The sequence below is a fragment of the Ancylobacter sp. 3268 genome, assembly GCF_031456575.1.
In the GTDB taxonomy this organism is placed as follows: Bacteria; Pseudomonadota; Alphaproteobacteria; order Rhizobiales; family Xanthobacteraceae; genus Ancylobacter.
In genome coordinates this window covers 56661-111749 of the sequence record NZ_JAVDUX010000004.1, presented here as the reverse complement: position 1 = coordinate 111749, position 55089 = coordinate 56661, and the positions used below count along the sequence as shown (strand labels likewise).

The following is a 55089-nucleotide window of genomic DNA, read 5'->3' as shown; positions in this document are numbered from 1 at the left end:
CGGGGCTCGGTTAAGCTGGCGACGATTCATCCGGGGGATTCTGGGAGGGAACCGGTTGCCCGGGCGACACCAGACCAAGCGATGCCCAAGCACACGGCCGCCAAGCACGCGGCCGTCGGGCACACGGCCGTCGGGCACACGGCCGTCGGGCACACGGCCGTCGGGCACACGGCCGTCGGGCACACGGATTCCAGGGATTCGTCGGCGATGAGCGGCGAGGGAATGGCCGATCGCGTCCGCCGCCTGACATGCGTCGCCGAGCTCGGCTGGCGCACGCTGGTGGTGCGGGCGCTGGCGCATCCGCCTTTCGCCTGGTGGACGGCGTCGCTGCCGGTATCGGGGCGCCTGCTGTTCGCGCCGCAGGACCTGCGTGCCGGCGATTCCGCCCGGGCGGCGGAGATCTATGCCGGGTGCTTCGCCTTTGCCGGCAAGGCGGTGGAGACCGGCGGCGCTTCGCCCTTCGAGATCGTCCCGCCGTCGCGCGAATGGGCGCAGGCGCTGATGTCGTTCTCGTGGCTGCGGCATCTCCATGCCTCCGACACTGCGATTGCGCGGGCCAATGCGCGGGCGCTGGTCGGCGACTTCATCAATCTCGGCGGGCCGCGCCTGCCGGCGGCGGCCGAGCCGGAAGTGGCGGCGCGACGGATGATCAACTGGCTGTCGCAGGCGCCGCTGATCCTCAAGGATGCCGATTCCGGCTTTCATCGCCGCTTCCTGCGCTGCCTCAGCCAACAGGCGCGCTATCTCAAGAGCATTCAGCGCTTTGCCCGCGACGGGCGCGCCCGGCTTGCCTGCGCGGTGGCGCTGAGCTTTGCCGGCCTGTGCATGGCCGACCAGCCGCGGCTGCTGCGCTCCGCCCAGAAGCGGCTGTCGGAGGAGCTGGAACGGCAGGTGCTGGCCGATGGCGGCCCGGCGAGCCGCAACCCCGGCATGCTGATCGAGCTGCTGCTCGACCTGCTGCCGCTGCGCCAGTGCTTCGAGGCGCGACACGTGGCGCCGCCCGCGGTGCTGGTGAACGCCATCGACCGCATGATGCCGATGCTGCGCTTCTTCCGCCATGTCGACGGCTCCTTCGCGCATTTCAACGGCATGGGACCGACGCCGGCCGACAACCTGGCCGTGGTGCTCGCCTATGACGATGCGCGCGGCCGGCCGGTGTCCAACGCTCCCTATTCCGGCTATCAGCGGCTGGAGGCCGGCGGCTCGGTGGTGATCGTCGACACCGGCCGGCCGCCGCCGCCGCTGTTCAGCCACGAGGCGCATGCCGGCTGCCTCTCCTTCGAGCTTTCCAGCGGGCGCAACCGGGTGGTGGTGAATTGCGGCGCACCGACCCCCGCGCATGAGAGCTGGCGCCCCGTAGCCCGGCAGACGGCGGCGCATTCCACGGCCACGCTGGCGGAAATCTCTTCCTGCCGCTTCATCGCCGGCGGGCTCGCCATGAAGCTGTGCGGCACGCCGGTGCTGGACGGCCCCGCCGACATCCATGTCGACCGCTCCGAGCGCGGCGGTGCCGACGTGCTGCGGGCCAGCCATGACGGCTATGCGCGCCGGCTCGGCCTGGTGCATCAGCGCTCGTGGCGGCTGTCGGGCGACGGCACCTGCCTCGACGGCGAAGACCTGTTCCGCGCCGCCCAGGGCGAGGAGATCGCCAGCGACGCCCGCGACTTCTATGCGATCCGCTTCCACCTTCACCCGGCGGTGAAGGCGGCGCGGGCGCCGGACGGGCAGACGATCTATCTCACCCTGCCGGATGGTGACGACTGGGTGTTCGAGGCGCCGGACTGCCCGGCGACCATCGAGGAGAGCGTCTATCTCGCCGCCCATGGCGGGCCGCGCCGCGCCGAGCAGATCGTGATCACCGGCAAGGCGCGCCAGCGGCCCCGCGTCGCCTGGACCTTCGTGCGGGTGCAGGGCGTGCGCGGCTAGGGCCGGCCGCCGCAAAAAGCCCGCGTCGACATTCGGCTTGCCGGGCGGATGCCATCTCACTTCCCTCATCAGCCGGACTCGAACCGGCCATTCCAGCATCGGCCGATCGGCTCGGGCGCGGAGGATGCGGCGTTCGGTTGTCGGCATCGGCCGCGTCGGCTCTGTCGTGAGCGGCCTCGCCACCGGGCCCGGCGACGCCGGCCGACCAGCCGAGGGGCCGGCGGCCCGGACAGAAACTTAGCTAACCGGCGAAGTTTTGCTTGCGACGCCGATGCGACGGTCTATAGTTAGCGATATGGCTAAGCATGACCTCGATCTCTCGCTGCTGTTCCACGCCCTGGCCGACCCGACCCGCCGGTCGATCCTCACGCGGCTCGCCGAAGGTCCGGCGCGGGTGACGGATCTGGCCGGCCCGACGGGACTGCGGCTGCCCACGGTGATGCGGCACCTTTCCGTGCTGCAGGAAGCGGGACTGATCGCCACCTCCAAGGACGGGCGGATACGCACCTGCGCCATCGTGCCGGAGGCACTGGACCCGGTGCGGACATGGCTCGACGAGCAGCGGGCGCTCTGGGAAGCCCGGCTCGACCGGCTGGACGCCTTCGTGATGAACGTGATGAAGGAACGCGCGAAATGACCTCGAACGAGCCTGCCGGAAACTTGATCGGCGCGAAGCCCGACCAGCGCGCGGGCCGCTTCGCGACCCTGACCTTCGAGCGCGAGGTGGCGGCGCCGGCCCCGGTGCTGTGGCAGGCCTGGACCGCCCCGGCGGCGCGGGCGGTCTGGGCTGCGCCGACGCCTGCGGTCACCGTCGCGTTCCTGGAGGCGGACACCCGCGTGGGTGGGCGCGAGGTCTCGCTCTGCAAGGTCGAGGGCCAGCCCGACATACGCTGCGAGTGCGGCTGGCTGGAGCTGCAGCCGCCGGCGTGGAGCGTGAACTACGAAGTGATCTCGTCGGCCGGGGCGACGCAGTCGGCGGCGCTGGTGACGGCGGAGATTTCCGGCGCCGGCGAGCGCAGCCGGCTGGTGGTGACGGTGCAGCTGTCCTCGCTGGCCGAGGACATGGAGGCGGGCTACCGGCAGGGCTTCGGCGCCGGGCTGGACCATCTCGCCGGCGTGGCCGGGCGGACCCTGGTGTTGCAGCGGGTGATCGCGGCGCCGCGAAGCCTGGTGTGGAGCGCGTGGATGAACCCCGAGACGCTGCCGCAATGGTGGGGGCCGGACGGATATTCCTGCCGCACCGAAAGGATCGACCTGCGGGCGGGCGGCGAATGGGTGTTCGACATGATCGGGCCGGACGGCACGGTGTTCCCGAACCATCATCGCTATCACGAGGTCCGGCCGGAGGAGCGGATCGGCTATACGCTGCACTGGGGCGAGAACGGGCCGAAGCATGCCGACGCCTGGGCCGCCTTCGAGGAACAGGACGGGGCGACCAGGGTGACGCTGGGCATGGTGATGAACACGGCGGCCGAGTTCCACGAGGCGAAGGGCTTCGGCGCCGTGGAGCTGGGGCAGCAGACGCTGGGCAAGCTGGAGCGCTGCGTCCTGTCCCGCCAGGCCGCGTCCGCTGTCGGGACCGGCGCGGCGGAGGGTTAACGCCGGGCCGGATCGGTGGTAAGGCCAGCCGATCCTTCAACAACGTCCGGCCCCATCATGTCGCTCGACATCCGCCCCATCACCCGCGCGCTGCTCTCGGTCTCCGACAAGACGGGCCTCGTCGACTTCGCCCGCAAGCTCGCCGCGCATGGCGTCGAGCTGGTCTCCACCGGCGGCACCAGCAAGGCGCTGAAGGAGGCGGGGCTCGCGGTGCGCGACGTTTCCGAGATCACGGGCTTTCCCGAGATGATGGACGGACGGGTGAAGACGCTGCATCCCAAGGTGCATGGCGGCATCCTCGCCGTGCGCGCCGACGCCGCTCACCGGGCGGCGATGGACGAGCACGGCATCGGGCCGATCGACCTCGTGGTGGTGAACCTCTATCCCTTCGAGGAGACGGTGGCGCGCGGCGCCTCCTTCGAGGACTGCGTCGAGAACATCGATGTCGGCGGGCCGGCGATGATCCGCGCTGCCGCCAAGAACCATGGCGACGTCACCGTGGTGGTCGATCCCTTGTCCTACGAGGTGGTGCTGGCCGAGATCGCCGCCGCGGGCGGCACCACCGGCGCCACCCGCCGGCACTTTGCCCGCGCCGCTTTCGCCCGCACCGCCGCCTATGACGGCGCCATCGCCGAATGGTTCTCCTCGGTGGAGGCGGATAGCGCGCCGCCGGCGCGGCTTTTCGCCGGCATCCTCGCCGAGGAACTGCGCTATGGCGAGAATCCGCACCAGCAGGCGTCGTTCTATCTTTCCGGCGGGGCGCGGCCGGGCGTCGCCACCGCCCGCCAGCTGCAGGGCAAGTCGCTCTCCTACAACAACCTCAACGACACCGACGCCGCCTTCGAGGCGGTGGCCGAGTTCGACCCCGCCCGCGCGCCGGCGGTGGTGATCGTCAAGCATGCCAATCCCTGCGGCGTGGCCGAGGGCGCCAGCCTGGTCGAGGCCTATCGCAAGGCGCTGGCCTGCGACCCGACCTCGGCCTTCGGCGGCATCGTCGCCTTGAACCGCACGCTGGACGCCGAGGCGGCCCGCGCCATCGTCGAGATCTTCACCGAGGTGATCGTCGCCCCCGACGCCACCGAGGAAGCGGCGGCCATCGTCGCCGCCAAGAAGAATCTGCGCCTGCTGGTGACCGGCGCCTTGCCCGACCCGCGCGCGAAAGGCCTGGCGGTGAAGTCGCTGGCCGGCGGGCTGCTGGTGCAGTCGCGCGACAATGCGGTGGTCGACGACATGGAGCTGAAGGTCGTCACCAAGCGCGCCCCGACCAATGCCGAGCTCGCCGACCTCGCCTTCGCCTTCCGCGTCGCCAAGCATGTGAAATCGAACGCCATCGTCTATGCCAAGGACCTCGCCACGGTGGGCATCGGCGCCGGGCAGATGAGCCGGGTCGATTCGGCGCGCATCGCCGCGCGCAAGGCGATCGACGCCGCCGAGGCCGCCGGCCTTGCCGAGCCGCTGACGCGCGGCAGCGTGGTCGCCTCCGACGCCTTCTTCCCCTTCGCCGACGGGCTTCTGACCGCCATCGAGGCGGGGGCGACGGCGGTGATCCAGCCGGGCGGTTCGATCCGCGACGCCGACGTGATCGCCGCCGCCGACGCGGCGGACGTCGCCATGGTGTTCACCGGCGTGCGGCACTTCCGCCACTGAGGCGGGGTGGCCCGGACAGGAAAAAAGGGCCGGTGCGAACCGGCCCTTCGTCTGTGGCGGTGCGGGCGCTTCAGAAGCGATAGGTGACGCCGACGCCGACGATCCACGGATCGAGATCGGCGGTGCCGGTCAGCGGCGTGCCGGCGACGGTGACGTCGAAATCCGGCTTGAGGAACAGCTTCTTCACGTCGACGTTGAAGCCCCAATGCGCGTCGATCATGTAGTCGAAGCCGGCCTGCAGCGCGAAGCCCCAGGCATTGTGCACATCGAGGCTGTCGGCGGCGTCGGCCTCCTGGTTGAAGAAGAAGGTATAGTTCACGCCGGCGCCGACATAGGGCTTGAACGCGCCGAACTCGGTGAAGTGGTATTGCAGGGTGAGGGTGGGCGGCAGCAGCCACGCCTCGCCGATCTTGCCCAGCCCGGCCAGCGAGCCGGCGCCGTCAATGTCGTGCGGGGTGACGCCGAGGATCAGTTCGGCCGCCCAGTTGTCGGTAAAATAATACGTGATATCGAGTTCAGGCACCACCGAATCGGAATAATCGAGGTCGGATCCCGGCACGCCGTTCACCTTGCCGCCGTCCTCCGGCAGCACGCCGAGCAGGCGCAGGCGGATCTGCCAGGGGCTCTTCTCCACCACCGGCGCCGGCGCCTTGTAGACCGGCGGCGCGCTGGCGATGTCGGCGGCGAAGGCCGGCGCCGCGATGAGAAGGGCCGCCGGAATGGCGGCGGTGATGACCTGGAGCGCTTTGGACATGTGATTTCCCCTGTGCCCGCCCGATGCTGCGGCGCGACATGCCGCATCGACGTTCTGGAGCGGTCGGGGCCCCTGAAATTTGATACATCTCAACCCGCCGGGATCGCGTCGCGCAGTGTGACGGTCCGGCAACAGGACTACGGTCGTCATCCGGCCATCAGAAGCCGGTACCAACGATGGGACGGCCGCCGCGACGGCGCGCGGCCCGAGGCAGGAGACGGACATGGGTGTCGAAGGTTTTCTCGCCAGCGAAGACGAGCGCGCGGCGCGCCAGCTGGTGGAGCAGGCGGATCTCATCACGCAGGCGACCGAGGGCGACATGCCGCCGCGCTTCGCCAGCCGCCTGTTCGGGCGGGCTGCGGCCGAGGATGTGCGGCTCTATACCGCACAGGAACTCGCCGAGCTGGCGCGGCGCGCCCATGAGCATCTCGCCCGGCGCACCGCCGGCGCCGCCGATATCCGCGTCGAACTGCCGGAGGTGGTGGCGGGCGGCGAGCGCCTCGGCGAGGTGACGGTGATCGAGATCGTCAATGATGACATGCCGTTCCTGCTCGATTCGGCGATGGCGGCGCTGAACGAGCGCAACCTCACCGCCTCGCTGGTGGTGCACCCGATCTTCAAGGTCGAGCGCGACCGGCAGGGAGGGCTGGTCGGCATCGCCGCCCAGGGCGCGCCGAAGGACCCGCGCCAGAAGCGCGAGAGCCTGATTCACATCCACGTGCCGCGCCTCGCCGACGCCGGCGAGCGCGAGGCGCTGGCGGCCGAGCTCGCTTTGGTGATGGCGCAGGTGCGCGCCGCGGTGACCGACTGGAAGCCGATGCTCGGCGAGGTCGAGGCGGCGTTGGCCGATCTGCGCGCCGCGCCGGCCAGCGTGCCGGCAGCGGAGGTGGCCGAGGCGGTCGCCTTCCTCGAATGGCTGCTGGCCGACAATTTCACCTTCCTCGGCACCCGCCACTACGATCTCGACGCCGGCGGCCTATTCGTCCGGCGGACGGACCAGGCGTTCGGCCTGCTCGCCGACCTGGAGATGCGGCTGTTCCGCCGCCAGCTCGATCCCAAGGCGGTGAGCGCCGACCTGTCGCTGGTGCTGGCGGATGCCAGCCCGCTGGTGGTCACCCGTTCGCGCACGCTCGCCCAGGTGCATCGTCGCACCTGGATGGATGTGGTGGTGGTCAAGCGTTACGACGCGCAGGGGCGGGTGATCGGCGGCCTCGCCATTGCCGGCCTGTTCACCTCCACCGCCTATACGCGCTCGCTGTCGGTGATCCCGCTGCTGCGCCGCAAGGCGCTGAAGGTGATCGAGCGCGCCGGCTTCGATCCGTCGAGCCATTCCGGCAAGGCGCTCGCCAGCGTGCTGGAGAACTTCCCGCGCGACGAGCTGTTCCAGATCGACGAGGCCACGCTGTTCCATTTCGCGCTGGCCATCCTCCAGCTCGACGAGCATCCGCGCGTGCGGGTGCTGGCGTGGCGCGAGCGCTTCGACCGCTTCGTCTCGGTGCTGGTCTACGTGCCGCGCGACCGCTACGGATCGGAGGTGCGCGAGCGCATAGGCGCCCTGCTGGCGTCGAGCTTCGGCGGCAAGGTGGTGGCGTTCAAGCCGCTGTTCCTCGACGGGCCGCTGACGCGGGTGCACTTCACCATCGAGCGCGACGAGGGAACCGCGCAGGCGGAACCCGGCCGGGCGGAGCTGGAGACGGCCGTCGGTGAGATCATCCGCACCTGGGAGGACGTGTTCGCCGGCGCCATCGGCCTCGTCTATCCGCCGGAGACGACGGCGCGGCTGCGCGCGCGCTACGGCCACGCCTTTCCCGCCGGTTATCAGGACAGCAACTCGCCGCAAACCGCGCTCGCCGACCTGCGGCTGATCGAGCGGCTCGGCGAGGCGGCTCCGGTCGCCATCGATTTCCACAAGCCGGAACAGGGCGCGGGAGGCGAGCGGGCCGGGCTCAAGGTGCTGAGCTACAAGGTGCCGCGGCTGCTCTCCGAGCGCGTCCCGCTGCTGGAGGCGATGGGCTTCCTGGTGGTCGACGAGCGCACCTTCACCGTCGAGCCGGAGGGGCTGGCGCCGATCTATGTCCATGACATGCTGCTCGCCCGGCGCGGCGGCGGCGAGATCGACCTCGACATATTGGAGCAGCGCCTGCACGCCTGCCTGATGGCGGTGCTGCACGGCCAGGCCGAAAGCGACGGTTTCAACGCGCTGGTGCTGAATGCCCGCCTCGACTGGCGCGACATCGCGCTGCTGCGCACGCTGGCGCGCTATCTGCGGCAGATCGGCTCGCCCTACAGCCAGGACTATCTGTGGACGGCGCTGAATGCCCATCCGGCCATCGTCGACCGGCTGGTGGCGCTGTTCCATGCGCGCTTCGACCCGTCCGTCGCCGGCGACCGCGAGGCGCGGGAGGCGGCGATCCGTGCCGAGATCGAGGCGGCGCTCGCAGAGGTCTCGAGCCTCGACGACGACCGCATCCTGCGGGCTTTCGCCGATCTCATCGACGCGGCGATGCGGACCAATTTCTTCCAGACCGCGGCGAATGGCGAGCCCAAGCCGGCGATTGCGGTGAAGTTCCTCAGCCACAGGGTCGAGGGCCTGCCGCTGCCGAAGCCGCTGTTCGAGATCTTCGTGCATTCGCCGCGCGTCGAGGGCATCCATCTGCGCTTCGGCCGGGTGGCGCGCGGCGGGCTGCGCTGGTCCGACCGGCCGCAGGACTTCCGCACCGAGGTGCTCGGCCTCGTCAAGGCGCAGCAGGTGAAGAACGCGGTGATCGTGCCGGTGGGCGCCAAGGGCGGCTTCGTGCCCAAGCACCTGCCGACCGGCCCGCGCGAGGCGGTGCAGGCGGAAGGCACCGAGGCCTACAAGCTGTTCGTCTCCTCGCTGCTCGACCTCACCGACAACATCGACGGCGCCGAGATCGACCATCCGCCGCGCACCGTGCGCCATGACGAGGACGATCCCTATCTCGTGGTCGCCGCCGACAAGGGCACCGCCACCTTCTCCGACACCGCCAACGGGCTGTCGGAAGCGCGCGGCTTCTGGCTGGGCGACGCCTTCGCCTCCGGCGGCTCGGTCGGCTACGACCACAAGGGCATGGGCATCACCGCGCGCGGCGCCTGGGAGGCGGTGCGCCGCCACTTCCGCGAGATGGACACCGACATCCGCGTGACGCCGTTCACCGTGGCCGGAGTGGGGGACATGTCGGGCGACGTGTTCGGCAACGGCATGCTTCTGGAGAACACCATCAAGCTGGTGGCGGCCTTCGACCATCGCGACATCTTCCTCGACCCGACGCCGGACCCGGTCGCCTCGCTGGCCGAGCGCCAGCGGCTGTTCGCCCTGCCGCGTTCCTCCTGGCAGGACTACGACAAGGGCCTGATCTCGCCGGGCGGCGGCGTCTATTCGCGCGCGGCCAAGAGCATCCCGCTCTCGCCGGCGGTGCGCGAGGCGCTCGGCTTCGAGCGCTCCTCCGCCTCGCCGGCCGAGGTGATCAGCGCCATATTGCGCGCGCCGGTCGACCTGCTCTGGTTCGGCGGCATCGGCACCTATATCCGCGCCTCCGCCGAGACCGACGCGCAGGCCGGCGACCGCGCCAATGACGCGGTGCGGATCGCCGCCGCCGAGCTTCGCGCCAAGGTGATCGGCGAGGGGGCCAATCTCGGCGTCACCCAGCGCGCCCGCATCGAGGCGGCCAAGCGCGGCGTGCGGCTCAACACCGACGCCATCGACAATTCCGCCGGGGTGAACACCTCCGATGTCGAGGTGAACATCAAGATCGCCCTCGGGCCGGCCGCGCGGGACGGCAGGCTGGATGCCAAGTCGCGCGCGGCGCTGCTCGCCTCGATGACCGACGAGGTGGCGGCGCTGGTGCTGCGCAACAACTACCTGCAGACGCTGGCGCTCTCGCTCGCCGAGCGGCGGGCGGCAAGCGAGCTCACCTTCCACCAGCGGCTGATGCAGCGGCTGGAGGAGCGCGGCCTGCTCGACCGCGCCGTCGAATACCTGCCCGGCGACGGCGAGATCAACGAGCGGCGCGGGCGCGGCGAAGGTCTCACGCGGCCGGAGCTCGCGGTGCTGCTGGCCTATGCCAAGCTCACCGCCCATGCCGACCTGCTCGACACCGACGTGCCGGACGACCCCTATCTCGCCCGCGAGCTCGCCGCCTATTTCCCGCCGGAGCTCAACGCACGCTTCCCCGACGGGATCGACGGGCACCGGCTGCGGCGCGACATCATCGCCACGCGGCTCTCCAACGCCATGATCAACCATGGCGGACCGGCCTTCCTCGCCCGGCTCATCGACGCCACCGGGGCCGATATCGGCTCGATCGCCAAGGCTTTCGCGGTGGTGCGCGACGGCTTCGACCTCGACGGCCTCAACCGGGCGATCGACGCGCTGGACGGGCATACCGCCGGGGCGGTGCAGCTCGACCTCTACGCGGCGGTGCAGGAGCTGCTGCTCGACCGCAGCGTGTGGTTCCTGCGCAATGTCGACCTGCGCCGCAGCCTCGACGAGCTGGTGTCGCATTACGCCGCCGGCGTGCCGCCGGTGGTGGAGGCGCTGAAGGGCACGGTGCGCGAGCTGATCCCGGAGGAGACGCGGGCGCTCCACGACGCCCGCATCGCCCAGTGGACGCAGGCGGGGGTACCGGAGGAGCTGGCGCGCCGGGTCGGCCGGCTGCCGGCGGTGGAGAACGCCACCGACATCGTGCTGATCGCCGACCGCACCAAGGCGCCGATCGCCGCGGTGGCGACCACCTTCTTCGCCGTCGGGCTGCATTTCCGCCTCGACCGCATCCTGTCGGCGGCGCGGGGACTGGCGGTCACCGACTATTACGACCGGCTGGCGCTGGAGCGCGCGCTGGTGGCCTTCGAGATCGCCGTGCGGCGGCTCGCCGCCGAGGTGATCGAAAGCCACGGCCCGGGCGCCGCCGGCGTCGCCGCCTGGGCGGCGGCGCGGTCGGCGGAGGTCGAACGCACCCGAGCCGCCGTGCACGAGATCGCCGGCTCGGGCCTCAGCGTCTCCAAATTGTCGGTGGCGGCGAGCCTGCTCGGCGACCTGGTAACGGGGTAGCACCGACACTATGATGAGGAGCCGGGCGGTTTGCCCGGCTAAATCGGAGGCCGAAATGAGGGTGAAGCTCTCAATCGATCTCCGGTGGGAGAGATGGAGACCGGCACTCTCCATCTCCTTCTCGTCCGGAGGGGCCGGGGATGCGCAAATGCAGTCCCGGTTCCCGAAGAAGGATCAAGTCAGTGTTGACTGACTTTCAATATCGTACGCCCCAGCCGGCTACGCCGCCGCGTGCTTCTTGTTCTGCCGCTGGGAGATGAGGTCGTTCACCACGCCGGGATCGGCCAGCGTCGAGGTGTCGCCGAGATTGCCGAACTCGTCCTCGGCGATCTTGCGCAGGATGCGGCGCATGATCTTGCCGGAGCGGGTCTTGGGCAGGCCGGGGGCGAACTGCACGAGGTCCGGCGAGGCGATCGGGCCGATCTCGCGGCGCACCCAGGCGACCAGCTCCTTGCGCAGTTCCTCGCTGGGCTCGACGCCGGACATCAGCGTCACATAGGCATAGATGCCCTGGCCCTTGATGTCGTGCGGATAGCCGACCACCGCCGCCTCCGACACCTTGGCATGGGCGACCAGCGCGCTCTCCACCTCCGCCGTGCCCATGCGGTGGCCGGAGACGTTGATCACGTCGTCGACCCGGCCGGTGATCCAGTAATAGCCGTCGGCGTCGCGGCGGCAGCCGTCGCCGGTGAAGTACTTGCCGGGATAGGTGGAGAAATAGGTCTGCATGAAGCGCTCATGGTCGCCATAGACCGTACGCATCTGGCCGGGCCAGCTGTCGGCGATGACGAGATTGCCCTCGCAGGCGCCGTCCAGCACCTTGCCCTCGGCATCCACCACCTGCGGGACGACGCCGAAGAACGGCCGCGTCGCCGAGCCGGGCTTCAGCTTGGTGGCGCCGGGCAGCGGGGTGATGAGGATGCCGCCGGTCTCGGTCTGCCACCAGGTATCGACGATGGGGCAGCGGTCGTCGCCGACCACGCGGTGATACCATTCCCACGCTTCCGGATTGATCGGCTCGCCGACCGAGCCGAGCAGGCGCAGCGAGGCGCGGGAGGTCTTCTTCACCGGTTCGTCGCCCGCCTGCATCAGCGCGCGGATGGCGGTGGGGGCGGTGTAGAAGATGTTCACCTGGTGCTTGTCGATGACCTCCCAGAAGCGGGAATTGGTCGGGTAGTTCGGCACGCCCTCGAACATCAGCGTGGTGGCGCCGTTGGCGAGCGGGCCGTAGACGATGTAGCTGTGGCCGGTGACCCAGCCGACATCCGCCGTGCACCAGTAGATATCGCCCTCGTGATAGTCGAAGACGTATTGATGCGTCATCGCCGCATAGACGAGATAGCCGCCGGTGGTATGAAGAACGCCCTTCGGCGTGCCGGTGGAGCCGGAGGTGTAGAGGATGAACAGCGGGTCCTCGGCGTTCATCGGCGTCGCCGGGCATTCGCTGGTCACCAGATCGGCGGCGGCGTGGTACCAGACGTCGCGTCCGGGCTCCATCTCGACGGCGCCGCCGGTGCGCTTGACCACGATCACGTGGTCGACACCGCCTTCCACCTTGGCGATGGCCGCGTCGACATTGGCTTTCAGCGGCACCTTGCGGCCGCCGCGCAGGCCTTCGTCGGCGGTGATGATCACCCTGGAATCGCAGTCGCGGATGCGGCTCGCCAGGCTGTCCGGCGAGAAACCGGCGAAGACGATGGAATGCACCGCCCCGAGCCGGGCGCAGGCCAGCATGGCGAAGGCGGCCTCGGGGATCATCGGCAGGTAGATGGTGACGCGGTCGCCCTTCTCGACATTGCGGTTGCGCAGCACGTTGGCGAAGCGGCAGACCTCGTCATGCAGTTCCTGATAGGTGATCTTGCGCGACTGGGACGGATCGTCGCCCTCCCAGATGATGGCGACCTGATCGCCCCGGCTCTCCAGATGCCGGTCGATGCAGTTCCAGGCGACATTGGTGACGCCGTCCTCGAACCATTTGATCGACACCGCGCCGGGCGCGAAAGAGGTGTTCTTCACCACCGTGTAAGGCTCGAACCAGTCGATCCGCTTGCCTTCCTCGCCCCAGAACGCCTCCGGATCGTGCACCGAGGCCTCATACTTGGCCCGATAGGCATGATCGTCGAGAAACGCCCGCTGCGCCCATGCGGTCGGAACGTCGTAAATCTTTTCGGACATTGGCGTTTTCCTTCACCCCTGCGCTGGTGCGCCTTATCTTGCTTCCGAGGAATTATGGGCAGACGGCCCGCTCGCGACAAGCATGGGAGGCGCGAGACTTTGGTCGGTATGTAGTCGCCCGGATGCGTCTAGCCGGCGATGCCCGGCCGCCAGACCGAGGAGCGCTTGATCTCGGCGTCTTCCAGCTCGCGCGAGACCGGCACGCCATATTCGGCGACCCATGTCAGCCGTTCGCGCGGCAGGTAGCTGCGGCCGGGATCGCCGATCCACACCGCCGCGCCGCGTGCGGCGAGCGCTTCGAGCCAGGAAAACACCTCGGCGGCAAGATCGCGCTCATAAGCGATGTCGCCGGCCAGGACCACCTCCCAGCCCTCGTCGCGGCCGAGGACATCGTGCCGGCAGGGGGTGATGGCATCGAGGCCGTTCAACTCGGCATTGAGCGCGATGGCGGCGCGGGCGAACGGATCGATGTCGGCGGCCTCGACCACGAGAGCGCCGGCGCGGCGGGCCGCGAGCGCCACCAGGCCGGAGCCGGCGGCGAAATCGAGCACCCGCTTGCCGCGCACGATGTCTGGGTTGTCCAGCACATGGCGGGCGAGCGCCTGGCCGCCCGCCCAGGCGAAGGCCCAGAACGGCGGCGGCAGGCCGATCTCGCCGAGCTGTTCCTCGGTGCGCTGCCAGATCGGTACCGCCTCGTCGGCGACATAGAGCCGGATCTCCGGCACCAGCGGCACCGGGCGCGGCAGGGTTTCCGCACGGATGAAGGCTTCGGGGTCGCGGATGCGTTCCGTCACTTGGCCCCGGCCATGGACAGGACGATGTCCCATTCCTCATCGGTGACCGGCTGCACGGAGAGCCGGGAAAAGCGCATCAGCGCCATGTCCGCAAGGCGCGGCTCGGCCTTGATGGCGGCGAGCGTCACCGGCTTGGGCAGGCCCTCCACCGCCTTGATGTCGACCATGACGAACTTGCTGGTCGGGTCGGAGGGATCGGGATAGGCTTCCCTGATCACCTCGACGATGCCGACGATCTCCTTGCCCTCGTTGGAGTGGTAGAAGAAGCCGCGATCGCCGCGCTTCATCGCCAGAAGCTGCTGCTTGGCCAGATGGTTGCGCACGCCGTCCCAATGGGTGCCCTTGGCGCCGGCCTCGAGCTGGTTCTGCCAGGACCATTTGAAGGGCTCGGATTTGTAGAGCCAGTGCGCCATGCTTAGCCTTCCGCTTTCTGAGGCCGCGCCAGAAGCGAGCCTATCGCCTGTTCGATGTCGTCGCGCCCGGACAGCACCGCCTCGACGGCGCTGGCGATCGGCATGTCGATGCCGGCCCGCTCCGCCATCGCCACCAGCACCGAGGCGGTGAACGCGCCTTCGGCAAGCTTGCCGCTGGGGGGGAACTGGTTGGTGCTGCCAAGGCTGAGTCCGAGCGCGTAGTTGCGCGACTGCGGCGACGAGCAGGTGAGGATGAGGTCGCCCAGCCCCGACAGTCCGGTCAGCGTTTCCGGGCGGGCGCCATAGGCGCGGCCGAAGCGCGACAGCTCGGCGAAGCCGCGGGCGATCAGCGCCGCCGCGGCGCTGGCGCCAAGCTCGCGCCCGCCGACGATGCCGGCGGCGATGGCGAGCACGTTCTTCGCCGCGCCGCCGATCTCCACGCCGCGCACATCGTCGCTGTGATAGAGCCGGAACGAGGGCGACCCCAGCGCGGTGCACAGCGCCTCGGCGAGGCCGAAATCCTGCGCCGCCAGGGTGACGGCGGTCGGCAGGCCGGCGGCGACATCGGCGGCGAAGCTGGGGCCGGAGAGGATGCCCGGCACCGCGCGCGGGCAGGCCTCGGCCAGCACCTGGGTCATGAACAGCGAGGTGCCGCGCTCGATCCCCTTGGCGCAGGTGACCACCGGCGTGCCGTCCTTCAGCTGCGGGGCGATGGTTGCCGCCGCCTGGCGGCTGGCCTGCGCCGGCACCACCAGCAGCACCGCGTCGCACTCCGACAGGGCGTGCAGCGCGGTGGAGGGCGCGACCGCGGCGGCGAGCTCGACGCCGGGCAGATGGGGCTCGTTGCGCCGGGTGCGGGCCATGGCCTCCATTGCCGCCCGGTCGCGGCCCCACAGCACCACCTCCCGGCCGGCGCGTGCGGCGGCATTGGCCAGCGCCGTGCCCCAGGCGCCGGCGCCGACCACGCCGATGCGGCGGAAGCGCGCGCTCATGCGGCCGGCGCGGTGGCGGCGGCGCCCTGGGCGGCATCGACCTCCGCCAGCGGCCAGCGGGCGCGCGGGGAGAAGTCGAGGCCGTCGCGGCGGCCGAGGGCGAGGCGCTCGGCGCCGGCCCAGGCGATCATGGCGCCGTTGTCGGTGCACAGTTCCGGCGGCGGCACGGCGAGGCGGGTGCCGCCATCGGCCGCCACCTTGTGCAGGGCGCGGCGCACTGCCTGATTGGCGCCGACGCCGCCCGCCAGCACCAGCGCGCTCGGGGCATGGCCGCGCTCGCGCATGGCGCGCAGCCCGTAGCGCACCCGATCGGTGACGACATCGACGATGGCAGCCTGGAAGCCGGCGCAGAGATCCTCCACGTCGTGATCCGACAGCGGCGCGATCCGCAGCGCCTCCAGCCGCACCGCGGTCTTGAGGCCGGACAGCGAGAAGTTCGGCTCCGGCCGGCCGAGCAGCGGGCGCGGCAGGGCGAAGCGGTTCGGGTCGCCGCCGAGCGCGGCGCGCTCGACCGCCGGGCCGCCGGGATAGGGCAGGCCGAGCATCTTGGCGGTCTTGTCGAAGGCCTCGCCGATGGCGTCGTCAATGGTGCCGCCGAGCTTCTCGTAGCGGCCGACGCCGGTGACGCAGACCAGCTGGGTGTGCCCGCCGGAGACCAGCAGCAGCAGATAGGGGAACGGCACCGAATCCGTCAGCCGCGCGGTCAAAGCGTGCGCCTCGAGATGGTTGACCGCCACCAGCGGCTTGCGGGCGGCGAGCGCCAGCGCCTTGGCGGTGGTGAGTCCGACGATGACGCCGCCGATCAATCCCGGCCCGGCGGCGGCGGCGATGCCGCCGAGATCGGCGAGGGTGACGCCGGCGGCGCGCAGGGCACGGGCGATCACGTCGTCCAGCACCTCGACATGGGCGCGGGCGGCGATCTCCGGCACCACGCCGCCATAGGCCGCATGCTCGTCGAATTGTGACAGCACGATGTTGGACAGGATCGAGCCGCTGCCGTCCTCGCGCCGGCGCACCACGGCCGCCGCCGTCTCGTCGCAGGTGGTCTCGATGCCGAGCAGCAGAAGATCGCTCATTGACTTTCCATGGGTGGGCGGTGTTCTGAACCGCTGACGAACCGCTAGCATCGCAGGACCTCATGACGCAATCGCTTCCACATGAGACCCCCCGGCCGACCGAGCCCAGGCTCCGGATCGGCACGCGCGGCAGCCCGCTGGCGCTGTGGCAGGCGCAGGCGGTGCGGGACGCCCTGCTCAAGGCGCATGGCTGGGAGGAAGGCGTGGTCGCGATCGAGGTGATCCGAACCACCGGCGACGCCATCACCGACCGGGCGCTGGCGCAGGCCGGCGGCAAGGGGCTGTTCACCAAGGAGCTGGAGGAAGCGCTGCTCGACCGGCGCATCGACCTCGCGGTGCATTCGGCCAAGGACATGGCGACGGCGCTGCCGGACGGATTGATCCTCGGCGGCTACCTGCCCCGCGCCGATGTGCGCGACGCGCTGGTGCTGCCGGCCGGCCAGGCGCCGCATGAGGGCCACCCGCTCGCCAGCCTGAAGCGCGGGGCGCGGGTCGGCACCGCGTCACTTCGCCGTGAGGCGCAGCTGCGCCGGCTGCGGCCGGATCTCGAGGTGGCGCTGCTGCGCGGCAATGTGCAGACCCGGCTCGGCAGGGTCGACAGCGGCGCGTTCGACGCCACCCTGCTGGCGATGGCCGGACTGACCCGGCTCGGGCTGCAGGACCGCGCCAGCGCGCTGCTCGGCACCGCGGATTTCCTGCCGGCGGTGGGGCAGGGGGCGGTCGCCATCGAGACACGCGACGGCGATGACGAGGTCGCCGCGCTGCTGGCCCCGGTGGCCTGCGGCCGGACTGGGCTCGCCGTCAGCGTCGAGCGGGCCTATCTCGCCGAGCTCGACGGCTCCTGCCGCACGCCGATCGGCGGGCTGGCCGAGGTGGATGGGGTGGAACTGAGCTTCCGCGGCATGGTGCTGTCGCCGGATGGCAGCGCCTATTACGAGATCGTCCGCCACGGGTCGGCTGCCGAGGCGGTGGAGCTCGGCCGCCGCTGGGGAGGCGAGATGAAGCGCATGCTGCCCGCCGGGCTGTTCGGAGGATGATGTGAGCCGGTCGCGTTTCCTGCCCGCGGACCGCCCGTTGCGCGCGACCTCGCCGGAGTGAACCTATGCGGGTGCTGGTGACGCGGCCGCAGCCCGACGCCGACGCCACGGCGGCGCGGCTGGCGGCCGCCGGGCATGAGGCGCTCGTCGAGCCGATGCTCATCATCGAGGCGATTCGCGGGGCGCGGTTGCCGGAGGCACGGCCCGACGCGCTGGCGCTCACCAGCGTCAACGGCGCGCGGGCGCTGGGCGCGCGGGCGGAATGGACGGCGCTGAAGCACCTGCCGCTCTACACGGTGGGCTGGCGCACCGCGCAGGCGGCGCCCGAAGGCGCCGCGCCGCAGGCGGCCGGTGGCGACGGGGCGGCGCTGGCGGCGTTGCTGCGCGCGCGCCTGCCGCGCGGGGCGCGGCTGCTGCATGTTTGCGGCGAGGACCGGGCGGTCGATCTCGGGGCGGCGCTGGCCGCGGACGGCATCGCGGTGGATCTGTTCACCCTCTATCGCGCGGTGCCGGCCCCGGCGCTGTCGGGCGCGGCGATCGCGGCGGCGCGGAGAGGGCAGATCGACGCAGCCTTTCACTTCTCGCCGCGCACGGCGGCGACGCTGGTGGCGCGGGCGGCGGAGGCCGGCATCTCCCCCGCGCTGGGGCGCGTCACGCATCTGTGCTTCTCGCCCAAGGTCGCCGCGCCGCTGGCTGCGGCGGGCTGGCCGGTGCGGATTGCCGCAGCACCAAACGAAAACGCGCTTTTCGCGTTATTGTCAGCGTAGACCATCCTCCCGGCCGGGAGGTTGCGGTGGGCGGACGGGCGGTCTATCCCGGATGGACTGGTGGTAACGAGCGGAAGAGGGACGCACGGTGGCCAAGCGATATGCGCCAAAGCAAGACCCCGCCAAGAAAGAGGCGCCGTCCGAGGCGGCCAATGCCGCGGCCTCGACGCCCGGCGTGCTGAACCCTGATCTCGCGTTCCCCGCCGGCGAACCGGCCACCGCGCCCTTGCCCGGGGAGCCGGCGCCGGCCGAGGCGGCCGCCATCGGCCCGGGCGCGCGCGCCGCGACCTCCAAGCCCCGCAAATCCCCGGAGGAACCGCCCGTCGCGGCGCCTCCGGCCGAGGCCGAGCCGTTGGACCCGGCCAATGAGGTCGCGCCGGCCGTGCCGCGCCGGCGGCCGGTCACCCTCGATCTGCCGGCAAAGGACCTGACTCCGCCGCCGCCGCGCCCGGAACCGCAGGCGGCTGCGGCGGACGCCGCCGGCGCCGGGCTGGCGGCCTCCGAGAAGGGCCGCAAGCGGCAGTCGCTCGGGCTGATCGGGGCGTCGATCCTGGCGCTGGCCGCCGGGCTGATGGGCGGCGCCGTGGCGTTCGCGCTGGTATCGACCTTCTACAGCGCCGAGCAGAACATCGATTCGATCACCGATCTCGAGGCGCGCGCGCTCGACCTGCGCCAGCGCGTCGAGCAGCTGGAAGCGCAGCCGGGCCAGCCGGCGCCGGCCGCGCCGACGGTTGTCGCCAGCGTGCCGGCGGAGCTGACCGCGCGCATCGAGGCGCTGGAGGGCGGGCTGACCGCCGCTGACGCCAAGCTCGCCGAGGCCGACAGCCGGATCGCGGCGCTGGCCGAGGCACCGGCGCCTGTCGCCGCTCCCGCCGCCTCGCCGGAAGCGGTGCAGCAGGCGGAGGCGCGCATCGCGGCGCTGGAAGGCCGGATCAATGAGGTGGCGGCGCAGCGCCAGGCGGGGACGCAGGCGGCCCGCGCCGCGGCGGCTCTGGCGACGCTCGGGGCGCTGGAGGCGGCCATCGCCGCCGGCGTGCCCTATGAGACCGAATTGCAGGCGAGCCGGACACTGCTCGGCGACCAGGCGGCCGGGCTTTCGGCGCTGGAAGCCGCGGCGCTGACCGGGCTGCCGGCCGGGCCGGTCCTGGCCGGACGGTTGAAGGCGGCGCTGGCCGAGGCGCCGGCCCCGGCAGCGGGCGCAGGCGCGGGCGCCGCGGCGCCCGCCGATGCCGGCATCGTCGACAAGCTGTGGAACAGCGCCTCGTCGCTGGTGACCGTGCGCCGCAACAGCGGTGCCGCCGAAGCTTCCAGCGAGCCGGCGATCGCGGCGGCGCAGGACGCGCTCGGGCGCGGCGACGTCGCCGAGGCGCTGACGGTCCTGGGCGGCCTGCCCGAGGCCTCGAAGCAGAAGCTCGCCGCGGTGATCGGCGCCATGGAGGCGCGGCAGGCCGCGCTTGCCACCGTCGCCGGGGTGAAACGCCAGCTGATCGCCGACATCGCCGGGAGAACGCCGTGATCCGCCTTGTCATCTATCTCCTCGTCCTCGGCGTCGTCGCCTTCGGCATAGCCTGGCTCGCCGACCGGCCGGGCGCGGTCGCCATCGACTGGCAGGGCTGGCACATCGAGACCAGCGTGCTGGTGGCGGCGAGCGGGCTCCTGGTGCTGCTGGCCGCGGCGATCCTGCTGTGGACACTGATCCGGGTGATCCTGCGCTCGCCGGAAATGCTGGCGTTTTCCTGGCGCAGCCGGCGGCGCAACCGCGGCTTCGCGGCGGTCACCCGCGGGCTGATCGCCGTCGGCTCCGGCGACGCCATCGGCGCCCGGCGCGCGGCCAACGATGCCGAGCGCTTCCTCGGCCGCGAGCCGCTGGCGCAGCTGCTCGCGGCGCAGGCGGCGCAGCTCTCGGGCGATTCGGCTTCTGCCGAAGCGGCCTTCCGCGCCATGACCGAGGCGCCGGCCACCCGTCTGCTCGGCCTGCGCGGCCTGCACATGGAAGCCCGGCGGCGCGGCGATGCCGCCTCGGCGCTGGTCGCCGCCGAAGAGGCGGCCCGGCATGAGCCCGGACTTGCCTGGGCGGCGGACGCGGTGATCGAGGCGCGCTGCGTGAAGGGGGATTTCGCCGGCGCGCTCGCCATGCTGGAGCGCGAGGCCTCGCATGGCGGGCTCGACCGCGCCGCGCATCGGCGCCGCCGGGCGGTGCTGCTGGCCGCCCAGGCGCAGGCGCTGGAGCTCTCCGAGCCGGCGGTGGCGCGGGAGAAAGCGGTGGAAGCGACCCGGCTCGCGCCGACGCTGGTGCCGGCCGCCGAGGTGGCGGGACGGCTGCTCGGGGCGGCCGGCGACACCCGCAAGGCGGCGAAGATCCTCGAGACCGCCTATGCGGCGACGCCGCATCCCGGCCTCGCCGACGCCTATTTGCATCTGCGCCCCGGCGACGCCGCGCGCGAGCGGCTGAAGCGGGTGCGCACGCTCACCTCGCGGGTGCCCGAGCACGCCGAGAGCGCGCTGACCCTCGCCCGTGCCGCCATCGACGCGCAGGAATTCCCGGTGGCGCGCACGGCGCTGGCCCCGCTGACCGCCGCGCCGACGCAGCGGGCCTGCCTGCTGATGGCGGAGCTGGAAGCGGCGGAGGCCGGCGATCTCGGCAAGGCGCGCGAATGGACCGCGCGGGCGGTGCGGGCGCTACGCGATCCCGCCTGGGTGGCGGATGGCGTGGTCTCCGAGCACTGGGCGCCGATCTCGCCGGTGACCGGCAAGCTCGACGCCTTCCAGTGGCAGCTGCCGCCGGGCGTGGCGGCGACGCCGCTGCTGGAGAATGAGGCCGAGCGCGCCAAGGCGGCGATCGCCGCGGTGCTGGAGAGCCGGGCACAGGAAGCCGCCGCGACGGCCGCTGCCGCATCGGTGATCGACGCCGCGCCTGTGCCGAAGCCGGAGGCCGTGGCGAAGCCCGAGCCGGCACCGGTGCCCACGCCCGAATCGGCGTCGCCGCCGGCGAAGCCGCAGCTGGTGCGCGCGGTGCCCGCGAGCGTGATCGCCGAGCCGCATCGGCCGGACGATCCGGGACCTGAGCCCTATCCGGAAGACGGCACCAGTGCCAAGCGGCCGACCTTCGGGGTGTGAGCCCTCAAGGGGCCACCGGCGGCCGATGTCGACGTCCGTGATGGGATGAAGAGGTCTCCGCCAGAAGGCCGGCCGCTCGTCACGCGGCCGGCGGGCACGATGCAAGCCGGAGTACATCCGTCCTGACCTGCATCCATCCGGTGCGGCGCCGACGAAGCGCCCGCGCGAAACATGTTCTTGCCGGAAGTCCCGTTCTGAGCGGAGAGCCCGGCAGGGTGAGGCCGACGACGATCGAGGCCGCCACACCCGTGGTGCGACGCCTCTCTCCAGCGAGAATCCATACGAAACGGAGACCGCCGCGACTTTCACCCTGCCGGGAAACGCCCCCGCCAGAAGGCCAGCCGCTCGTCAGGCGGCCGGCGGGCACGATGCAAGCCGGAGTACATCCGTCCTGACCTGCATCCATCCGGTGCGGCGCCGACGCAGCGCCCGCGCGAAACACGTTCTTTCCGGAAGTCCCGTTCTGGCTGGGATGAAGCCTATATGGGAGGCGATTTGCGTTGTGCAAGGGCTGCGCCGACGGCTGGCGCCGCAGGCGGGGCGGCTGGTAGCTTCGCCGCCATGTTCTCCTTCCCCAGCCCCAGCCCCGACCTCCTGCCCTGGATCGGCTGCGCATGGATGGCACGGCCATGGCGCGCGTGCGCCTCGGGCCGGCGCGGGAGGCGCGCGCCGGCATCGGGCGGTGCGGCATGAAAGGCGGGCCGAGCCGGACCGCCTGGGGTGTCGCGCGGCTGCGCGCGCTGCATCAGCTGCGCGATGGCGGCGCGATCTTCCCCGATCCTTTCGCCATCGCCCTGCTGGGCGAGGATGTCGCGGCGCTGCACGCCCGGCCGGAAACGCCGGATTCGCGCCGGGTGCGCCGCTTCATCGCCGCGCGCAGCCGCATCGGCGAGGCCTTCCTGGCGCATGCGGTCGAGCGCGGGGTGCGCCAGGCGGTGATGCTAGGGGCGGGGTTCGATACGTTCGCGCTGCGCAATCCCTATCCCGATCTCCAGGTCTTCGAAATCGATCATCCGGCGACCCAGGCGCACAAGCGGGCGCGGCTGACGGCGGCGGGGCTGGCGATCCCCGACCGCCTCCGCCTGGTGCCGGTCGATTTCGAGCGGGATTCTCTGATGGAGGCGCTGAGCGCGGCCGGATTCGCGGCGGCGGCGCCGTGCTTCTTCCTGTGGCTGGGCGTCATCGTCTATCTGACGCCGGAGGCGATCGACGCGACGCTGCGGCTCATCGCCGGCCTCGACGATGCCGAGCTGGTGTTCGACTATACCGAGCCTCCGGAGAACTTTCCCGAGGCCGCGCGGGCATTCGTCGCCGAGCGGCGCCGCCGGGTCGCCGCGATCGGCGAGCCTTGGGTCAGCCATTTCCGCCGGGAGGAGATGGCCGCGCGGCTGCAGGCGCACGGCTTTGCGCACAGCGAGGATCTCGACGGTGCGGCGATCGAGGACTGGATCGCCGCGCATACGCCGGGAATGGATGGCCGACGCATCGCCGGCTCGCATCTGGTGCGGGCGCGGGTCCGGCGCTGACCGCTTCGCGCCGTTCTCAGTGCACCGACTGGCCGGCCCGGCGCACCGGGCGGCCGGAGGGCGCCGCGGGCGCCCCATGCCGGCTGCCGCCCGTAGCGGCCTTGCGCTGAACGCGCTCGTCGAACAGCTCGGCCAGCTTCTCGGTCATGGCGCCGCCCAGCTCCTCGGCGTCGACGATGGTGACGGCGCGCTTGTAGTAGCGGGTCACGTCATGGCCGATGCCGATGGCGATCAGTTCGACCGGCGACTTGTCCTCGATCTGCTGGATCACCCAGCGCAGATGGCGCTCGAGGTAGTTGCCGGGGTTCACCGACAGGGTGGAATCATCGACCGGCGCGCCATCGGAGATCATCATCAGGATGCGGCGGGATTCGTTGCGCGCCAGCAGCCGGTTATGCGCCCAGTCGAGCGCCTCGCCGTCGATGTTCTCCTTCAGCAGGCCCTCGCGCATCATCAGGCCGAGGTTCTTGCGCGCGCGGCGCCAGGGCGCGTCCGCCGACTTGTAGATGATGTGGCGCAGGTCGTTGAGCCGCCCCGGCGCCGCCGGCTTGCCGGCGGTGAGCCAGTTCTCGCGCGCCTGACCGCCCTTCCACGCCTTGGTGGTGAAGCCGAGGATCTCCACCTTCACGCCGCAGCGCTCCAGCGTGCGGGCGAGAATGTCGGCGCAGGCGGCGGCCACCGTGATCGGCCGGCCGCGCATGGAGCCGGAATTGTCGAGCAGCAGCGTCACCACGGTGTCGCGGAAATCGGTGTCGCGCTCGCGCTTGAAGGACAGCGGCTGCATCGGGTCGATGATCACGCGCTGGAGCCGCGCCGGATCGAGCATGCCCTCTTCGAGATCGAACTCCCAGCCACGGTTCTGCTGCGCCATCAGCTTGCGTTGCAGCCTATTGGCGAGGCGGGCGACCACGCCCTGCAGATGCGACAGCTGCTTGTCGAGATAGGCGCGCAGCCGGGCGAGCTCCTCGGGGTCGCACAGCTCGTCGGCGCTCACCGTTTCGTCGAAGCGCGGGGTGAAGGCATGGTATTCCGGTGGCTTCGGCTCGGCGGGCACAGCGTTCTGCGGCCGCCAGGGCTCGGAGGATTCGTCCGCCTCCCCGAGTTCGGCATCGTCGGAGAGCTCGGATTGCGGCTGCTCCTGCTGGTCCTCGCTGTCCTCCGGCGTCTGGTCGGAGGAGAGATCGGTGTCGACCTCGGTGGTGCCTTCGCTGTTCTCATCCTGCTCGGCATCGCTGCCCTTGCCGGAATCGTCCTCGCGCTGGTCGTCGGCGTCGGTGGAGGGGTCGTTGTTCTCATCGAAGGGGGCGACGTCCTCGCCCATGCCGAGCGAGGAGAGCAGGTCCCGCATCGCCTCAGCGAAACGCGCCTGATCGCCGGCCTGGCTGACCATCTCGTCAAGCGCGAGACCGGCGCGCTCCTCGATGAAGCCGCGCCACAGATTGACCATCTCGCGCGCCGCCGCCGGCGGCGCCATGCCGGTCATGCGCTCGCGCAGCATCAGCGCCACCGCGTCTTCCAGCGGGGCGTCGGCGCGGTCGGCGAGCTGGGCGAAGTTCGCTTTCTGGTAGCGATCGTCCAGCATGGCGGAGAGATTGAGCGCCACCCCGTCCATGCGCAGCGCGCCCAGCGATTCGCAGCGCGCCTGCTCGGCGGCGTCGAAGGCGGCGCGGGCCTGCTGGCCGATCGGCGTATGCCGCTTGTGCACCTTGGGATCATGGCAGGCGAGGCGCAGCGCCATGGAATCGGCGTGGCCGCGCATGATCGCCGCATCCTGCTTGGTCATGCGGCGCGCCGGCTCCTGCAGCCGGATCCGCCCCTCGGCGAAGCCCGGCTTCTCGGTGCCGAAGCTCACTTCCAGGTCCCGGTCACCGGCGATCGCGCGCAGGCAGCCGGTCACCGCGCGCTTGAGCGGTTCGGTCGGGGCTTCCTTGGGCGGCGTGCGGGTCGGACGGTTGGACGGGTTCGAGCTGCTCATGGCGGATGCCTTGGATCGAGAGGAAGCCCCTGATTGGAGGCCTTCTTCCCCCTCCCCATCGGGAGAGGTGGCCCGCGAAGCGGGGTCGGCGAGGGCGACATGATCGGGAGGTCAGGAAGAACCCTCACCCCCTCCCTCTCCCCGACGGGAGAGGGAGGAGGAACCCACCGGGTGATGGCGCCGCGCCTATGACAGGACGACGTTCACCGCCGATTCCGGCAGCTCCTTGCCGAAGCAGCGCTGGTAGAACTCGGCCACCAGCGCGCGCTCCAGCTCGTCGCACTTGTTGAGGAAGGTCACGCGGAACGCGAAGCCGAGATCCTTGAAGATTTCGGCATTCTCGGCCCAGGTGATCACCGTGCGCGGGCTCATCACCGTCGACAGGTCGCCATTGATGAAGGCCTGGCGGGTGAGGTCGGCAAGGCGCACCATGCGCGAGACGGTGTCGCGGCCTTCCGTCGTCTGGAAGTGCTTGGCCTTGGAGGCGACGATATCGACCTCCTTGTCATGCGCCAGATAGTTCAGCGTGGTGACGATGGACCAGCGGTCCATCTGCGCCTGGTTGATCTGCTGGGTGCCGTGATACAGGCCGGTGGTGTCGCCGAGGCCGATGGTGTTGGCGGTGGAGAACAGCCGGAAGGCGCCGTGCGGGCGGATGACGCGGTTCTGGTCGAGCAGCGTCAGGCGGCCGGCGCTCTCCAGCACGCGCTGGATGACGAACATCACGTCCGGACGGCCGGCATCGTACTCGTCGAACACCAGCGCGACGTTGTTCTGGTAGGCCCAGGGCAGGATGCCGTCGCGGAACTCGGTGACCTGAAGGCCGTCCTTCACCACGATGGCGTCCTTGCCGATCAGGTCGATACGGCTGATGTGGCTGTCGAGGTTGACGCGGATGCACGGCCAGTTGAGGCGGGCGGCGACCTGCTCGATATGGCTCGACTTGCCGGTGCCGTGATAGCCGGTGACCATCACGCGGCGGTTATGCGCGAAGCCGGCGAGGATGGCGAGCGTGGTCGGGCGGTCGAACAGATAGTCCGGGTCGATGTCCGGCACATATTCGTCGGGTTCGGCATAGGCCGGCACTTCGAGATCGACGTCGAGGCCGAACACCTGACGCACCGAGACCTTCATGTCGGGCAGCGCCGGAGCTGCGTTAAGCGAGGCGGTCATTCTTCCTCCGTTGCCGCGTCGAACCGCGGGCTGGGCTGGCCAAGGCCGGGTTCTAGCAGAAGCCGGTACTCTTGAGGTGGTTATAAGCCTGGATGACGTCGCGCAGGCGATCCTCCGTCGAGGTGTCGCCGCCATTGGCATCCGGGTGGAATCTTTTCACGAGCTCCTTGAAGCGCGCCTTGATCTCCTCAGTGGTCGCGCTGAATTCGAGGCCGAGGCTCTCGAAGGCGCGCCGCTCGGCATTGCGGATCATCCGGCTCTCGCGCGGCGGCTCGGGATCGGGGCGGTGGGCGCCGCCCATCTCGCCGAACATGCCGAACGGATCGGCGAAATTCTCCGGCTGGTGGTCCTGCGGGCCGCCCCGACGACCCTTGCTGCCGCCATTCTGGCCCATCTTCCAGGTCGGGCGATGGCCGGTCAGCGCGTCCTTCTGATAGGCGGCGACGGCGTCGTCCTTCATCCCGGCGAAATAATTGTAGGACTGGTTGTACTCGCGCACGTGATCGAAGCAGAAGCGCCAGAACTGGCCTTCCTGCTGCCGGCCCTTGGGCGCGCGGTGCGTCGACGCGTTGCAGCACCCCGCCCATTCACAGACGGGGCCTTCCGCCTTCGGGCGGCGATCACGGTCCGGCTTCACGCGGATGCGATCGAATATCGGGGAGTCGAGCTTCATGATCGGTCGATTATGCTGATGCGGGGGCAGGTATACAAGAAACCAAAAGAACGTCACCGTCCTGGGCGGCGATATTGACGCGGGACTGTGCGGCGGATAGCGCACTGCTCATGAGCACCGATCCCATTTCCGGCGACGCCGTCGCCGCCCGGCTCGCCCGCGTGCGCGCGGCGCTGGCCGATCTGTCGCCGAGCGTCCTCGAATTGATCGACGAGAGCCACCGCCACGAGGGCCATGGCGGACACCGGCCGGGCGAACTCACCCATCTTCGCATCCTCATCGTCTCGGCCGCCTTTGCCGGGCAGGGACGGCTCGCCCGCCACCGCATGGTCAACGGCCTGCTCGCCGCCGAACTGACCGGCGGTTTGCACGCGCTGGCGATCGAGGCAAAAGCTCCCGGGGAATAGGCGCCGGGCGAACGGGTCCGGCGCGGGCGGCCCTAGGGGCCGGTACGCCGCTATATGGTGGATCGGCGCGGTTTTTCCATGGCGGCCGCCCCGGTCGGCGCTCAGACCTGGACGCGCCGCACCCGGGCCGCCGGTGCCGGCGGGAGCCGGGCGGCGTCCAGCGGCACCACGCGGATCAGCGTGATGCGGTTGCGCTGCTTGCGCATGATCTGGAAGCGGAAACCGTGGAAGATGAAGGCCTGGCCGGGCTCGGGGATGATGCGGGCCTCGTGGATCACCAGGCCGGCCAGCGTGGTGGCTTCCTCGTCCGGCAGCGCCCAGCCCATGGCGCGGTTGAGGTCGCGGATCGCCACGGAGCCCTCGACATTGACCGAGCCGTCCGGGTGGCGGCGGGCGCCGGTGAAGGCGACATCGTGCTCGTCGGCAATGTCGCCGACGATCTCCTCCAATATGTCCTCCAGCGTCACCAGCCCCATCACCTCGCCATACTCGTCGACGACGAGGGCGAAATGCTGCTTGCGGCGGCGGAACGCCTTCAACTGGTCGGCGAGCGTGGTGACATCCGGCACGAACCACGGCTCGGCGGCGATCCTCTCAATATCCAGCCGCGCGACGTCGTTGCCCAGCCGTTGCAGCTCGCGCAGCAGGTCCTTCACGTGCAGCACGCCGACGATGTTGTCCGGCTTGTCCCGCCACAGCGGGATGCGGGTGAAGGGCGAGGCGAGCACCTCGCGCACCAGCTGATCCGGCGGCTCGTCGAGATCGAGGCTCATGATCTTGGTGCGGTGGACCATGATGTCGGACACTTCGAGCTCGTTGAGGTCGAGCAGGCCGCCCAGCATGTCGCGCTCGTCCTTCACCACGCTGCCCTCGCGATGCAGCAGGTCGACGGCGCCGCGCAGCTCCTCGGCGCCGGAGAGCACGCTGCGGGTCTTGCCGACCTCCAGGCCGATCGCGCGCAGCAGCCGGCGCACCAGGGTCTCGATGGCGAGGGTGAGCGGCCCGAACAGGCCGACGGCGAAGCGGATCGGCCGCGCCACCGCCAGGGCCACGCGGTCGGGGTGATTGATGGCGATGGTTTTCGGCAGCACCTCGGAGAAGATGACGATGACCGCCGTCATGCCGATGGTCGCATAGGCGATGCCGGCGGTGCCGAACCAGTCGAGCAGCAGGCCGGTCGCCAGCGAGGAGGCGGCGATGTTGACGAGGTTGTTGCCGAGCAGGATGCCGCCGATGAGCCGCTCGCGCAGCGCCATCATGCGGTTGACCAGCGCGGCGCGGGCGTCGCCGTTCTTCTCCAGCGCGTGCATGCGTGCCTTGGAGGCGGCGGTGAGCGCGGTCTCGCTGCCCGAGAAGAAGAAGGACAGCATCAGGCAGATGACGACCGCGCCGAGCGCGAGCCAATCGCTGGTGATCAAGGCGTCCTCCTCAGGCTGCTGTCATCCAAGCATAATGCGCATCCGGGGCGCGATCGACGCCCGAGCCCTCGGCCGTGGCGGAATCGGTGGCCCCTGCCATCGGTCGCCGGATGCGGGACTTGGGCTGGCCCGGGCATCAAAGCCGTGCGGGACGTTTCGGATCAAGGCCGGCCCGTCCGGCCGCGCCGGGGGGCAAGAGGGGGAGGCGGGACCGCAACCCGCCCGCCATCGCCGGCGTGACGCGCCCTGCCGCGGCGGCGCGGCTAGGCCGTCCGCTCGGCTTCCAGGAAGCGGCGGATCGCTTGCGGATCGATGTCCTTGGCGACGAAGGCCCGGCCGATGCCGCGTACCAGGATGAAGGTCAGCGCGCCGCGCGAGACCTTCTTGTCCTGGGCGATGAGGTTCATCAGTCCGTCGGTGTCGGGCAATTCGCCGGGAATGTTCCGGATGCGGGTGGGCAGGCCGACGGCGTGGAGATGGGCCTCGACGCGCCGGGCATCCTCGACGGCACACAAGCCCTGCTCGGCGGAGAAGCGGAAAGCCTGGGCCATGCCCACCGCCACCGCCTCGCCATGCAGCAGGCGCTGGGAGAAGCCGGCGCCGGCCTCCAGCGCATGGCCGAAGGTGTGGCCGAGATTGAGCAAAGCGCGGTCGCCGGTCTCGAACTCGTCGCGGGCCACCACCGCCGCCTTGGAGGCGCAGCTGGTGGCGATCGCCTCGGTGCGGGCCGGCCCGCCGGCGAAGACTTCCTGCCATTTGCGCTCCAGCCAGGCGAAGAAGGGCGCGTTGTCGATCAGGCCGTATTTGGCGACTTCGGCGTAGCCGGCACGGAATTCGCGTAGCGGCAGGGTGTTGAGCGCATCGGCATCGGCCAGCACCAGGATCGGCTGGTGGAAGGCGCCGACGAGGTTCTTGCCATGGCGCGAATTGATACCGGTCTTGCCGCCCACCGAGGAATCCACCTGTGCCAGCAGGCTGGTCGGCAGCTGCACGAAATCGACGCCGCGCCGGAGCGCCGCCGCCGCGAAGCCGGCGAGATCGCCGACCACGCCGCCGCCCAGCGCCAGCACCAGGTCGCGCCGCTCGATACGGGCGGCGATGAGGGCGTCGACCACCTCCTCAAAGATGGCGAAGCTCTTCGACTTCTCGCCCGGCGGGATGATGACGGTGGCGGGAACGAGACCGGCCGCCTTCAGGCTGTCCTCGACGGCGGCGAGGTGGCGCTCGGCGACATTGGCGTCGCTGACGATGCCGACCCGCGCGCCGGGGCGGAGCGCGGCGATGCGCGCGCCGGCTTCGGCGATGAGGCCGGCGCCGATGACGATGTCGTAGCTGCGCGCCCCGAGGCCGACGGTCAGGCGGGTGGCGTCGGGGCGGTCGAGAGGGGCGGCAGCGGTCACGTGTGTTCTCCCGTCGAGCTGGGCGCGCCCAGATGCTGCATCAGCGCGTCGATCACCGTCTCGACCATTATGTCCTGCGGCACGTCGTGCGAGACCACGGTGACATGCGCGCCGGCATAGACCGGATAGCGCTGTTCCATGAGGCCGGCCAGCGTGCCCTCGGGGTCGGCGGTCTTGAGCAGCGGGCGATCGTCGCGACGGCGCACGCGGCGCATCAGCACGTCGAGCTCCGCCTTGAGCCAGACGGAGACGCCGTGGCGCGCCACCATTTCGCGGGTCTCGGCGTTCATCCAGGCTCCGCCGCCGGTGGCGAGCACCATCGGCCCGGCCTCCAACAACCGGGCGATGACGCGCTTCTCGCCGTCTCGGAAGGCCGGTTCGCCGTGATGGGCGAAGATCTCCGGTATGGTCATGCCGGCGGCCTGCTCGATTTCGATGTCGGCATCGGAGAACGGCAGGCCGAGACGCTTGGCGAGGCGCTTGCCGACCGAGGACTTGCCGGCGCCCATCATGCCGACGAGCACGATCGAGCGCACGCCGAGATGCGCGCGCAGCGCGTCCGCCTTGGTGTCGCCGGGCGTGGTGGTCATGCAGTCCCTCTCGCCGCGCGACCTAGCATCCGGCACCTTGCGATGCAATCGCGCGGCAAAGGCCGGAGGCCGGCCGGTCACGGGGCGGACTTTCGTCCCACCGCGGAAACGCACTAGCATGGCCGGCGATCCGCCGTTCCGATTCGTCCGCCTGCCCGGAGGCGCCAGAGCCTATGCCGAGCCTGATCCGTCTTCTCGTGGTGCTCGCCGTCCTCGGCGGGATCGCCTATGGGATCATGTGGTCGCTCGCCACTCTCGTCGAGCCGCAGAAGCGCGAAATGAGCGTGCCGGTGCCGCAGGAGCGTTTCGCCAAATAGACGGCGGCGTTTCGCCAAACAAAGGGTGTGCCGATGGGCCGTCCGGTCGCGCTGTTCCTCGACATGCTCGCCGCCGAGCGCGGGGCGAGCGCCAATACGCTCGCCGCCTACCAGCGCGATCTGGACGACTATGCCGAGTTCCTCGGCGGCCAGGACAAGGCCGCCGGGTGCGGCACGCCGGATATCCGCGCCTATCTCGCCGAGCTGACCCGACGCGGGCTGAAGGGGGCTACCGTGGCGCGGCGGCTGTCGGCGCTGCGTCAGTTCCACCGCTTCCTCTATGTCGAGGGCTACCGCGGCGACGATCCCGCCGCGGTGCTGGAAGGCCCCAAGCGCGGCCGGCCACTGCCGAAGGTGCTGAGCCTTGCCGAGGTGACGCGGCTGATCGAGACCGCGCATGAGCGTGCGACCGCGGCGTCGGCCTCGCCGGCGGAAGCGGCGCGGCGGGCGCGGGTCGCCTGTTTCGTCGAACTGCTCTATGCCACCGGTCTGCGCGTCTCCGAGCTGGCGGCGCTGCCCGCGGCGGCGGCGCGGGCCAAGGGCGACGCCATCATCGTGCGCGGCAAGGGCAACAAGGAGCGGCTGGTGCCGCTGGGCGAGCCGGCCCGCGCCGCCATGGCGACCTATCGCGCCGCGCTTGCCGCGGCGCGGGCAGGCAGGGAAAAGGAACCTGCGGAAAAGGGCGGGACGGCCAGGAAAGCCAGGGGGGGCAAGGAGAACGGAACCGGCGAGCCGGGGCCGGCGGGCGCGAAGGAAGAAGCGCGCTGGCTGTTTCCATCCTCCGCCGCCAGCGGCCATGTCACTCGCCAGCAGGTGGCGCTCGACCTGAAGGACCTGGCGGCCGCTGCCGGCATCGACGCCGCCAAGCTCTCCCCGCACGTGATGCGCCACGCCTTCGCCAGCCACCTGCTCGCCCACGGCGCGGAACTGCGCATGGTGCAGACGCTGCTCGGCCATTCCGACATCTCGACCACCCAGATCTACACCCATGTGCTCGACGACCGGCTGAAGAGCCTGGTGCGCGACCTGCACCCGCTCGCCGATGGCGAGGCGGAGTAGCCGCGGCACCGGGGAATCTCAGCGAGGGGAGCGGCGTCGGCGCGTTCGGGCTCCTGCGGCCACAACAAGGCGCCGCCGCCGCGCGGATTCCGCCCCGCCGGCGAGGCGGAATGACGCGGAATCGGCGGCGCGGGCGGCTTTGCGCGGGCGCGGGCGGCACCTTGCCTTGACGTCGCCACCCTCTCGGGGCAGCTTCCGCGCGCAATCGTGGGCCGTCCGACCGGGCGGCCTCCTTCACCACAGCCGGATTTGCCGATCAGCGATGCGCAGTTACCTCGATTTTGAGAAGCCCGTGGCCGAGCTCGAGGCCAAGCTGGAGGAATTGCGCGCCATGTCCGCGCAGGGCGACGCCGTCGCCATCGGCGACGACATCGCGCGGCTGGAGGCCAAGGCGAACGAGGCGCTGTTCCAGCTCTACGCCAATCTCAGCCCCTGGCAGAAGACCTCGGTGGCGCGCCATCCGCTGCGCCCGCACTTCCTCGACTACGCCTCCTATCTGTTCGAGGAGTTCACCCCGCTGGCCGGCGACCGGCTGTTCGGCGAGGACGAGGCGATCATCGGCGGGCCGGCGCGCTTCCGCGGCCGGGCGGTGATGCTGCTCGGCCATGAGAAGGGCTCCACCACCGAGACCCGCATCAAGCACAATTTCGGCATGGCGCGGCCGGAAGGCTACCGCAAGGCGGTGCGCCTGATGGAGATGGCCGACCGCTTCCAGCTGCCGGTGATCTCGCTGGTCGACACCGCCGGTGCGTTTCCCGGCCTCGACGCCGAGGAGCGCGGCCAGGCCGAGGCGATCGCCCGTTCCACCGATGTCTGCCTGTCGCTCGGCGTGCCGAACGTGGCGGTGATCATCGGCGAGGGCGGCTCCGGCGGCGCCATCGCCATCGCCACCACCAACCGGGTGCTGATGCTGGAGCACGCCATCTACAGCGTGATCTCGCCGGAAGGCGCCGCCTCGATCCTGTGGCGCGACACAGCCAAGGCGCAGGAGGCGGCGACCAACATGAAGATCACCGCCCAGGACCTGCAGAAGTTCCACATCGTCGACCAGATCATCCCCGAGCCGGCGGGCGGCGCCCATCGCAACCCGGAAAAGGCGATGGACGGGGCGGGCGACGCCATCGAATCGGCGCTGCACGACCTCGACGGGCTCGACCCGGCGGCGCTGCGCAAGGCGCGGCGCGAGAAGTTCCTCGCCATCGGCCGCACCCTCTAGCGCCGGTGGCGCCGTGCGGAAGAAGGGGGAGGGGGAGTGCATCCCGGCCGGGCTCTTGCGGTAACTGTCTGGCAAGGATAACCCTCTAGGCTGTCGCGTCTTGGTGACCGGGAATGACGGACCGGGATTGACGGGGAGTTTCGCGTTGAGCCCATCGGCTTCTTCACGGCCCGCATATCTTTCAGCGGGCGCGCGCTTACGGGCGCTCATGCTCGCAGGCGCGGCGGCGCTGGCGCTTGCCGGCTGCACCGGCGACGGCGGCCCGTCCGTCAACGCCAAGGCGATGAAGGCGCTGAGTCCGCAGACGCTCGCCCTCATCAGCGAGAAGGGCATGTCGAAGGACAGCCCCATCGTGGTGCGCATCTACAAGGAGGAATCCGAGCTCGAAGTGTGGAAGGAAACCACTTCGGGCGAGTATGCGCTCCTGAAGACCTACCCGATCTGCCGCTGGTCCGGCGAGCTCGGCCCGAAGGTGAAGGAGGGTGACCGGCAGGCGCCGGAGGGTTTCTACACCATCACCCCGGGCCAGATGAACCCGAACTCCAGCTACTACCTCTCCTTCAATCTCGGCTTTCCCAACGCCTATGACCGTGCCTGGGGCCGCACCGGCGCGCATCTGATGGTGCATGGCGACTGCTCCTCGGCCGGCTGCTATGCCATGACCGACGAGCAGATCCAGGAGATCTTCGCGCTCGGCCGCGAAAGCTTCCAGGGCGGGCAGCGCGCCTTCCAGGTGCAGGCCTATCCCTTCCGCATGACGGCGGACAACCTCGCCCGCCACCGCAACAACCCGAACCTTGCCTTCTGGCGCATGCTGAAGGAGGGCAGCGACACCTTCGAGGTGACGCGGCAGCTGCCCAAGGTGGATGTCTGCGGCCGGCGCTATGTGTTCAACGCCACGCCGGCAGACCCGAACGCCCGCTTCGATCCCAACGCGCCGTGCCCGGAATTCACCCAGCCGGATGGGCTCGGCGAGGCGATCGCGGCGCGCAAGGCCACGGATTCGCAGAGGATCGCGTCCGCCTCCGTGCCCGCCGCGCCGGTGAAGACCGGCAAGGATGGCGGCATGAACAAGGTGTTCCTCGCCAAGCTGGCCAACCCGCAGGCCAAGGCGCCGGGTTCGCTGCCGGCAGTGGTGAAGCCGCCGGGCTCGGATTACGGCGTCGCCACCAACGAGCCGGCGCCGGCCGACAGCATCGCGCTGGCCACCGCCGAGCAGGTGCCGATGGCGGCCGATGTCCCGTTGCCGGAGCCGCGCCCCGCCGATGCGCCCGCCGGCCTTGCCCCGCAGCTGGCTTCCACCAGCGAGATGTCGCTGTTCGGGCGTCCCGCCCCGGCGCCGACGGCTCAGGTGGCGTCCCTCGACCAGGGCGGCGCTTCGAGCGGGCTGCTTGCCAGCGTGAACCGCCTTCTCGGCCGCAGCGAGACGCCTGCCGAGCCGGCAGCCTCGCCGGCGCCCGCCGGGACGCCTGCCGCCGCGTCGCCGGCGCCTTCGGGCCTTTCCGCCCTCAGCAGCTGGCTGACCGGCAAGAGCGCCGAGCCGGCTCCCGCGCCGGCCGCTTCTGCTGCCGCTCCCGCCGATGTGCCGGTGCCGCCGGTGCGTCCGCCGGCGCCGCGCGCCGCCGCTCCTGCCGCTGCGCCGCAGCCGCAGGCGAGCCGCGCACCCATGGGTGTGGCGCCGGTGGCTGCGGCGAATGCGTCGGTCAGTGCCCCGATGCCGATTGCCGCCGCCGCACCGGCATCGGCGACTGGCGCGCTTCCGGGGGCCTCGATCCTGTCGACGGGAACGTTCTCCTCGTCATCCGCGGCGATTCAATAGTTCCTCTCGTCGTGCGGGACCCATCAAGAAAAAGGCGCCCGCCAAACCGGCCGGGCGCCTTTTTCGTCGATGGTTGTCCGAGGCCACATCCCGTGTGGCGGGCGGCTGGCTTTGCCGGAAGCTGACGGCAAGGCGCCTGCGAGGCTGCTGACCGCCCCGTTCTCGACCTCGCGGCGGGAGGACCAGCGGCCCCGCCGGGCCCGCCGCCTCGCGACATGGCATGCGGAGATCTCGGCCTGCCTTTTTGCCTGGCGGGCGCAAGAGGGCGCCGGGGCGTGCAAGCCTGCCGCCTGCCTCCCGCCCGCGCTCAGGCGATCGCGCAGCTATGGATGGCGGCGACCCGCCAGCCCGAGGCCGTCAGGCGCCACACGCGGCTGAAACGCAGCGCCATGGTGAACGGCACGCCCCCGGCAACACCCTCGGCATCGGCGCGCAACACCGTGTGGACGTTCTGCGCGTCGAGCGCGCGGATGCGCAGATCGGAGAAGGCGACGCGGTGCAGTCGCAGCGTTCCCGAGCGGTGCAGGTCGAGATCGGCCTGCTTGTCGAGGATGCGGCCGGACATGTCGACGAACACCATGTCGTCGGCCAGCAGGGCATCGAGGGCCGCGACGTCACCGGCGAGTGCCGCGAGGCGGAGGCGTTCCTCCGCCGCGGCGATCGCGTCGAGGACGCCCGCCGCCGCGATCATGTGAAGCGGCCGTGGCAGTGCTTGTACTTCAGGCCGGAGCCGCAGGGGCAGGGCTCGTTGCGCCCGACACGGCCCCAGCTCGCCGGGTCGTTCGGGTCGCGCGCCGGCTCCGCCGGGGCGAGCGTGGCCGCGTCGAAGTTTTCGCCGGCCAGCTGAGCGAACTCGTCCTCACCGGTCACCGCATCGATATGATGCGCGCTCATCATCGCCGGCTCTTCCGGCGGCGGCGTGGTCATGATCTCCACCCGCATCAGCTGGGCGGTCACCGCCTCGCGCAGGTTCGAGAGCATGGCTTCGAACAGCTGGAAGGCCTCGGACTTGTATTCATTGAGAGGATCGCGCTGGCCGTAGCCACGCAGGCCGATCACCTGGCGCAGATGGTCGAGCGTGACGAGATGCTCGCGCCAGAGATGGTCGAGCGTCTGCAGCAGGATCGACTTCTCGACATAGCGCATGATCTCGGGGCCGTATTTGGCGGCCTTCGCCGCCATCGCCTCATCGGCGCGGGCCTGGATGCGCTGGCGCAGCTCCTCGTCGGCAATGCCTTCCTCATGGCCCCACTCGACCACCGGCAGGTCGAGGCCGAGCACGTTGCGCAGCTGCTCGGCAAGCCCGGCGGTGTCCCATTGCTCCGGGTAGGCGGTGGGCGGCACGTGCTTGGCGACGATGTCCTCGATGATGCCGTGGCGCATCTCGGCGACGGTCTCGGCGACGTCCTCGTCCTGCATCAGCTCGACGCGCTGCTCGAACACCACCTTGCGCTGGTCGTTCATCACGTCGTCATATTTCAAGAGGTTCTTGCGGATGTCGTAGTTGCGAGCCTCGACCTTCTGCTGCGCCTTCTCCAGCGCCCGGTTGATCCAGGGATGGATGATCGCCTCGCCCTCCTTGAGGCCGAGCTTCTGCAGCATGCCATCGAGCCGGTCCGACCCGAAGATGCGCATCAGGTCGTCTTCCAGCGACAGGAAGAAATGCGAGTGGCCGGGGTCGCCCTGGCGGCCGGAGCGGCCGCGCAGCTGGTTGTCGATGCGCCGGCTTTCATGGCGCTCGGTGCCGATGACGTAGAGCCCGCCCGCCTCCAGCGCCTTCTTCTTCAGGCGCGCGATCTCGTCGCGGATGGCCTGCTCGGCGCTGGCGCGCTGCTCGCCCTCGGGCATGTCGGCGAGCTCGTGCGAGATGCGCATCTCGGCATTGCCGCCCAGCTGGATGTCGGTGCCGCGGCCGGCCATGTTGGTGGCGATGGTGATGGCGCCGGGCACGCCGGCCTGAGCGACGATGTAGGATTCCTGCTGGTGATGGCGGGCGTTGAGCACCGCGAACACCTTGTCGTCGGCCTTGCCCTGGTCGCCGTCATAGAGCGGGCGGAAGGCGTCCGGATCGCTGAAATCCTTCTGCTTGAAGCCACGCTTCTTGAGCAGTTCGGCGAGCAGCTCGGATTTCTCGATCGAGGTGGTGCCGACCAGCACCGGCTGGCCGCGCTGCTTGCAGTCGGTGATCAGCTCGATGATGGCGTTGTATTTCTCGTTTGCCGTCCGATAGACCTCGTCGTCGTCGTCGATGCGCTTGACCGGCAGATTGGTCGGGATCTCGATGACTTCGAGATTGTAGATGTCCTGGAATTCCGCCGCCTCGGTGTTCGCCGTGCCGGTCATGCCGGCCAGCTTTTCGTACATGCGGAAGTAGTTCTGGAAGGTGATGGAGGCCAGCGTCTGGTTTTCCGGCTGCACCTGCACCCGCTCCTTGGCCTCCAGCGCCTGATGCAGGCCCTCGGAGTAGCGGCGGCCCGGCATCATGCGGCCGGTGAATTCGTCGATGATGACCACCTCGTCATTGCGGACGATGTAGTCCTTGTCGCGCTGGAACAGCGTGTGGGCGCGCAGCGCCTGGTTGACGTGGTGCACCACCGAGACGTTCTCGACGTCGTAGAGGTTGTCGCCCTTGAGCAGGCCGGCGTCGCGCAGCAGGGTCTCGATCTTCTCCATGCCGGCCTCGGTCATGGCGACAGAGCGCTGCTTCTCGTCGACCGTGTAGTCTTCCTTCGACAGCTTCGGGATATAGGTGTCGATGGTATTGTAGAAATCCGAGCGGTCGTCGAGCGGGCCGGAGATGATCAGCGGCGTGCGCGCCTCGTCGACCAGGATCGAATCGACCTCGTCGACCACGGCGAAATAGTGCGGGCGCTGCACCATCTGGTCCAGCTCGTACTTCATGTTGTCGCGCAGATAGTCGAAGCCGAGCTCGTTATTGGTGGCGTAGGTGACGTCGCAGGCATAGGCCGCGCGGCGTTCATTGTCGTCCATGCCATGGACGATGATGCCGGTGGTGAGGCCGAGGAAGCCGTAGACGCGGCTCATCCACTCGGCGTCGCGGCGGGCGAGGTAGTCGTTGACGGTGACGACGTGCACGCCCTTGCCGGCGAGGGCGTTGAGATAGACCGGGGCGGTGGCGACCAGCGTCTTGCCTTCGCCGGTGCGCATCTCCGCGATGCCGCGCTCGTGCAGAACCATGCCGCCGATGAGCTGGACATCGAAATGCCGCTGGCCGAGCGCGCGCCGGGCGGCTTCGCGCACGGTGGCGAAGGCGGGAACCAGCAGGTCGTCGAGGCTGGCGCCGTTGGCGATCTGCTCCTTGAACTGCGCGGTGCGGGCGCGCAGTTCCTCGTCGGTCAGCTTCACCAGCTCCGGCTCGAGCGCGTTGATGGCAGCGACTTTCGGCTGGTAGCCGCGCACGCGGCGGTCATTGGCCGATCCGAAGAGCTTTCGCGCGAGAGCGCCGAACATGAGGCTTCCAATCCGTTCCCGCCAAGTCGGAGAACGGAGCGCGGCGGTGACGGGCCGCCGGCCCCGCGTAACGCACGCTCCCGCCGGCCGGGAGCATCTGCCGGTTCACCGAAACCCCTTTTGCGGCCGAAATGGGTCTTTCGAACGAAGCCGGCACGCCCCGTGAACGCTCGCCAGCGTCACAAAGACGCGAGCGACCGGAAGGCTTCGCGGTGCGTGCCACACTTATGAACGGGTTTAGGGGTTGTCAATCGCAGGCACGACGCCCTTTTCATGCCGATCCCGAAGAGAGGGGTGCTTGCAACCGACCACGTTCCGGGCCAGCTTTCGCCCGCCCGTACCGCGGACAACCGCAAACCTGCGAGGAACGCTTTTCATGAACCCCACCCGTCCGCACGCCACCAAGGCGCCGATCCGCGCGCGCGCCCTGTTGGGCGCCGGTGCGCTCGCCCTGATCCTCGGCGCCGCGCTCGTCCTGCCGGGCGCCCCCGTCCAGGCGCAGACGGCGCCCGCGGCTTCCACCCAGGCTCCCGCCCAGACCGCTCCCGCGCAGGCCGCCGACACCGTGCTTGCCACGGTCAACGGCACGGCGATCACCCGTGCCGACGTGACCGCCGCCGCCGCCGAGCTGGGGCCGAACCTGCCGCCGCAGATCCAGGGCCCGGCTCGCGACGAATATGTGCTCGGCTTCCTGATCGACCTGACCGCCATGGCCCAGGCCGCCGAGGCGCAGAAGCTGGACGAGACCGCGGATTTCAAGCGCCAGCTCGAATTCATCAAGAAGCGCGTGCTGATGCAGGCGGCGCTTGAGCAGGCGGCGAAGGCGGCGGTGACCGACGAGGCGCTGAAGAAGACCTATGACGAGGCGCTGAAGCAGCAGAAGCCGGAAGAGGAGGTGCATGCGCGCCATATCCTGTTCCGCGCCGACGCCAATGACAAGGCGGCCTCCGAGGCGGCCGAGAAGAAGGCCAAGGACGTCGAGGCGCGGCTGAAGAAGGGCGAGGACTTCGCCAAGCTGGCCGGCGAACTCACCGAGGACCCCTCGGGCAAGCAGGATGGCGGCGATCTCGGCTTCTTCACCAAGGACCAGATGGTGCCGGAATTCGCCGAGAAGGCGTTCTCGATGAAGCCGGGCGACATCTCCGAGCCGGTGAAGACCCAGTTCGGCTGGCATGTCATCAAGGTGGAGGAGAAGCGCCAGAAGCCGTTGCCGACCTTCGACGAGGTGCGGCCGCAGATCGAGCAGTATCTGGTGCAGAAGGCGCAGGCCGACGCGGTGCAGAAGACCCGCGACGCCGCCAAGGTGGAGAAGACCGCGGCGGCGCCGAAGCCTTCCGACCTGACCACCCAGCCTCCCGCCGCACCGGCGGATGCGCCCAAGCCGGCGCAGTGAGGTCTGTCTCCCGGCAGGGGCTTCGTGTCGCTGCCCGCATCATGTGACGGAAGGCCGTCCGGGCGTGCCGGCGGCCTTCCTGCTTTCTCAGCACGGCTTCGCTTGTCAGGATGACGGCGCAGCGGACGCCGTCGGAGAGGCTCGCCTGGTCGCTTCCCCGGGAAGGGTGATTTCCCTCGATCCGCCCGGCGGGCGGCACCGCTCGAACCCGAAGCGTTCGCCGCTCTCGCTCAGCGCCGCGTCACGCCGCGCGCGATCTGACGGGCGAAGGCGTTGAACCCCTCGACGTCGTCATCGAGCCGGCGGACCAGCAGCCGCGCCCACAGGAAGCCGCTGACGATGTCGAGCGTGGTGTCGAGGTCGAGCTCCTCGTCGAGTTCGCCGCGCGCGCGGGCCCGCGCGAACACCGCCGCGACATGGTGGCGCCGCTCGCCGAGGAAGTTGCGCAGTGCCTCGAGCGCCGACGGCTCGGACTGCGCCTCGGCGATGATGGAGCGGAAGATGTCGCCGGCCGGTGTCTCCCGCCAGAACCGGCAGATGCTGCGGAGCATGGAGGCGAGGTCGCCCTCCAGCGTGCCGGTGTCGTCGTCCGCAAGCACGAGCTTCTGGCGGGCATAGACCTCGAGTAGCAGCGCCGCCTTGCCGTTCCACCATCTATAGATGGTCGGCTTGCCGGCGCCGGCGCGCTTCGCCACCTGCTCGATGGAGAAGCCGGCATAGCCGGCCTCGGCGAGCAGGTCCTGCGCGGCGTCGAGGATGGCGTCGGCGGATGCCTTGCTCCGGCGGGGACCGGCCGAGGTCCGGCCCGCAGCGCCCGGGCGCGCCGCGCCGGGCTTGGATCGGTCGTCGCGAGGGGTGGGCCTCGGGTCGGCGGGAGCGTCATTCATGGCGGCAGCTCTGCGGGTCGGATATCCAGGCTGCATTGTAGCGCCACTCCTCGGCTTGACAAAACGAAACGGATCGTTTTAATAAACGAAACGTTGCGTTTCGTATAGGTTATTCCTCATGGCACAGGCGCCCAATTTCTCCCGCTCCCGTTTCACCGTGGCCGTGATGCTGGCGGTCTACCCGCTGGTCACCGCGCTGCTCTATGCCGTCATGCCCCTCACCCCCGACTGGCCGCTGTGGATGCGGACGCTGGTGGTGGTGCCGGTGATGGCGGTGGCAATGGTGTGGGTGCTGATCCCCCGCATCCACCGTCATCTCAGCCTCTGGCTGCATCCCTGATCGCCGGCACCCGGCCCAAACGGGCTGGGGCTTCCGCATCCGCGAGCGCGTCGTCACCGTGGCGCGCCGTCCTGCCGTCAGCCCGTCTTGCGGATGTCGCGCGCTTGGGGCACACCCGTGCGGCCTCGTTACCGCCCGGAGTCGCCCCGCATGGCCCATGACGCTCCCGTCTCTCCCCTCGCGCCCAAAAGCGTTCCCGATGTCGGCCCGATCGAGGGCGTGCGCTTCGCGACAGCGGCGGCGGGTATCCGCTATAGCGGGCGTACCGACGTCCTGCTGCTGGCGCTCGACGAGGGCACGACGGTGGCCGGCGTGTTCACCAAGTCGAAATGTCCTTCCGCACCGGTGGAGTGGTGCCGGGACAACCTGCCCCACGGGCTCGCCCGCGGCCTGGTGGTGAATTCGGGCAATGCCAATGCCTTCACCGGCCAGAAGGGGCGCGAAGCCACCGCGCTGACCGCGGCGATCGCCGCGAAGGCGCTGGGCTGTGCCGAGAGCGAGATCTTCCTCGCCTCCACCGGAGTGATCGGCGAGCCGCTCGACGCCACCAAATATGAGGGCGTGCTGGACGAGACGGCAGGCCGTCTCGCGCCGCTGCCCTGGATCGACCCGGCGCGGGCGATCATGACGACCGACACCTTTCCCAAGCTTGCCACCGCCACCGCCACCATCGACGGCGTCCCGGTGACCATCGCCGGCATCGCCAAGGGCGCCGGCATGATCGCGCCGGACATGGCGACCATGCTGTCCTTCGTGTTCACCGACGCGGCGATCGCCGCTCCCGCGCTGCAGGCGCTGCTGTCGCGCGGGGTGACGGACTCGTTCAACGCCGTGACCATCGACGGCGACACCTCGACCTCCGACACGCTGATGCTGTTCGCCACCGGCGCCGCCGAAAAGCGCGGCGCCCCGCGCATCACCGAGGCGACCGACCGCCGGCTGGCCTCCTTCCGCAAGGCGTTGACCGCGGTGCTGGCCGATCTGGCCGAGCAGGTGGCGCGCGACGGCGAGGGGGCGCGCAAGCTGGTGAAGATCGAGGTGACCGGCGCGACCTCGAAGCGCTCGGCGCGGCGCATCGCCATGTCGATCGCCAATTCGCCGCTGGTGAAGACGGCGGTGGCCGGCGAGGACGCCAATTGGGGCCGTATCGTCATGGCGGTCGGCAAGGCCGGCGAGCCGGCCGAGCGCGACCGGCTGTCCATCTCCTTCGGCGGCATCCGCGTCGCCCATGAGGGCGCGCGCGACCCCTCCTATGACGAGGCGCAGGTCTCCGCCTACATGAAGAACGACGTCATCGACATCCAGGTCGATATCGGCCTCGGCGGCTCGTCCGACCGGGTGATGACCTGCGACCTGACCAAGGAATATGTCGCCATCAACGGTGACTACCGGTCGTGAAGCTCATCCTCGTCGCCGCCTGCGCATTGGTCGATGCCGACGGGCGGGTGCTGCTCGCCCAGCGGCCGGAAGGCAAGCAACTGGCCGGCCTGTGGGAATTTCCCGGCGGCAAGGTCGAGCCCGGCGAGCGGCCGGAAGAGTGCCTGATCCGCGAACTCGCCGAGGAACTCGGCATCACGGTGAAGGAGCCGTGCCTGGCGCCTCTCAGCTTCGCCAGCCACACCTATGACAGCTTCCAGCTGCTGATGCCGCTGTGGATCTGCCGCCGCTGGGACGGCCAGGTCCAGGGTCGCGAGGGCCAGAAGCTTGCCTGGGTGCGGGCGGGCCGGCTGCGCGACTATCCGATGCCGCCCGCCGACGAGCCGTTGATCCCGGTGCTCATCGATCTGCTCGGGCCGGGGCGGGACTAGGGCCTTTCGATCAGGTGGACACGCCTGATCGGCACGAAGCGCTTGGGTTCGACCGCGCTCTAGGAGCCTTCCCCGGGCAGCTTGTGCTCCGCCGCCTTCAGCGCATCGGCGAGCCGCAGCTTGGCGGAGCCGGGGCGCAGCGGCTTCTGCTGGCTGTCATGCGGTGCCCAGCCGGAAATCCAGGCGATCTCGAACGTCGCCCGCAGCCGTCCGTCCGGATCGGCGAAGCGCTCGGCATAGACCTCGAACAGACGGGCGAGCGTGGCGCGGCGCAGCGGCGCGCGGCGGCGGGCGCTGAGCGGGTTGGCGGCGCCCATGCGGCGCAGATCCGCCATCAGCGCCAGCGGATGATCGTAGCGCACCACCACGCGGTCGACATCGGTGACCGGCAAGGCGAGGCCGGCGCGCTGGACCAGGCCGCCGAGGTCACGCAAATCGGCAAACGGCGCCACCCGCGGCGAGATGCCGCCGGTGGTGTCGCTCTCGGCGATGGCGAAGGCCTCGCGCAACTCGGTCAGCGTCCCGGCGCCGAACAGGCAGGCCAGCAGCAGCCCATCGGGCCGCAGCGCGCGGCGGATCTGGGCGAGCGCGCCGGGCAGGTCGTTCACCGTCTGCAGCGCGAGGGCCGAAACCACCAGATCGAGCGAGGCCGGGCCGAAGGGCGGCAGTTCCGGATCGGCCGCGGCGTCGTTGTCCGCGCGTTCGGGCGGACCGAAGGTGAACAGCCGGCCGATGGTCGGGACGACGGCGAGGGCGCGGGCAAGGGCGGCGGTGGGAGTGCCGAGATCGGCGGCGACGGCGAATTGCCGGCTGACCGCGCCGAGCCGGTCGGCGAGGTCCTCGGCGACACGATCGATGAGGAAGGTTTCCGGGCCGAGCGCCAGGGCCCGCCGCCGCCGGGCGGCGAGGGCGCGGGGATCGAAGATCTGGTGGGGGGCTGAGGATTCGGGACCGGACATGCGCGACGCTCCTTGGCCCCTGCCATAGGCCGATGCGGGCGTCGGGTCAAAGCACGCGGACGGGAGATGGGCGGGGAGGCGTTCGGCGCGCCGGGCGAGGGGCGCCGGGCTGCATCGACCCGCTCCGCAAGATTGCGCTTCGTGAGGGTGGGGCGCGCGGCGACGCCTTCGCAGGCCCGGCAATGGCCCGGCTTTGCAGATCGATGAGAAAGTTCCCTGCAGCCAATGAGTTGGAGTGGATCCTCCTCTCGGCGGACGTTCAGCTTTCGCCTGATATGCTCTAGTATGGCGGGATGGACGATGCCGCGCCCGATCCTGCCCGCCTCGCCGATGCGTTCGCCGCCGCCTTCACGCGGATGGGGCGGGGAACGTTGCGCGCGCTCACGTCTTTTGGCCGGGCCGGGCTCGACTATGCGCTGCCGCCGACCTGCATGGCCTGCGCGCGGGCGGTGGACGAACCGGGCGGGCTGTGCGCCTCCTGCTGGGGGCGGCTGGACTTCATCACCGAGCCGCTTTGCCATCGGCTCGGCATCCCCCTGCATGAAGGCGGGAGCCGGCTGTCGCCGGCGGCGCTGGAACATCCGCCGGCCTATGGCCGGGCACGGGCGGCCGTGAGTTTCGGCGACGTGGCGCGGGATCTGGTGCACGGCCTCAAATATGCCGACCGTACCGATCTCGCCGATCCGCTCGCCGGGCTGATGGCGCGGGCGGGTGCGGAACTTCTCCGCGATGCGGAGGCGCTGGTGCCGGTGCCGCTGCATCCGCGTCGGCTGTTCCGGCGCCGCTTCAACCAATCGGCGCTGCTGGCGCTGGGGATTGAGCGGCGCGCCGGGGTGCCGATGCGCTCCGGCTGGCTGGCGCGCCTGCGGGCGACGACGCCGCAGGTCGGCCTCGACCGGGCGGCGCGGGCCGGCAATGTCGCCGGCGCCTTCGCAGTGCCGGAAGCCGCGCGCGCCGAGGTGGCGGGGCGCGGTATCGTGCTGGTCGACGACGTGCTGACGACCGGGGCGACCATCGACGCCTGCACCAAGGCGCTGATGCGGGCCGGGGCGAAGCGGGTGGACGTGCTGGTGTTCGCGCGGGTTGTTGACGCACCGACGACGCCCATATCATAGAACGACGGCTTCGCGCCCGCGGCGACACGGCGGGGCGGGCAGCAATGGTGCGGGAGGAATGGCATGGCGCAGATCGAGATCTACACGACCTATACCTGTCCCTATTGCCATGCCGCCAAGGATCTCCTGAAGCGCAAGGGCGCCACCTTTTCCGAGATCAACGTCACCGGTGACCCGGTGATGCGCTCCACCATGTCCGGCCGCGCCAATGGTCGCACCAGCGTGCCGCAGATCTTCATCGACGGGCAGCATGTCGGCGGCTGCGACGATCTCTATGCGCTCGACGAGGCCGGCCAGCTGGACACGCTGCTCGCCCGCTGACCCTTCCGCCCAACCGAGTTCAGGCCATGACCGCTTCCGTTTCCGACGCCGCCTCCCGACCGCTGCATCTCGGCGCGCCCTTCAAGGCGGCGCTGGTGCAGATGCGCACCGCCAAGAGCGTCGCGGCCAATGTCGAGGCGGCCTCCGGGCTGATCCGGGCGGCGGCGGCGGAGGGGGCGAGCTATGTGCAGACGCCGGAAATGACCGGCACCATGGAGGAGAACCGTCAGGCGCTGTTCGCGGTGCTGCAGGAGGAAGAAACCGACCCGGCGCTCGCGACCTTTCGCGCGCTGGCCAGGGAACTCGGCATCCATCTGCATATCGGCTCGCTGGCGATCAAGGCGGGCTCGCACCGGGCGGCCAACCGCTCCTTCCTGATCGGGCCGGACGGCGCGATCCTCGCCCGCTATGACAAGATTCACATGTTCGACGTCGACCTGCCCAATGGCGACGTCTATCGGGAATCCGAGGCCTACCGGCCCGGCGAGATCGCGGTGTGGACCGACCTGCCGGAGATCCGCATCGGCCTGACCATCTGCTACGACCTGCGCTTCCCGGCGCTGTTCCGGGCCCTGGCCGAGGCGGGGACGGGAATGCTCACCGTGCCGGCCGCCTTCACCAGGACCACCGGCGAGGCGCATTGGCATGTGCTGTTGCGTGCCCGTGCCATCGAGACCGGCTCCTTCGTGCTCGCCGCCGCGCAGGGCGGCACCCATGAGAACGGGCGCGAAACCTTCGGCCATTCGCTGATCATCGATCCGTGGGGGCGCATACTCGCCGAGGCTGGCACCGAGCCGGGCTTCATCTCGGCGGTGATCGATCCGGCCGAGGTGGCGGCGGTGCGCCGGCGCATTCCGTCGCTGGAGAACGGGCGGCGTTTCGAGCTTCTGCCCGAGCCGGGCGCGGGACGGCTGCATCTGGCGGCTTCCGGTCCGGCGCCGGCAGGAGACGCGGCATGATCCTCTATTCGCTGTGCTGCGAAAAGGAGCACGCCTTCGACAGCTGGTTCCGCGATTCCGCCGCTTATGACCAGCAGAAGGCGCGCGGGCTGGTGGCGTGTCCGGTCTGCGGTTCCACGCAGGTGGAAAAAACGCTAATGGCGCCGGCGCTGGGTGCCGGCGCGCGCAAGCGCGAGGTGGAGCCGGCGCCGGCATCGGAACCCGCCGCCGTCGAGCGGGGCATGCCGGAAAAGCTCGCCATCCTCTCCGAGAAGGAACAGGCGTTGCGGGCGATGCTCCGCGCGGTGCGCGAGCAGGTGGTCAGGAATTCCGACTATGTCGGCGAGGAGTTCGCCACGCTCGCCCGGCAGATGCACGAGGGCGAGGTGGAGCAGCGCTCGATCTATGGCGAGGCAAGTTCCGAGGAGGTGCGCGCGCTGCTCGATGACGAGATCGAGATCATGCCGTTGCCGAGCCTGCCGGACGAGCGCAACTGAGGCCGGCGGAGCCGCTTGGGGGAACATCCATGCGGGCGGCGGTTCGTCTAACCCTGGTTCTGGCCCTGCATGGAGCGCTACACGCCAGTCCGGCGCAGGCGCAGGGCGTGGCACCGGCCCGGCCGCATCTCTACGAGCTCATCAGCCGGGAACCCTATCGTTCGACCTGGAACCGGCTGATCGCCCCGGTGCTCAAGAACGACCGCTGGCTCAAGGGCGCGCGAGGCGTATGGGTGCCGCAGCAGCCGGTAGTGCTGAACGGCGTGCGCGTCAACATCTACATGCTCTGCAAGCCGACCGGCTGCGCCTATGGCAAGATCAGCGCCCTCTTCGAGGCCGACGGGCACCGGGCCTATGGTGCGTTCCGCAATGCCGCCGGCACGCAGATCCTCGGCGCTCCCCCGCTTGCCGAACACAAGGCGCTGCTGGCGGCGCTGCATTAGCCGGGACTGGCCCGGCGAACGTCAGCCGCCGGCGGGCACGGGTGCAGGCGGGCTGGGCAAGGCCGCGCCGGCCTTCAGGATCTCGGGCAGAAGCCGGCTGCGCAGGCCGTCGGCGTCGATCGGGCCGATATATTTGTAGGCGATGCGCCCGTCGCGGCCGATGACGAAGGTCTCCGGCACGCCATAGACGCCCCATTCGATGGCGGCCCGGCCATTCGCATCCACACCGACCGCGGCGTAGGGATTGCCGAAGGTGCCGAGGAAGCGGCGGGCATTGCCGGCCTCGTCCTTGTAGTTGAGGCCGACCAGGCGAAAGCCCGGCATTTGCGACAGCTGCACGAGGAACGGATGCTCGTCGCGGCAGGGTACGCACCAGGAAGCGAAGACGTTGAGCACCGTCACCTCGCCCGTGGCGATGGCACCGGCGGGCAGCCCCGGCACCGGCGCGCCATCGCGGGCCAGCCCTTCCAGCGGCGGCAGGTCGAGCGCCGGGGCCGGACGGCCGATCAGCACCGAAGGCAGGCGGGAGGGATCGCCGGAGAACAGCCGACCGTAGAAAAGTACCACCAAGGCCAGGAACAGCGCCAGCGGCAGCAGGAGCAGCAGGCGGCGGCGCAGCGGCGAACGAACATCCGCGGGCGGGCTATCGGCCATTGCCGGCCCCCGTGCTGGAACGGCGGCGTATGCCGCGGGCTTCCATCGCCGTCAGCCGGCGACGCACGGCGCGGCCATCGAGCGCGATCCACAGCGCGAGGGCGGCGATCGACAGGGCGCTGGCGCCATAGGCGGCGGCGATGAAGAAGGCGTGGGTGTCGGCCATGTGAAAGCGCCTTATGCGTGCACGGCTTCGGCGGCCGTGCGCGCTTCCAGCACGCGGAGCCGCCGGCGCAGGATCTCGGTGCGCATGGCGGCGAGGTGCAGCGTCAGCATCAGCAGGGTGAAGCCGAGCGCGGTGGCGAACAGCGGCCACAGCAGGCTCGAATGAATGCTCGGCCCGCCCATGCGGAACACCGAGGCCGGCTGGTGCAGCGTGTTCCACCAATCGACGGAGAATTTGACGATCGGCACATTGATGAAGCCGACCAGCGTCAGCACGGCGGCGGCGCGGCCGGCCTGGTTGGGGTCATCGATCGCCGAGCGCAGCGCCAGCAGGCCGAGATAAAGCAGCAGCAGCACCAGCATGGAGGTGAGGCGCGCGTCCCACACCCAATAGGTGCCCCACATCGGCCGGCCCCACAGCGAGCCGGTGACAAGGCACAGAAAGGCGAACAGCGCGCCGATGGGTGCGAGCGCCTTGTGGGCGACATCGGCCAGCGGATGGCGCCAGACCAATATGCCGAGCGAGGAGAGGGCGAGCAGCGAATAGCCGAGCATGGCCAGCCAGGCGAAGGGCACATGGATGTACATGATGCGCACGGTCTCGCCCTGCTGGTAATCGGCGGGCGCGCGGAAGGCGAGCACGAAGCCGATGGCCAGGGTGACGACGGTGGCGGCGGCGAGCCACGGCAGCACCCGCCCGGAGAGGGAGAGGAAACGGGTGGGGTTCGCAAGGTCCATCAGCGCCATAGCGCGGTTCTAATCCGCGCCGCGCGGGCCGGCAACATGGCTGGGGTGCGGCGGAACGCGTATGTGATGCCGCGCCAGGCCGGCGCTGCGCGGCGGGGGTACCGCGCCGCGCCGTTCCATTGCGCTACGGGCGTCGCTTTCGCCGGCTTCCGTCCCACGCCCGGATGAAGCGGCGGCATGGGCTGGCGGCAAGGGGCCGGGCGGCCGCCTGTGTCGGTGGCAAGGCGTGGCGGCGGCCGCCTATTCCTCCCCGGATGCGCTTCAGGCGCCGATGGGCAGCCCTCGGGCGAAAAGTGCCGGATATGGCGTGAGGTCATGACGTCGCTGGAGAATGCCGGAGGACGGCCCGGCGGCGGCCGTCGAGGGTTTCGCCGAGGCTTGCGGGGCTTTGGGCTTCCCACCCGGAGTGCCGCCCGACATTGCCGGATCGCCAGGCCGGCGATGTAACGACGCCGTGAAGCGCGCCTTCCGCCATGTCCGGGCCACATCCGCCCGCTTGAACGACGCTTCGATTCGAGGCTGGAGATTCGACATCCGTGAAACCCGCCGCCTTCCTTCCGCTCGCGCTCGCCGCCTTCGCCGCCCTGCCGGCGGCGGGTACCCAGGCCAAAACCGCCGCCGAGGAGATGCTCATGCTGGATCCCGCCGCGCGGGTGGAGCAGCGCTGCAATTCGCGCGGCATGGGCGACATCGGCCGCGAGCACAAGAACCTGCATCCCGACGAACTGGTGGCCTATGCCTATGCCAACACCAAGCTGAACAACCAGCATCTGGTGGCCAGCGGCGCGGCGGTGCGCAGCGGCAACACCTGGTACCACATGTCCTATAGCTGCGAGACCGCCAATGACGGGATGGACATAAAGTCCTTCTCCTACCAGCTCGGCGCGCCAATCCCCCGTTCCGAATGGGAGGCGCATTATCTGGTGGCACCGTAACCGGTTTCCGCCACCGAGATTCGGCGCTTTTCCTGGCTTTGCCGCCGGTTTCCTTGACTTCGTCACACTTGGCTTGTAGACCCCCGCCATTCTCGCACGATCCGCGAGCCGTCCCGCCGCCCGGCCCTTGAGGCCGGAGGTTCCCGCCCGACAGCGCGATGCGCCCTCGGGCGCGTTCGGCATTGCGTGGTCTCCGGCGTGAAAATGGAGCCCGAACGCATGTTCGATTCACTGAGCGACCGCCTTGGCGGCATACTCGACCGGCTTAAGAAGCGCGGCGCCCTCTCCGAGGCCGACGTCGGCGAGGCCATGCGCGAGGTGCGCCGGGCGCTGATCGAGGCCGACGTGGCGCTCGACGTGGTGCGCTCCTTCACGGACAAGGTGCGCACCCGCGCGGTCGGCGCCGAGGTGGTGAAGTCGGTCACCCCCGGCCAGATGGTGGTGAAGATCGTCCATGACGAGCTGGTCGCCATGCTCGGCTCGGACGCCAAGCCGATCGACCTCGAAGCCGCGCCGCCGGTGCCGGTGCTGATGGTCGGTCTGCAGGGCTCTGGCAAGACCACCTCTACCGCCAAGATCGCCAAGCGCCTGAAGGACCGGGTCGGCCGCAAGGTGCTGATGGCCTCGCTCGACACCCGCCGCCCGGCAGCGATGGAGCAGCTTGCCACGCTCGGCAAGCAGGTCGGCGTCGATACGCTGCCGATCGTGCCCGGCCAGAGCGCCGTGCAGATCGCGCGGCGCGCCATGGAGGCCGCCCGGCTCGGCGGCTTCGACGTCGTCATGCTCGATACCGCCGGCCGCGTCACCCTCGACGAGACGCTGATGGCGGAAGTGGCCGAGGTGAAGACCGCGACCGGCCCGCATGAGGTGCTGCTGGTCGCTGACAGCCTCACCGGCCAGGACGCGGTGAACACCGCGAAGGCCTTCGACGAGCGCGTCGGGCTCACCGGCATCGTGCTGACCCGCGCCGATGGCGACGGGCGCGGCGGCGCCGCTCTCTCCATGCGTGCGGTCACCGGCAAGCCGATCAAGCTGATCGGCACCGGCGAGAAGATGGACGCGCTGGAGGATTTCGATCCCCGCCGCGTCGCCGGGCGCATCCTCGGCATGGGCGACGTGGTGTCGCTGGTCGAGAAGGCGGTCGAGAACATCGACGCCGAAAAGGCGATGGCCGCCGCCGAGCGGATGCGCAAGGGCAGCTTCGATCTCGAAGACCTGCGCATGCAGCTCGAGCAGATGGAAAAGCTTGGCGGCCTCGGCGGGCTGATGGGCATGCTGCCCGGCATCGGCAAGCTGAAGAACCAGATGGCCAATGCCAATCTCGACGACCGGGTGATCAAGCGCCAGAAGGCGATCATCGATTCGATGACCCGCAAGGAGCGGCGCAACCCGAAGCTGCTCGACGCCTCACGCCGCAAGCGCATCGCCGCCGGCTCCGGCACCAAGGTCGAAGACGTCAACAAGCTGATGAAGATGCACCGCCAGATGGCGGACATGATGAAGGCGATGGGCGCCTCCGCCGGCGGCAAGCGCGGCGGGCCGATGGCCGGCCTCGCCAACATGTTCGGCCTCGGCGGCGGTATGGGCGGCATGCCCAAGCCCGAGGACCTCGCCAAGCTCGCCGAGAAGATGCCCGGCGGGATGGGTGGCGGCGGGCTCCCCGCGAAATTCCCCGGCAACCTTCCCGGACTTCCGGGTGGTTTTCCGGGCCTCGGCAACAAGCCGGGCGGCCTTCCGGGCCTGCCGGGCTTCCCGCCGAAGAAGAAGTGAAATCGATGCCGGTCCCGTGCCGGCTCGCCTATTGAAGACTGAAAGGAAAGACCAATGTCCCTAAAGATCCGTCTCGCCCGTGGCGGCGCCAAGAAGCGTCCCTATTACCGCATCGTCGTCGCCGATTCGCGCTCGCCGCGCGATGGTCGCTTCATCGAGAAGATCGGCACCTTCGATCCGCTGAAGCCCAAGGACGCCGCCGACCGCTTCGTGCTCGACACCGAGAAGGCCAAGGCCTGGCTCGCCAAGGGCGCCCAGCCGACCGACCGGGTCGCCCGCTTCCTCGACAGCCTCGAGCTGCTGAAGCGCGAGGCCCGCAACAACCCGAACAAGGCCGTGCCCGGCAAGAAGGCCCAGGAGCGCGCCGCCGCTGCCGCCAAGGCGGCCGAAGCCGCGGCTGCCGCTGCTGCTCCGACCGAGTGATCGGATAACGGTTGGACGTCTGGAAGGCGCCGCGCCTTCCAGACGTCGGATCGTGTTGAATTCCCGACCTCTCCCTTGCCGAGGGAGCGCTCTTTGACCGGAGCGGCAGGTTGGGCGGCGAACCCGGAGCGGGCCGTTAAGAGCGGCCTGCCCGTATCTTCCACGTGGAAGAGTGCCCTTTCCGTTCTGGCGGCAGGCCGATCGCTTTCGCAGCGTCGTTATCCGCATGGTCGAAAACAGGGGCTCGTTCACGCATCGCGAGTGCAGCATGCCGACCGATCGCGTTCTTCTCGCCCGCATCGGCGCGCCGCATGGCGTGCGCGGCGAGGTACGCCTGTTCATCTTCGCGCAGGATGCCGACTCGCTGTTCGACTATGGTCCGCTGACCGACGAGGACGGCAAGCGCCGCTTCGAGATCGCGGCCTTGCGGCCGGCGAAGGAGCATTTCGTCGCCCGGCTGAAAGGCGTCGACACCCGCGAGGCGGCCGAGGCGCTGACCAATGTCGGCCTTCATGTCGAGCGCGCATCGCTGCCGCCCCCCGACGACGAGGACGACTTCTATCATGCCGACCTGATCGGCCTTGCCGCGGTGACCCCTGACGGCGCCGCCTTCGGCAAGGTGTTGGCGGTGCATGATTTCGGCGCCGGCGACATCCTCGAGATCGCCCCGGAAGGCGGCGGCAAGGGGACCTCCAAGACGCTCATGCTGCCCTTCACCAAGGCGGTGGTGCCGAGCGTCGATATCAAGGGCGGGCGCGTCGTGGTCGATCCCGGCGAATGGGCGACGGACGAGACCCCGCCTCCCGAGGCGGACAGGAATTAGGGGCGCGGCACATGTGGCGCGCCTCCCTCGTCACCATCTTTCCCGACATGTTTCCCGGTCCGCTCGGCCTGTCGCTCGCCGGGCGAGCGCTGGCGCAGGGCGGCTGGGCGCTCGAGACCGTCGACCCGCGCGACCAGGCGACCGACCGCCATCGCTCGGTGGACGATACCCCGGCCGGCGGCGGCCCGGGCATGGTGATGCGTGTCGATGTGCTGGCGCGGGCGGTGGACGTCGCCGCGCCCGAGGGTGACACCCGGCCGCGCCTGCTCATGACGCCGCGCGGAAAACCGCTGACGCAGGCGCGGGTGCGCGAATTGGCGGCGGGCGACGGGGTGGTGATCGTCTGCGGCCGCTTCGAAGGAGTGGACGACCGGCTGGTCGCCGCGCGCGGGCTGGAGGAGGTCAGCGTCGGCGATGTGGTGCTGTCGGGCGGCGAGATCGGCGCGCTGGTGCTGCTCGACGCCTGCGTGCGGCTGCTGCCCGGCGTGATGGGGCATCCCGAGTCCGGCACCGAGGAGAGCTTTTCCGCCGGTCTGCTGGAGTACCCGCAATATACCCGCCCGCAGAATTTCGAAGGGCAGGAGATCCCCGCCATCCTGTCGAGCGGCGACCATGCCAGGGTGGCGCGCTGGCGCCGCGAGCAGGCGGAGGCCGTCACGCGCGCGCGCCGGCCGGACCTGTGGGCGCCTTACGAGGCGGCGCGGGAGGCCGTCCGTGACGGCGCGGCGACGAAACGACGGAAGACCCGCGAATAACGCATGACAAGCGGACCGACATGGCGTATAGGCGCGCCATCACTGTTCCAACTGAAAACAGCAAGAAGCGGACGGCCGATGGCCGGCCTTGTCCGCGAGAGGTGATATCATGGTCGACATTATCGGACAGCTTGACGCCGAGCAGATCGAGAAGCTCTCTGCCACCAAGACGATCCCGGACTTCCAGCCCGGCGACACCGTCATCGTGAATGTGAAGGTGAAGGAAGGCGAGCGTACCCGCGTTCAGGCCTATGAAGGCGTGGTGATCGCCCGCTCCGGCGGCGGCATCAACGAGAACTTCACCGTCCGTAAGATTTCCTATGGCGAGGGCGTGGAGCGCGTGTTCCCGATCTTCTCGCCGAACATCGACAGTCTGAAGGTTGTCCGTCGCGGCAAGGTGCGTCGCGCGAAGCTCTATTACCTGCGCGATCGTCGCGGCAAGTCGGCGCGTATCGCCGAGCGCCAGGACAAGAACGCCGGCAAGGGCAAGAAGGGCGCGCCGGTCGCCGCCGAGTGACCCGCTGCCTTTGATGAATGGAACAGACGGAAAGGCCGGGGCTCGCCCCGGCTTTTTTGTTGGCCGGGCCATCGACGATCGCCGGCCTTCGGCAGGTGCGGTTTGGATGCTCCCGCCGCGCCGCTTCGCGGCCTCCCGCCCTCGGTCGGGAAAGCGGGCCCACTGCTTCGGGGGCGGATGTCGCCGATCATGTCGGCGCCGCGCATCTGCGGGCGGGCTTATCCCGGGCTTCGAGGCGCCGGTCAGCAATCCTTGATGTGGCGAACCTTGGTGCGGGTCTGCTGTTCGACGATCAGCGCGCCGTCGCCGAGCACCGCGGCCTGCATCACGGTGGCGAAGTCCGGCTTGCGCAGCGGGCAGGTGATCAGCCCGGCTTCCGGCCTCTCCGCGGCCCGTTCCGCGCCCCGGATGACGCCGAGATCGACGCGGGTACGGCTCTCCAGCGCCACCGCCATGACGGCGAGGACAATGACCAGCACCAGATCGATCGGGCGTAAACCAGCGAGACGCATGGCGTCTACCTCTTCGAGACGTTGCCCTGCGCGTGCGATGCGTGTCGCGCGACGTTGTTCGTCAATCATAATGATGTGACGTTAGGTTATTTCAATCGGTTTCGGTCGGGTACTTGCTGTAATACTGTATACTGACGATATGGGTATCGACGTCGAGCTGACGACAACCCGTTGCGGGTGCATTGTTCAGCCGGCGGAAAGTTGCTAGAACGGTTCCATGATGAAGTCGGGCACGAGCGGAATTGTCGCACGTCGGATGGCGCAGGCCGTTGCGGACGTTTGCGATGTCGCGCGCCCGGAAGCGCGCCGCCGCCTGCCGACCACCATCGGCTTCGCCGCGGTGCCGGATCATGTCCGGCTGCCGGCGCGATTCTTCGGCCGGTTCACCGCCTGCGCGGTCGCGGGCCTTAGCTGAGCGCCGCCCGGAAGCGCGCCATTCGGCGCCTCGCATTCCCGGCCGTGCGCAGGCCCGACATGGGCCGCTATCCGATCCTTCCCGCTACAATAGCATTCAGCAGCCGAGGATGAGCATGTCCGCTCCCCGCACCCTGTACGACAAGATCTTCGACGACCATGTGGTCGACCGCCAGGAGGATGGCACCTGCCTCCTCTATATCGACCGCCATCTGGTGCATGAGGTGACCTCGCCGCAGGCCTTCGAGGGCCTGCGCGTCGCCG

The 55089-nt window shown here is 70.0% G+C and carries 52 protein-coding genes (1 of these 52 cut by a window edge); 32 read left to right on the top strand and 20 right to left on the bottom strand.

Features of this window, described 5'->3' with window-relative positions; all coding sequences use genetic code 11:
• The first annotated feature begins 222 nt into the window (after positions 1 to 222).
• From J2X65_RS06810 to purH, 4 genes are all read left to right on the top strand, one after another.
• Entirely contained in the window at positions 223 to 1926 is a 1704-nt protein-coding gene (locus J2X65_RS06810; protein WP_310199615.1) for a heparinase II/III family protein, read from the top strand.
• 295 nt (positions 1927 to 2221) lie between these two features.
• Complete coding sequence (locus J2X65_RS06805) at positions 2222 to 2563, top strand: metalloregulator ArsR/SmtB family transcription factor (protein WP_310199613.1); 342 nt, start codon at positions 2222 to 2224, stop codon at positions 2561 to 2563.
• The gene (locus J2X65_RS06800; protein ID WP_310199611.1) at positions 2560 to 3525 is read left to right on the top strand and encodes an SRPBCC family protein; all 966 of its coding nucleotides are present in this window, start codon (positions 2560 to 2562) and stop codon (positions 3523 to 3525) included. The genes J2X65_RS06805 and J2X65_RS06800 overlap by 4 nt, the downstream gene beginning before the upstream one ends.
• A 57-nt stretch (positions 3526 to 3582) precedes the next feature.
• Positions 3583 to 5172 carry a bifunctional phosphoribosylaminoimidazolecarboxamide formyltransferase/IMP cyclohydrolase gene (gene purH / locus J2X65_RS06795; protein ID WP_310199609.1) on the top strand — a complete coding sequence of 530 codons (1590 nt, stop codon included), beginning with the start codon at positions 3583 to 3585 and terminating at the stop codon, positions 5170 to 5172.
• A gap of 70 nt (positions 5173 to 5242) precedes the next feature.
• Here the strand turns inward: purH and J2X65_RS06790 are convergent, their stop codons facing one another.
• Complete coding sequence (locus tag J2X65_RS06790) at positions 5243 to 5926, bottom strand: OmpW family protein (RefSeq protein WP_310199606.1); 684 nt, start codon at positions 5924 to 5926, stop codon at positions 5243 to 5245.
• Positions 5927 to 6149: 223 nt separating this feature from the next.
• Between J2X65_RS06790 and J2X65_RS06785 the strand changes: the two genes are divergently transcribed.
• Positions 6150 to 10994, top strand: a complete 4845-nt coding sequence (locus J2X65_RS06785; protein ID WP_310199604.1) for an NAD-glutamate dehydrogenase — start codon at positions 6150 to 6152, stop codon at positions 10992 to 10994.
• A 219-nt stretch (positions 10995 to 11213) separates the two neighbouring features.
• Here the strand turns inward: J2X65_RS06785 and acs are convergent, their stop codons facing one another.
• The 5 genes from acs to tsaD all read right to left on the bottom strand — a co-directional run bounded on the left by acs (position 11214) and on the right by tsaD (position 16444).
• Positions 11214 to 13169: an acetate--CoA ligase gene (gene acs, locus J2X65_RS06780; RefSeq protein WP_310199603.1), complete on the bottom strand. Its 1956-nt coding sequence runs from the start codon at positions 13167 to 13169 to the stop codon at positions 11214 to 11216.
• Between the two features lie 128 nt (positions 13170 to 13297).
• Positions 13298 to 13996, bottom strand: a complete 699-nt coding sequence (locus J2X65_RS06775; protein WP_404977674.1) for a class I SAM-dependent methyltransferase — start codon at positions 13994 to 13996, stop codon at positions 13298 to 13300.
• Positions 13960 to 14376 (bottom strand): EVE domain-containing protein, encoded by a 417-nt coding sequence (locus J2X65_RS06770; RefSeq protein ID WP_310199599.1) that lies wholly within the window; start codon positions 14374 to 14376, stop codon positions 13960 to 13962. The genes J2X65_RS06775 and J2X65_RS06770 overlap by 37 nt, the downstream gene beginning before the upstream one ends.
• 2 nt (positions 14377 to 14378) lie before the next feature.
• A complete protein-coding gene (locus J2X65_RS06765; RefSeq protein WP_310199597.1) occupies positions 14379 to 15368 on the bottom strand; it encodes an NAD(P)H-dependent glycerol-3-phosphate dehydrogenase in 990 nt (329 codons plus the stop codon).
• Positions 15365 to 16444, bottom strand: a complete 1080-nt coding sequence (gene tsaD, locus J2X65_RS06760; RefSeq protein WP_310199595.1) for a tRNA (adenosine(37)-N6)-threonylcarbamoyltransferase complex transferase subunit TsaD — start codon at positions 16442 to 16444, stop codon at positions 15365 to 15367. The genes J2X65_RS06765 and tsaD overlap by 4 nt, the downstream gene beginning before the upstream one ends.
• Before the next feature lie 62 nt (positions 16445 to 16506).
• On the opposite strand from tsaD, the gene hemC reads away from it, so the two are divergent.
• From hemC to J2X65_RS06735, 5 genes are all read left to right on the top strand, one after another.
• Positions 16507 to 17481: a hydroxymethylbilane synthase gene (hemC, locus tag J2X65_RS06755; protein WP_310199593.1), complete on the top strand. Its 975-nt coding sequence runs from the start codon at positions 16507 to 16509 to the stop codon at positions 17479 to 17481.
• A gap of 65 nt (positions 17482 to 17546) precedes the next feature.
• Positions 17547 to 18248 (top strand): uroporphyrinogen-III synthase, encoded by a 702-nt coding sequence (locus J2X65_RS06750; RefSeq protein WP_310199591.1) that lies wholly within the window; start codon positions 17547 to 17549, stop codon positions 18246 to 18248.
• Positions 18249 to 18336: 88 nt separating this feature from the next.
• Complete coding sequence (locus tag J2X65_RS06745; RefSeq protein ID WP_310199589.1) at positions 18337 to 19764, top strand: hypothetical protein; 1428 nt, start codon at positions 18337 to 18339, stop codon at positions 19762 to 19764.
• On the top strand, positions 19761 to 21365 hold the full coding sequence (locus J2X65_RS06740; protein ID WP_310199587.1) for a heme biosynthesis HemY N-terminal domain-containing protein: 1605 nt from the start codon (positions 19761 to 19763) through the stop codon (positions 21363 to 21365). The genes J2X65_RS06745 and J2X65_RS06740 overlap by 4 nt, the downstream gene beginning before the upstream one ends.
• A gap of 614 nt (positions 21366 to 21979) precedes the next feature.
• Complete coding sequence (locus J2X65_RS06735; RefSeq protein WP_310199585.1) at positions 21980 to 22891, top strand: SAM-dependent methyltransferase; 912 nt, start codon at positions 21980 to 21982, stop codon at positions 22889 to 22891.
• 16 nt (positions 22892 to 22907) lie between these two features.
• On the opposite strand, the gene cobT is transcribed toward J2X65_RS06735, so the two are convergent.
• The 3 genes from cobT to J2X65_RS06720 all read right to left on the bottom strand — a co-directional run bounded on the left by cobT (position 22908) and on the right by J2X65_RS06720 (position 26712).
• A complete protein-coding gene (gene cobT / locus J2X65_RS06730) occupies positions 22908 to 24866 on the bottom strand; it encodes a cobaltochelatase subunit CobT (RefSeq protein ID WP_310199583.1) in 1959 nt (652 codons plus the stop codon).
• A gap of 186 nt (positions 24867 to 25052) precedes the next feature.
• Positions 25053 to 26039, bottom strand: a complete 987-nt coding sequence (cobS, locus tag J2X65_RS06725) for a cobaltochelatase subunit CobS (protein ID WP_310199581.1) — start codon at positions 26037 to 26039, stop codon at positions 25053 to 25055.
• A 52-nt stretch (positions 26040 to 26091) separates the two neighbouring features.
• Positions 26092 to 26712, bottom strand: a complete 621-nt coding sequence (locus tag J2X65_RS06720; protein WP_310199579.1) for a J domain-containing protein — start codon at positions 26710 to 26712, stop codon at positions 26092 to 26094.
• 110 nt (positions 26713 to 26822) lie between these two features.
• On the opposite strand from J2X65_RS06720, the gene J2X65_RS06715 reads away from it, so the two are divergent.
• A complete protein-coding gene (locus J2X65_RS06715; RefSeq protein ID WP_310199577.1) occupies positions 26823 to 27119 on the top strand; it encodes a BolA family protein in 297 nt (98 codons plus the stop codon).
• Positions 27120 to 27220: 101 nt separating this feature from the next.
• Here J2X65_RS06715 and J2X65_RS06710 read toward each other — a convergent pair whose 3' ends face one another.
• From J2X65_RS06710 to J2X65_RS06700, 3 genes are all read right to left on the bottom strand, one after another.
• Positions 27221 to 28489 carry an HlyC/CorC family transporter gene (locus tag J2X65_RS06710; RefSeq protein WP_404977682.1) on the bottom strand — a complete coding sequence of 423 codons (1269 nt, stop codon included), beginning with the start codon at positions 28487 to 28489 and terminating at the stop codon, positions 27221 to 27223.
• A 311-nt stretch (positions 28490 to 28800) separates the two neighbouring features.
• Complete coding sequence (aroB, locus tag J2X65_RS06705) at positions 28801 to 29937, bottom strand: 3-dehydroquinate synthase (protein WP_310199574.1); 1137 nt, start codon at positions 29935 to 29937, stop codon at positions 28801 to 28803.
• Positions 29934 to 30527 (bottom strand): shikimate kinase, encoded by a 594-nt coding sequence (locus J2X65_RS06700; RefSeq protein ID WP_310199572.1) that lies wholly within the window; start codon positions 30525 to 30527, stop codon positions 29934 to 29936. Before J2X65_RS06700 ends, aroB begins: the two co-directional genes overlap by 4 nt.
• Positions 30528 to 30700: 173 nt before the next feature.
• Between J2X65_RS06700 and J2X65_RS06695 the strand changes: the two genes are divergently transcribed.
• The 4 genes from J2X65_RS06695 (at position 30701) to J2X65_RS06680 (ending at position 34938) form a co-directional block, all read left to right on the top strand.
• On the top strand, positions 30701 to 30844 hold the full coding sequence (locus J2X65_RS06695; RefSeq protein ID WP_310199570.1) for a hypothetical protein: 144 nt from the start codon (positions 30701 to 30703) through the stop codon (positions 30842 to 30844).
• A gap of 33 nt (positions 30845 to 30877) precedes the next feature.
• Complete coding sequence (locus J2X65_RS06690; protein ID WP_310199568.1) at positions 30878 to 31903, top strand: tyrosine recombinase; 1026 nt, start codon at positions 30878 to 30880, stop codon at positions 31901 to 31903.
• Between the two features lie 262 nt (positions 31904 to 32165).
• Entirely contained in the window at positions 32166 to 33119 is a 954-nt protein-coding gene (locus tag J2X65_RS06685) for an acetyl-CoA carboxylase carboxyltransferase subunit alpha (protein WP_310199566.1), read from the top strand.
• Between the two features lie 208 nt (positions 33120 to 33327).
• Positions 33328 to 34938, top strand: a complete 1611-nt coding sequence (locus tag J2X65_RS06680) for a L,D-transpeptidase family protein (RefSeq protein WP_310199564.1) — start codon at positions 33328 to 33330, stop codon at positions 34936 to 34938.
• 307 nt (positions 34939 to 35245) lie between these two features.
• On the opposite strand, the gene J2X65_RS06675 is transcribed toward J2X65_RS06680, so the two are convergent.
• A complete protein-coding gene (locus J2X65_RS06675; RefSeq protein WP_310199562.1) occupies positions 35246 to 35629 on the bottom strand; it encodes a nuclear transport factor 2 family protein in 384 nt (127 codons plus the stop codon).
• Entirely contained in the window at positions 35626 to 38409 is a 2784-nt protein-coding gene (gene secA / locus J2X65_RS06670) for a preprotein translocase subunit SecA (RefSeq protein ID WP_310199559.1), read from the bottom strand. Before secA ends, J2X65_RS06675 begins: the two co-directional genes overlap by 4 nt.
• Positions 38410 to 38785: 376 nt before the next feature.
• On the opposite strand from secA, the gene J2X65_RS06665 reads away from it, so the two are divergent.
• Positions 38786 to 39802 carry a peptidylprolyl isomerase gene (locus tag J2X65_RS06665; protein ID WP_310199557.1) on the top strand — a complete coding sequence of 339 codons (1017 nt, stop codon included), beginning with the start codon at positions 38786 to 38788 and terminating at the stop codon, positions 39800 to 39802.
• Between the two features lie 230 nt (positions 39803 to 40032).
• On the opposite strand, the gene J2X65_RS06660 is transcribed toward J2X65_RS06665, so the two are convergent.
• On the bottom strand, positions 40033 to 40689 hold the full coding sequence (locus tag J2X65_RS06660; protein WP_310199555.1) for a TetR/AcrR family transcriptional regulator: 657 nt from the start codon (positions 40687 to 40689) through the stop codon (positions 40033 to 40035).
• A gap of 118 nt (positions 40690 to 40807) precedes the next feature.
• On the opposite strand from J2X65_RS06660, the gene J2X65_RS06655 reads away from it, so the two are divergent.
• From J2X65_RS06655 to mutT, 3 genes are all read left to right on the top strand, one after another.
• Positions 40808 to 41029, top strand: coding sequence for a hypothetical protein (locus tag J2X65_RS06655; protein WP_213362171.1), 222 nt, complete (start codon positions 40808 to 40810; stop codon positions 41027 to 41029).
• Positions 41030 to 41179: 150 nt separating this feature from the next.
• Entirely contained in the window at positions 41180 to 42427 is a 1248-nt protein-coding gene (gene argJ, locus J2X65_RS06650; protein WP_310199553.1) for a bifunctional glutamate N-acetyltransferase/amino-acid acetyltransferase ArgJ, read from the top strand.
• Positions 42424 to 42837, top strand: a complete 414-nt coding sequence (gene mutT / locus J2X65_RS06645; RefSeq protein ID WP_310199551.1) for an 8-oxo-dGTP diphosphatase MutT — start codon at positions 42424 to 42426, stop codon at positions 42835 to 42837. The genes argJ and mutT overlap by 4 nt, the downstream gene beginning before the upstream one ends.
• A gap of 59 nt (positions 42838 to 42896) precedes the next feature.
• On the opposite strand, the gene J2X65_RS06640 is transcribed toward mutT, so the two are convergent.
• Positions 42897 to 43796 (bottom strand): methyltransferase domain-containing protein, encoded by a 900-nt coding sequence (locus J2X65_RS06640; protein ID WP_310199549.1) that lies wholly within the window; start codon positions 43794 to 43796, stop codon positions 42897 to 42899.
• A 293-nt stretch (positions 43797 to 44089) separates the two neighbouring features.
• Here J2X65_RS06640 and J2X65_RS06635 point away from each other — a divergent pair, with 293 nt between their 5' ends.
• The 5 genes from J2X65_RS06635 to J2X65_RS06615 all read left to right on the top strand — a co-directional run bounded on the left by J2X65_RS06635 (position 44090) and on the right by J2X65_RS06615 (position 47110).
• Positions 44090 to 44911 (top strand): ComF family protein, encoded by an 822-nt coding sequence (locus J2X65_RS06635; protein WP_310199547.1) that lies wholly within the window; start codon positions 44090 to 44092, stop codon positions 44909 to 44911.
• A gap of 63 nt (positions 44912 to 44974) precedes the next feature.
• Positions 44975 to 45232, top strand: coding sequence for a glutaredoxin 3 (gene grxC / locus J2X65_RS06630; RefSeq protein WP_310199545.1), 258 nt, complete (start codon positions 44975 to 44977; stop codon positions 45230 to 45232).
• A gap of 26 nt (positions 45233 to 45258) precedes the next feature.
• Positions 45259 to 46191: a carbon-nitrogen hydrolase family protein gene (locus J2X65_RS06625; RefSeq protein WP_310199543.1), complete on the top strand. Its 933-nt coding sequence runs from the start codon at positions 45259 to 45261 to the stop codon at positions 46189 to 46191.
• Complete coding sequence (locus J2X65_RS06620) at positions 46188 to 46667, top strand: DUF1178 family protein (protein WP_310199541.1); 480 nt, start codon at positions 46188 to 46190, stop codon at positions 46665 to 46667. Before J2X65_RS06625 ends, J2X65_RS06620 begins: the two co-directional genes overlap by 4 nt.
• Positions 46668 to 46696: 29 nt before the next feature.
• Positions 46697 to 47110, top strand: a complete 414-nt coding sequence (locus J2X65_RS06615; protein ID WP_310199540.1) for an Ivy family c-type lysozyme inhibitor — start codon at positions 46697 to 46699, stop codon at positions 47108 to 47110.
• Positions 47111 to 47131: 21 nt separating this feature from the next.
• On the opposite strand, the gene J2X65_RS06610 is transcribed toward J2X65_RS06615, so the two are convergent.
• From J2X65_RS06610 to J2X65_RS06600, 3 genes are read right to left on the bottom strand one after another with little or no spacing between them, the layout of a single operon-like run.
• Entirely contained in the window at positions 47132 to 47764 is a 633-nt protein-coding gene (locus tag J2X65_RS06610) for a DsbE family thiol:disulfide interchange protein (protein ID WP_310199538.1), read from the bottom strand.
• Positions 47754 to 47930 (bottom strand): heme exporter protein CcmD, encoded by a 177-nt coding sequence (ccmD, locus tag J2X65_RS06605; protein ID WP_310199536.1) that lies wholly within the window; start codon positions 47928 to 47930, stop codon positions 47754 to 47756. Before ccmD ends, J2X65_RS06610 begins: the two co-directional genes overlap by 11 nt.
• Before the next feature lie 11 nt (positions 47931 to 47941).
• Positions 47942 to 48676, bottom strand: coding sequence for a heme ABC transporter permease (locus tag J2X65_RS06600; RefSeq protein WP_310199534.1), 735 nt, complete (start codon positions 48674 to 48676; stop codon positions 47942 to 47944).
• 536 nt (positions 48677 to 49212) lie between these two features.
• Between J2X65_RS06600 and J2X65_RS06595 the strand changes: the two genes are divergently transcribed.
• The 6 genes from J2X65_RS06595 to rplS all read left to right on the top strand — a co-directional run bounded on the left by J2X65_RS06595 (position 49213) and on the right by rplS (position 53899).
• Complete coding sequence (locus J2X65_RS06595) at positions 49213 to 49611, top strand: DUF930 domain-containing protein (RefSeq protein WP_310199532.1); 399 nt, start codon at positions 49213 to 49215, stop codon at positions 49609 to 49611.
• A 219-nt stretch (positions 49612 to 49830) separates the two neighbouring features.
• On the top strand, positions 49831 to 51381 hold the full coding sequence (gene ffh / locus J2X65_RS06590; protein ID WP_310199530.1) for a signal recognition particle protein: 1551 nt from the start codon (positions 49831 to 49833) through the stop codon (positions 51379 to 51381).
• Positions 51382 to 51435: 54 nt separating this feature from the next.
• Entirely contained in the window at positions 51436 to 51804 is a 369-nt protein-coding gene (gene rpsP / locus J2X65_RS06585) for a 30S ribosomal protein S16 (protein ID WP_310199528.1), read from the top strand.
• 268 nt (positions 51805 to 52072) lie between these two features.
• On the top strand, positions 52073 to 52627 hold the full coding sequence (rimM, locus tag J2X65_RS06580) for a ribosome maturation factor RimM (RefSeq protein ID WP_310199526.1): 555 nt from the start codon (positions 52073 to 52075) through the stop codon (positions 52625 to 52627).
• Between the two features lie 11 nt (positions 52628 to 52638).
• Positions 52639 to 53382 (top strand): tRNA (guanosine(37)-N1)-methyltransferase TrmD, encoded by a 744-nt coding sequence (gene trmD, locus J2X65_RS06575; RefSeq protein WP_310199519.1) that lies wholly within the window; start codon positions 52639 to 52641, stop codon positions 53380 to 53382.
• Between the two features lie 109 nt (positions 53383 to 53491).
• Entirely contained in the window at positions 53492 to 53899 is a 408-nt protein-coding gene (gene rplS, locus J2X65_RS06570; RefSeq protein WP_310199518.1) for a 50S ribosomal protein L19, read from the top strand.
• A gap of 242 nt (positions 53900 to 54141) precedes the next feature.
• Here rplS and J2X65_RS06565 read toward each other — a convergent pair whose 3' ends face one another.
• The gene (locus J2X65_RS06565; protein ID WP_310199516.1) at positions 54142 to 54411 is read right to left on the bottom strand and encodes a hypothetical protein; all 270 of its coding nucleotides are present in this window, start codon (positions 54409 to 54411) and stop codon (positions 54142 to 54144) included.
• A 217-nt stretch (positions 54412 to 54628) separates the two neighbouring features.
• On the opposite strand from J2X65_RS06565, the gene J2X65_RS06560 reads away from it, so the two are divergent.
• Positions 54629 to 54826 carry a hypothetical protein gene (locus tag J2X65_RS06560; RefSeq protein WP_213363037.1) on the top strand — a complete coding sequence of 66 codons (198 nt, stop codon included), beginning with the start codon at positions 54629 to 54631 and terminating at the stop codon, positions 54824 to 54826.
• Between the two features lie 115 nt (positions 54827 to 54941).
• A protein-coding gene (gene leuC, locus J2X65_RS06555) for a 3-isopropylmalate dehydratase large subunit (RefSeq protein ID WP_310199513.1) crosses the window boundary here: on the top strand, positions 54942 to 55089 show its 5' portion. Its footprint extends 1268 nt past the window's final position; the window shows 148 of its 1416 coding nt (coding positions 1-148); its start codon is at positions 54942 to 54944; its stop codon lies off the right edge, out of view.

What these genes read in the sequence shown, in the direction of transcription:
- J2X65_RS06810 (WP_310199615.1), top strand. Translation starts at nt 223, where the DNA reads ATGGCCGATCGCGTCCGCCGCCTGACATGCGTCGCCGAGCTCGGCTGG.
- J2X65_RS06805 (WP_310199613.1), top strand. Translation starts at nt 2,222, where the DNA reads ATGGCTAAGCATGACCTCGATCTCTCGCTGCTGTTCCACGCCCTGGCC.
- J2X65_RS06800 (WP_310199611.1), top strand. Translation starts at nt 2,560, where the DNA reads ATGACCTCGAACGAGCCTGCCGGAAACTTGATCGGCGCGAAGCCCGAC.
- purH (WP_310199609.1), top strand. Translation starts at nt 3,583, where the DNA reads ATGTCGCTCGACATCCGCCCCATCACCCGCGCGCTGCTCTCGGTCTCC.
- J2X65_RS06790 (WP_310199606.1), bottom strand. Translation starts at nt 5,926, where the DNA reads ATGTCCAAAGCGCTCCAGGTCATCACCGCCGCCATTCCGGCGGCCCTT.
- J2X65_RS06785 (WP_310199604.1), top strand. Translation starts at nt 6,150, where the DNA reads ATGGGTGTCGAAGGTTTTCTCGCCAGCGAAGACGAGCGCGCGGCGCGC.
- acs (WP_310199603.1), bottom strand. Translation starts at nt 13,169, where the DNA reads ATGTCCGAAAAGATTTACGACGTTCCGACCGCATGGGCGCAGCGGGCG.
- J2X65_RS06775 (WP_404977674.1), bottom strand. Translation starts at nt 13,996, where the DNA reads ATGGGACATCGTCCTGTCCATGGCCGGGGCCAAGTGACGGAACGCATC.
- J2X65_RS06770 (WP_310199599.1), bottom strand. Translation starts at nt 14,376, where the DNA reads ATGGCGCACTGGCTCTACAAATCCGAGCCCTTCAAATGGTCCTGGCAG.
- J2X65_RS06765 (WP_310199597.1), bottom strand. Translation starts at nt 15,368, where the DNA reads ATGAGCGCGCGCTTCCGCCGCATCGGCGTGGTCGGCGCCGGCGCCTGG.
- tsaD (WP_310199595.1), bottom strand. Translation starts at nt 16,444, where the DNA reads ATGAGCGATCTTCTGCTGCTCGGCATCGAGACCACCTGCGACGAGACG.
- hemC (WP_310199593.1), top strand. Translation starts at nt 16,507, where the DNA reads ATGACGCAATCGCTTCCACATGAGACCCCCCGGCCGACCGAGCCCAGG.
- J2X65_RS06750 (WP_310199591.1), top strand. Translation starts at nt 17,547, where the DNA reads ATGCGGGTGCTGGTGACGCGGCCGCAGCCCGACGCCGACGCCACGGCG.
- J2X65_RS06735 (WP_310199585.1), top strand. Translation starts at nt 21,980, where the DNA reads ATGGATGGCACGGCCATGGCGCGCGTGCGCCTCGGGCCGGCGCGGGAG.
- cobT (WP_310199583.1), bottom strand. Translation starts at nt 24,866, where the DNA reads ATGAGCAGCTCGAACCCGTCCAACCGTCCGACCCGCACGCCGCCCAAG.
- cobS (WP_310199581.1), bottom strand. Translation starts at nt 26,039, where the DNA reads ATGACCGCCTCGCTTAACGCAGCTCCGGCGCTGCCCGACATGAAGGTC.
- J2X65_RS06720 (WP_310199579.1), bottom strand. Translation starts at nt 26,712, where the DNA reads ATGAAGCTCGACTCCCCGATATTCGATCGCATCCGCGTGAAGCCGGAC.
- J2X65_RS06715 (WP_310199577.1), top strand. Translation starts at nt 26,823, where the DNA reads ATGAGCACCGATCCCATTTCCGGCGACGCCGTCGCCGCCCGGCTCGCC.
- J2X65_RS06710 (WP_404977682.1), bottom strand. Translation starts at nt 28,489, where the DNA reads ATGCTGTCCTTCTTCTTCTCGGGCAGCGAGACCGCGCTCACCGCCGCC.
- J2X65_RS06700 (WP_310199572.1), bottom strand. Translation starts at nt 30,527, where the DNA reads ATGACCACCACGCCCGGCGACACCAAGGCGGACGCGCTGCGCGCGCAT.
- J2X65_RS06695 (WP_310199570.1), top strand. Translation starts at nt 30,701, where the DNA reads ATGCCGAGCCTGATCCGTCTTCTCGTGGTGCTCGCCGTCCTCGGCGGG.
- J2X65_RS06690 (WP_310199568.1), top strand. Translation starts at nt 30,878, where the DNA reads ATGGGCCGTCCGGTCGCGCTGTTCCTCGACATGCTCGCCGCCGAGCGC.
- J2X65_RS06685 (WP_310199566.1), top strand. Translation starts at nt 32,166, where the DNA reads ATGCGCAGTTACCTCGATTTTGAGAAGCCCGTGGCCGAGCTCGAGGCC.
- J2X65_RS06680 (WP_310199564.1), top strand. Translation starts at nt 33,328, where the DNA reads ATGCTCGCAGGCGCGGCGGCGCTGGCGCTTGCCGGCTGCACCGGCGAC.
- J2X65_RS06675 (WP_310199562.1), bottom strand. Translation starts at nt 35,629, where the DNA reads ATGATCGCGGCGGCGGGCGTCCTCGACGCGATCGCCGCGGCGGAGGAA.
- secA (WP_310199559.1), bottom strand. Translation starts at nt 38,409, where the DNA reads ATGTTCGGCGCTCTCGCGCGAAAGCTCTTCGGATCGGCCAATGACCGC.
- J2X65_RS06665 (WP_310199557.1), top strand. Translation starts at nt 38,786, where the DNA reads ATGAACCCCACCCGTCCGCACGCCACCAAGGCGCCGATCCGCGCGCGC.
- J2X65_RS06660 (WP_310199555.1), bottom strand. Translation starts at nt 40,689, where the DNA reads ATGAATGACGCTCCCGCCGACCCGAGGCCCACCCCTCGCGACGACCGA.
- J2X65_RS06655 (WP_213362171.1), top strand. Translation starts at nt 40,808, where the DNA reads ATGGCACAGGCGCCCAATTTCTCCCGCTCCCGTTTCACCGTGGCCGTG.
- argJ (WP_310199553.1), top strand. Translation starts at nt 41,180, where the DNA reads ATGGCCCATGACGCTCCCGTCTCTCCCCTCGCGCCCAAAAGCGTTCCC.
- J2X65_RS06640 (WP_310199549.1), bottom strand. Translation starts at nt 43,796, where the DNA reads ATGTCCGGTCCCGAATCCTCAGCCCCCCACCAGATCTTCGATCCCCGC.
- J2X65_RS06635 (WP_310199547.1), top strand. Translation starts at nt 44,090, where the DNA reads ATGGACGATGCCGCGCCCGATCCTGCCCGCCTCGCCGATGCGTTCGCC.
- grxC (WP_310199545.1), top strand. Translation starts at nt 44,975, where the DNA reads ATGGCGCAGATCGAGATCTACACGACCTATACCTGTCCCTATTGCCAT.
- J2X65_RS06625 (WP_310199543.1), top strand. Translation starts at nt 45,259, where the DNA reads ATGACCGCTTCCGTTTCCGACGCCGCCTCCCGACCGCTGCATCTCGGC.
- J2X65_RS06620 (WP_310199541.1), top strand. Translation starts at nt 46,188, where the DNA reads ATGATCCTCTATTCGCTGTGCTGCGAAAAGGAGCACGCCTTCGACAGC.
- J2X65_RS06615 (WP_310199540.1), top strand. Translation starts at nt 46,697, where the DNA reads ATGCGGGCGGCGGTTCGTCTAACCCTGGTTCTGGCCCTGCATGGAGCG.
- J2X65_RS06610 (WP_310199538.1), bottom strand. Translation starts at nt 47,764, where the DNA reads ATGGCCGATAGCCCGCCCGCGGATGTTCGTTCGCCGCTGCGCCGCCGC.
- ccmD (WP_310199536.1), bottom strand. Translation starts at nt 47,930, where the DNA reads ATGGCCGACACCCACGCCTTCTTCATCGCCGCCGCCTATGGCGCCAGC.
- J2X65_RS06600 (WP_310199534.1), bottom strand. Translation starts at nt 48,676, where the DNA reads ATGGCGCTGATGGACCTTGCGAACCCCACCCGTTTCCTCTCCCTCTCC.
- ffh (WP_310199530.1), top strand. Translation starts at nt 49,831, where the DNA reads ATGTTCGATTCACTGAGCGACCGCCTTGGCGGCATACTCGACCGGCTT.
- rpsP (WP_310199528.1), top strand. Translation starts at nt 51,436, where the DNA reads ATGTCCCTAAAGATCCGTCTCGCCCGTGGCGGCGCCAAGAAGCGTCCC.
- rimM (WP_310199526.1), top strand. Translation starts at nt 52,073, where the DNA reads ATGCCGACCGATCGCGTTCTTCTCGCCCGCATCGGCGCGCCGCATGGC.
- trmD (WP_310199519.1), top strand. Translation starts at nt 52,639, where the DNA reads ATGTGGCGCGCCTCCCTCGTCACCATCTTTCCCGACATGTTTCCCGGT.
- rplS (WP_310199518.1), top strand. Translation starts at nt 53,492, where the DNA reads ATGGTCGACATTATCGGACAGCTTGACGCCGAGCAGATCGAGAAGCTC.
- J2X65_RS06565 (WP_310199516.1), bottom strand. Translation starts at nt 54,411, where the DNA reads ATGCGTCTCGCTGGTTTACGCCCGATCGATCTGGTGCTGGTCATTGTC.
- J2X65_RS06560 (WP_213363037.1), top strand. Translation starts at nt 54,629, where the DNA reads ATGATGAAGTCGGGCACGAGCGGAATTGTCGCACGTCGGATGGCGCAG.